The 57,671-nt window shown below is 46.8% G+C and carries 45 protein-coding genes (2 of these 45 running past the window's edge); 9 read left to right on the plus strand and 36 right to left on the minus strand.

The window, feature by feature from the left end:
• Positions 1-354: the 5' end (the start) of an AraC family transcriptional regulator gene (locus tag C558_RS0113665; RefSeq protein WP_018756844.1), read on the minus strand. The gene continues 2,016 nt to the left of window position 1, outside the view; 354 of the gene's 2,370 nt are visible here — the first part of the coding sequence; its start codon is at positions 352-354; its stop codon lies off the left edge, out of view.
• 226 nt (positions 355-580) lie between these two features.
• Between C558_RS0113665 and C558_RS0113670 the strand changes: the two genes are divergently transcribed.
• The 5 genes from C558_RS0113670 to C558_RS0113690 all read left to right on the plus strand — a co-directional run bounded on the left by C558_RS0113670 (position 581) and on the right by C558_RS0113690 (position 7,652).
• Positions 581-1,546 carry an ABC transporter permease gene (locus tag C558_RS0113670; RefSeq protein WP_018756845.1) on the plus strand — a complete coding sequence of 322 codons (966 nt, stop codon included), beginning with the start codon at positions 581-583 and terminating at the stop codon, positions 1,544-1,546.
• A 41-nt stretch (positions 1,547-1,587) separates the two neighbouring features.
• Positions 1,588-2,475, plus strand: coding sequence for a carbohydrate ABC transporter permease (locus tag C558_RS0113675; protein WP_018756846.1), 888 nt, complete (start codon positions 1,588-1,590; stop codon positions 2,473-2,475).
• A 52-nt stretch (positions 2,476-2,527) separates the two neighbouring features.
• Complete coding sequence (locus tag C558_RS0113680) at positions 2,528-4,111, plus strand: ABC transporter substrate-binding protein (RefSeq protein WP_018756847.1); 1,584 nt, start codon at positions 2,528-2,530, stop codon at positions 4,109-4,111.
• A gap of 103 nt (positions 4,112-4,214) precedes the next feature.
• Positions 4,215-6,422 (plus strand): hypothetical protein, encoded by a 2,208-nt coding sequence (locus tag C558_RS32560; RefSeq protein WP_211220758.1) that lies wholly within the window; start codon positions 4,215-4,217, stop codon positions 6,420-6,422.
• 15 nt (positions 6,423-6,437) lie between these two features.
• Positions 6,438-7,652, plus strand: a complete 1,215-nt coding sequence (locus C558_RS0113690; RefSeq protein WP_018756849.1) for a Gfo/Idh/MocA family protein — start codon at positions 6,438-6,440, stop codon at positions 7,650-7,652.
• 114 nt (positions 7,653-7,766) lie between these two features.
• Here C558_RS0113690 and C558_RS31010 read toward each other — a convergent pair whose 3' ends face one another.
• From C558_RS31010 to C558_RS0113800, 18 genes are all read right to left on the minus strand, one after another.
• A complete protein-coding gene (locus tag C558_RS31010; RefSeq protein ID WP_018756850.1) occupies positions 7,767-8,081 on the minus strand; it encodes an L-rhamnose mutarotase in 315 nt (104 codons plus the stop codon).
• A gap of 12 nt (positions 8,082-8,093) precedes the next feature.
• The gene (locus C558_RS0113700; RefSeq protein WP_018756851.1) at positions 8,094-9,011 is read right to left on the minus strand and encodes a fumarylacetoacetate hydrolase family protein; all 918 of its coding nucleotides are present in this window, start codon (positions 9,009-9,011) and stop codon (positions 8,094-8,096) included.
• Positions 9,012-9,039: 28 nt separating this feature from the next.
• Entirely contained in the window at positions 9,040-9,813 is a 774-nt protein-coding gene (locus C558_RS0113705; RefSeq protein WP_018756852.1) for an SDR family NAD(P)-dependent oxidoreductase, read from the minus strand.
• A gap of 161 nt (positions 9,814-9,974) precedes the next feature.
• Positions 9,975-11,906 carry a DUF8034 domain-containing protein gene (locus tag C558_RS0113715; RefSeq protein ID WP_018756854.1) on the minus strand — a complete coding sequence of 644 codons (1,932 nt, stop codon included), beginning with the start codon at positions 11,904-11,906 and terminating at the stop codon, positions 9,975-9,977.
• 27 nt (positions 11,907-11,933) lie between these two features.
• On the minus strand, positions 11,934-12,830 hold the full coding sequence (locus C558_RS31015) for an aldo/keto reductase (protein WP_018756855.1): 897 nt from the start codon (positions 12,828-12,830) through the stop codon (positions 11,934-11,936).
• 44 nt (positions 12,831-12,874) lie between these two features.
• Entirely contained in the window at positions 12,875-14,641 is a 1,767-nt protein-coding gene (locus C558_RS0113725; RefSeq protein WP_018756856.1) for a glycoside hydrolase family 35 protein, read from the minus strand.
• A 632-nt stretch (positions 14,642-15,273) separates the two neighbouring features.
• A complete protein-coding gene (locus C558_RS0113735) occupies positions 15,274-16,833 on the minus strand; it encodes an ABC transporter substrate-binding protein (protein WP_018756858.1) in 1,560 nt (519 codons plus the stop codon).
• Positions 16,834-16,908: 75 nt separating this feature from the next.
• The gene (locus C558_RS0113740; RefSeq protein WP_018756859.1) at positions 16,909-17,796 is read right to left on the minus strand and encodes a carbohydrate ABC transporter permease; all 888 of its coding nucleotides are present in this window, start codon (positions 17,794-17,796) and stop codon (positions 16,909-16,911) included.
• 21 nt (positions 17,797-17,817) lie between these two features.
• Entirely contained in the window at positions 17,818-18,789 is a 972-nt protein-coding gene (locus tag C558_RS0113745; protein WP_018756860.1) for an ABC transporter permease subunit, read from the minus strand.
• A gap of 192 nt (positions 18,790-18,981) precedes the next feature.
• Positions 18,982-21,336, minus strand: a complete 2,355-nt coding sequence (locus tag C558_RS0113750; RefSeq protein ID WP_018756861.1) for an AraC family transcriptional regulator — start codon at positions 21,334-21,336, stop codon at positions 18,982-18,984.
• Between the two features lie 189 nt (positions 21,337-21,525).
• The gene (locus tag C558_RS0113755) at positions 21,526-22,821 is read right to left on the minus strand and encodes an NAD(P)/FAD-dependent oxidoreductase (RefSeq protein WP_245583792.1); all 1,296 of its coding nucleotides are present in this window, start codon (positions 22,819-22,821) and stop codon (positions 21,526-21,528) included.
• Positions 22,704-23,435, minus strand: coding sequence for a methyltransferase domain-containing protein (locus C558_RS0113760; protein WP_018756863.1), 732 nt, complete (start codon positions 23,433-23,435; stop codon positions 22,704-22,706). Before C558_RS0113760 ends, C558_RS0113755 begins: the two co-directional genes overlap by 118 nt.
• The gene (locus C558_RS0113765; RefSeq protein WP_018756864.1) at positions 23,425-24,579 is read right to left on the minus strand and encodes a type III polyketide synthase; all 1,155 of its coding nucleotides are present in this window, start codon (positions 24,577-24,579) and stop codon (positions 23,425-23,427) included. The genes C558_RS0113760 and C558_RS0113765 overlap by 11 nt, the downstream gene beginning before the upstream one ends.
• Before the next feature lie 223 nt (positions 24,580-24,802).
• Complete coding sequence (locus tag C558_RS0113770; protein WP_018756865.1) at positions 24,803-25,840, minus strand: aldo/keto reductase; 1,038 nt, start codon at positions 25,838-25,840, stop codon at positions 24,803-24,805.
• Between the two features lie 35 nt (positions 25,841-25,875).
• Positions 25,876-26,634, minus strand: a complete 759-nt coding sequence (locus C558_RS0113775; protein ID WP_018756866.1) for an SDR family NAD(P)-dependent oxidoreductase — start codon at positions 26,632-26,634, stop codon at positions 25,876-25,878.
• A 90-nt stretch (positions 26,635-26,724) separates the two neighbouring features.
• Complete coding sequence (locus C558_RS0113780; RefSeq protein ID WP_018756867.1) at positions 26,725-28,356, minus strand: ATP-binding cassette domain-containing protein; 1,632 nt, start codon at positions 28,354-28,356, stop codon at positions 26,725-26,727.
• 521 nt (positions 28,357-28,877) lie between these two features.
• Positions 28,878-29,864 carry a Gfo/Idh/MocA family protein gene (locus tag C558_RS0113795; RefSeq protein WP_018756869.1) on the minus strand — a complete coding sequence of 329 codons (987 nt, stop codon included), beginning with the start codon at positions 29,862-29,864 and terminating at the stop codon, positions 28,878-28,880.
• A 13-nt stretch (positions 29,865-29,877) separates the two neighbouring features.
• Positions 29,878-30,870, minus strand: coding sequence for a Gfo/Idh/MocA family protein (locus C558_RS0113800; protein WP_018756870.1), 993 nt, complete (start codon positions 30,868-30,870; stop codon positions 29,878-29,880).
• Between the two features lie 356 nt (positions 30,871-31,226).
• Between C558_RS0113800 and C558_RS0113805 the strand changes: the two genes are divergently transcribed.
• Both C558_RS0113805 and C558_RS34690 read left to right on the plus strand, forming a co-directional pair.
• Positions 31,227-32,099: a helix-turn-helix domain-containing protein gene (locus C558_RS0113805; protein WP_018756871.1), complete on the plus strand. Its 873-nt coding sequence runs from the start codon at positions 31,227-31,229 to the stop codon at positions 32,097-32,099.
• Positions 32,100-32,257: 158 nt separating this feature from the next.
• Positions 32,258-32,500 carry a YkvA family protein gene (locus C558_RS34690; RefSeq protein WP_245583801.1) on the plus strand — a complete coding sequence of 81 codons (243 nt, stop codon included), beginning with the start codon at positions 32,258-32,260 and terminating at the stop codon, positions 32,498-32,500.
• A 740-nt stretch (positions 32,501-33,240) separates the two neighbouring features.
• On the opposite strand, the gene C558_RS0113815 is transcribed toward C558_RS34690, so the two are convergent.
• The 10 genes from C558_RS0113815 to gabT all read right to left on the minus strand — a co-directional run bounded on the left by C558_RS0113815 (position 33,241) and on the right by gabT (position 45,952).
• Positions 33,241-34,815, minus strand: coding sequence for a flavin monoamine oxidase family protein (locus tag C558_RS0113815; protein ID WP_245583793.1), 1,575 nt, complete (start codon positions 34,813-34,815; stop codon positions 33,241-33,243).
• 56 nt (positions 34,816-34,871) lie between these two features.
• Positions 34,872-36,302: a gamma-aminobutyraldehyde dehydrogenase gene (locus C558_RS0113820; RefSeq protein WP_018756874.1), complete on the minus strand. Its 1,431-nt coding sequence runs from the start codon at positions 36,300-36,302 to the stop codon at positions 34,872-34,874.
• Positions 36,303-36,327: 25 nt separating this feature from the next.
• Positions 36,328-37,386, minus strand: coding sequence for an ABC transporter substrate-binding protein (locus C558_RS0113825; protein ID WP_018756875.1), 1,059 nt, complete (start codon positions 37,384-37,386; stop codon positions 36,328-36,330).
• Positions 37,387-37,417: 31 nt separating this feature from the next.
• Positions 37,418-38,200 carry an ABC transporter permease gene (locus C558_RS0113830; RefSeq protein ID WP_018756876.1) on the minus strand — a complete coding sequence of 261 codons (783 nt, stop codon included), beginning with the start codon at positions 38,198-38,200 and terminating at the stop codon, positions 37,418-37,420.
• 3 nt (positions 38,201-38,203) lie between these two features.
• On the minus strand, positions 38,204-39,103 hold the full coding sequence (locus C558_RS0113835) for an ABC transporter permease (protein ID WP_018756877.1): 900 nt from the start codon (positions 39,101-39,103) through the stop codon (positions 38,204-38,206).
• A 30-nt stretch (positions 39,104-39,133) separates the two neighbouring features.
• Positions 39,134-40,234 (minus strand): ABC transporter ATP-binding protein, encoded by a 1,101-nt coding sequence (locus tag C558_RS0113840; protein WP_018756878.1) that lies wholly within the window; start codon positions 40,232-40,234, stop codon positions 39,134-39,136.
• Between the two features lie 20 nt (positions 40,235-40,254).
• The gene (locus C558_RS0113845) at positions 40,255-41,868 is read right to left on the minus strand and encodes an amidohydrolase (RefSeq protein WP_018756879.1); all 1,614 of its coding nucleotides are present in this window, start codon (positions 41,866-41,868) and stop codon (positions 40,255-40,257) included.
• Between the two features lie 40 nt (positions 41,869-41,908).
• Positions 41,909-43,048, minus strand: coding sequence for a saccharopine dehydrogenase family protein (locus C558_RS0113850; RefSeq protein ID WP_018756880.1), 1,140 nt, complete (start codon positions 43,046-43,048; stop codon positions 41,909-41,911).
• A 114-nt stretch (positions 43,049-43,162) separates the two neighbouring features.
• On the minus strand, positions 43,163-44,587 hold the full coding sequence (locus tag C558_RS0113855; RefSeq protein ID WP_026263911.1) for an aldehyde dehydrogenase family protein: 1,425 nt from the start codon (positions 44,585-44,587) through the stop codon (positions 43,163-43,165).
• Between the two features lie 9 nt (positions 44,588-44,596).
• A complete protein-coding gene (gabT, locus tag C558_RS0113860; RefSeq protein ID WP_018756882.1) occupies positions 44,597-45,952 on the minus strand; it encodes a 4-aminobutyrate--2-oxoglutarate transaminase in 1,356 nt (451 codons plus the stop codon).
• Between the two features lie 144 nt (positions 45,953-46,096).
• On the opposite strand from gabT, the gene C558_RS0113865 reads away from it, so the two are divergent.
• Positions 46,097-47,686, plus strand: a complete 1,590-nt coding sequence (locus C558_RS0113865; protein WP_018756883.1) for a PucR family transcriptional regulator — start codon at positions 46,097-46,099, stop codon at positions 47,684-47,686.
• Positions 47,687-47,740: 54 nt separating this feature from the next.
• Here C558_RS0113865 and C558_RS0113870 read toward each other — a convergent pair whose 3' ends face one another.
• The 7 genes from C558_RS0113870 to C558_RS0113900 form a co-directional block, all read right to left on the minus strand.
• Positions 47,741-48,838 (minus strand): GerAB/ArcD/ProY family transporter, encoded by a 1,098-nt coding sequence (locus C558_RS0113870; RefSeq protein WP_018756884.1) that lies wholly within the window; start codon positions 48,836-48,838, stop codon positions 47,741-47,743.
• 12 nt (positions 48,839-48,850) lie between these two features.
• Positions 48,851-49,084, minus strand: a complete 234-nt coding sequence (locus C558_RS0113875) for a hypothetical protein (RefSeq protein WP_018756885.1) — start codon at positions 49,082-49,084, stop codon at positions 48,851-48,853.
• A gap of 7 nt (positions 49,085-49,091) precedes the next feature.
• Complete coding sequence (locus C558_RS0113880; protein WP_018756886.1) at positions 49,092-50,285, minus strand: Ger(x)C family spore germination protein; 1,194 nt, start codon at positions 50,283-50,285, stop codon at positions 49,092-49,094.
• Positions 50,286-50,311: 26 nt separating this feature from the next.
• Entirely contained in the window at positions 50,312-51,895 is a 1,584-nt protein-coding gene (locus tag C558_RS0113885) for a spore germination protein (protein ID WP_018756887.1), read from the minus strand.
• 226 nt (positions 51,896-52,121) lie between these two features.
• Entirely contained in the window at positions 52,122-53,711 is a 1,590-nt protein-coding gene (locus tag C558_RS0113890; RefSeq protein WP_018756888.1) for an ABC transporter substrate-binding protein, read from the minus strand.
• Between the two features lie 226 nt (positions 53,712-53,937).
• A complete protein-coding gene (locus tag C558_RS0113895) occupies positions 53,938-54,837 on the minus strand; it encodes a carbohydrate ABC transporter permease (RefSeq protein WP_018756889.1) in 900 nt (299 codons plus the stop codon).
• A 28-nt stretch (positions 54,838-54,865) separates the two neighbouring features.
• Positions 54,866-55,855 (minus strand): ABC transporter permease, encoded by a 990-nt coding sequence (locus C558_RS0113900; RefSeq protein ID WP_018756890.1) that lies wholly within the window; start codon positions 55,853-55,855, stop codon positions 54,866-54,868.
• A 236-nt stretch (positions 55,856-56,091) separates the two neighbouring features.
• On the opposite strand from C558_RS0113900, the gene C558_RS0113905 reads away from it, so the two are divergent.
• Positions 56,092-57,671, plus strand: the 5' portion of a protein-coding gene (locus tag C558_RS0113905; RefSeq protein ID WP_018756891.1) for a helix-turn-helix domain-containing protein. 709 nt of this gene lie beyond the right edge of the window; 1,580 of the gene's 2,289 nt are visible here — the first part of the coding sequence; its start codon is at positions 56,092-56,094; its stop codon lies beyond the right edge, outside the window.

The raw sequence follows: 57,671 nt of genomic DNA on the forward strand, positions 1-57,671 counted from the left end.
CACACTATCGATATCTTTCAGTGTGAGAAAATGTTTGTCAATGACCTTACTTGTTAAAAGAGCCACGCGCTCATCATTTTCATTCATGTTTAAAAATTCAATGATATGATTGTCGCTATAAAGAGTATTACCTAATTTTTTTGCGGTCTCATCCAGATAGGTAATACTGTAATTCGACTGTGCAATCAGTTTGTCGTTATAACGGCTAATCAATGCATTCGTAGTACGCAAATAAGTAAACGTCAAAAAAGTCGTCAGTAAAACAGTAATGATGATCGTGATTATCAAAAAAGAAAAAAAAGCTTTGCGTAGAAAGCTAGTACTGCGGTTTTTGGTCTTATATGCGAGCTTCATTGCGTCCTCCTAATCATGCTGCTTCCTAGTATGAGTCCTATTTATATTATAGTGTTAAACAAATTTCACCTCAACGATTTATAACACTTTGAAGAAATCGTTAGTTTTTAGAGATTGCTAGTGTGAAAAAACAAAAAGAACAGCATATTTGTTTGTTGAGCAAAATAATCCTCCTAACTACACTGAAAGCAGACATACAAATGATGCTCAGAAAGGAGTGAACAACATGAAGACGATTACAACGCCATCTAACAAGGGCAAGTCCTACAGAACGTTACGTAGCGCACGCCGTCAGGCACCCTTCTATCTCATGATGGCACCTGGTTTAATTTTTATTACGATTTTATTTTACATCCCGATGGCCGGCGTGATCATTGCCTTCAAAGATTACAATGCACGGGATGGTATCTTCGGAAGTCCATGGATGGACCCGCTGTTCAAAAACTTTGAGTTTTTCTTTAAATCCGACGCAGCAAGGACCGTTACCTTTAACACGCTTTTTTACAATCTACTAGAAGCTGTTACCGTTACGCTTTGTGCATTGGCAATCGCTATTCTATTAAATGAAGTAAAAAACAAAGTGACCTCAGCTACCTATAAAGGTTCCATTTTGCTGCCAACCTTTCTCTCATGGATTGTCATCCAGTACATTCTCTTCAGCCTGCTCAGTGTTGACCGTGGTATTATCAACAGCACGATCACCGGAAACGGCGGAGAAGCCATTTACTGGTACAGTGAACCGTCTTACTGGCGCTTCATCTTGCCAATTGCCTATCTGTGGAAGAATGTCGGTTACTTCTCGGTGCTATATGTGGCAGCGATTGCCGGAATTAACCCCGATTACTATGAAGCTGCCCAACTGGACGGTGCTTCGAAGTGGCAACGCATTAAACATATTACATTACCACTTCTGAAACCGACCATCATTGTCCTTTCACTGCTTTGGGTAGGTAAATTATTCAATGGCGGTTTAGGCGACTGGAACGGATTCTACACGCTTCCGAATGATGCGGGTGCGCTTTATCCGGCAACAGACGTTATCGACACACTTGTATTCCGTTCGCTGAAAAAAGTCAATGACTACGGTATGGCGTCTGCAGTTGGTTTATATCAAGCGGTAGTTGGCTTCTTCCTTGTGTTGATCTCTAACTACATCATTAAAAAGAAAGATCCCGACAACGCACTATTCTAAACGATCAGACAGGATAGCGTTTCTACTTGGGAGGGAGAACCATGCTACTTAAAAAGCTACATTTTTCAAAAATAACAATTCATCTTATTTTCATTGCACTGAGCCTTGCCTGCATCCTTCCATTGCTTTTGGTTGTATCCATATCGTTTACGGACGAGCAATCATTGATGCTTGACGGATATCGCTTCTGGCCCAAAGAGTTCAGCACGGCAGCTTACCAGTATGTATTCAGCGGAGCAGGCTCTATTCTAAATGCATATGCCGTTACGATTTTTGTGACGGTTGTCGGCACGCTTCTGCATCTGCTGATTACTTCCATGCTGTCGTATTCACTGACACGTCCCGAAGTGACTCACCGCAGAGCGCTCACTTTATTTGTGTATCTTCCGGTTCTGTTCAACGGCGGTCTTGTTCCGCAGTACATTTTGCTGACGCGCATCCTGCATCTGAAGGACACCATCTGGGTACTGATTATCGTCTACCTGGTATCGACTATTAACGTGCTGATTATGAAAAACTTCTTCCGAACGATTCCAGACTCATTAATTGAGTCAGCGCGAATCGATGGGTCGGGTGAAATCCGTACTTTTTTCCGGATTGCACTACCGCTCTCCAAGCCGTCGCTCGCAACCATCGGTTTGTTCGTCGCCATTGCATACTGGAATGATTGGATGACCGCATCGCTTTATATCGAGTCACCGAAGCTGCGGCCCCTGCAATATCTGCTCCAATCGTTAATGAACAATATTGGATATTTGCAGTCGAACGCACAGGCTTCCCAATCGATGGAAGCAGCGATTGGCATGCTGCCTAGTGAAGGCGCGCGCATGGCAACCTGCGTACTCGCCATCGGTCCTATTATTTTGCTGTACCCTTTACTGCAGAAGTACTTTGAAAAAGGATTGACAATAGGCGCTGTAAAAGAGTAATTTTACCGGTAAACCAACCGGAAAAATAAATAAAAATCTAGGGGGAACGACAATGAAAAAATTTTCTGCGATTCTGTTGTCCGTAACGCTGCTGTTAACCATGCTGCTGAGCGGATGCGGAGAGAAAGATGCAGGCACAACCAGCAAATCTGCTGAGAAACCTGCTGCGGGTAATGAAGAGATGGTTGAGCTCAATTTCTACATGATGAACAGCCCCGTCAATGACTTTGACCGCATCATGAAGAAAGCGAACGAAATCATTGGCAAAGAAATCAATGCTAAGCTGAATCTAATTCTTGTAGACAGCAGTACTTATGCCGAGAAAATGAACCTGATGATCAATTCCGGCGACGATTGGGATCTCAGCTTCACTGCTAACTGGGGTGGCATCAACTTCTTCGAAAACGCCGCCAAAGGAGCTTATGCCGACCTAACGGACCTCCTTCCTAAATATGCACCTCAAACGTATTCCCGTATCCCTCAAGGACTGTGGGAAGGCGTTAAAGTAAATGGTAAGATCTATGGACTTGTGAACTATCAACAATGGGGCACTGCCAAACGAGAGGGATTTAAATTCCGTTCTGATCTTGTAGAGGAAACCGGGTTCGACTGGAAAGCCTTGAAAGACAAGCCTACCATTGAGGCACTTGATAAGATCGGGCCTTTCCTTGGCGATGCTCTAGCAAAACACAAAGGAATGATCGGGTTTGAAACCAGCTCCATTGAAAGCTTGTTTGCCAGCAATCCACTGTTATGGAACATGGAAGCCGTAGGTGATACGAGCATCCCTGGCTGGATTAACCTTGACAATCCAGACAAAGTCATCAACCAGTTTGAGACGGAAGATTTTGCGAAGTACACTGAAATGATGCGCGACTGGTTCGTCAAAGGTTATGTTCGCAAGGATGGCGCAACCGTAAAAGATACTTCTCCTGACCGTAAAGCAGCCAAATTTGTCGCTGAGAAAACAGGCAGCTGGCCTGACAGCATTGAATACCCTGGTAATCCTGATGCCAGCAATATGTCTATGACGAAAAGCGCAGGCAATGCTCCTGCAGTAACCGTCTCCACCACTCGCACGATGATTCCTGCGGGCGCCGCTTCTACTGCAGCGATTGCAATCAATTCGGATTCCAAACACATTGAAAAAGCTTTGCAGTTAGTTGAACTGCTCAACACCAACGATGATCTGTACAAATTGATTACGCTTGGCGAAGAAGGCGTTGACTACAAATATGATGAAAATGGCAAGTTCACAATGATTGAAGGCAAATACAATTTCAACTTTAACGAATGGCAGCTTGGCCAATCCTACAGCCCTAACTTCACCCGTACGAACTATGACAAGAACAAAGATGGTGAAGTTCAAAAAGAGACTCAAACCAAAATCTATGAAGCTGACAAAACAGCAGAAATTTCACCGGTAACGGGCTTCGTATTCGACCCGACTCCAGTAAAGACGCAGGTTGCAAACTGTGCTGCAGTTACCTCTGAGATGATTCCGGCACTCAGCTCCGGTTCTGTCGATCCTGCTAAAACATTGCCTGAATTCCTGAAGCGCCTGAAAACTGCCGGCGTGGACGACATTATCAAAGAAAAACAGGCTCAATTTGACGCCTGGAAAGCAAAAAAATAATCTCACGATCCTTTGTGAAATCCGGTGTATTTCTTTATATCGTACACCGGATTTCTATTTCAATTAAGCCCAAAGAGAGGAACTCAACATGCGCTATTCTCTTATGTGTAAATCTTTTACTGGCAGTGAAGTGCAAGACTCTGAAATCGTTGACGTGAATTTGCAAAATAACGAGGTTGCTTTTTCACAGTTCCCATGCAGTGCGTCGATGACAACGCAACGACTTCCACATGGACAACGATTCAATATTACCCTGTCTTTTCATGAAGATACAACCGATCCGATGAATTTTTCATTTTCGATGGCAACAGAGCAATGGGACAAGAGCAACTATGTGTTGATGCCCGGTGCGGTTTATAATGGCAATCGTTTTGTAAGCTTACCTCTTCCCTACCCGCCTTATTATGAGCCTCCCCACAACAGCCGATTTACAGATGCCGAAGTCATTACCAGCATTCCTCATTTGGATATGGAGAACAGAAAATCACAAATTTCTTTACTTTCTGGTGATATGGCATCGCCTTTATGCGGGTTCTATGATTTTAACGGCCAATCCGGTTCTGTTCTATTGGGAGAGCACCAATGCGGCAGTTATTATACAGGCTTTACTGTTGATGAAAATCAAATCGATAGCAAAGCTTCTTTTGTGCTTTCTGTTCCAGGTGTACGCGAGACTACTCAATATTTTTTTGGGGACCAGAACGACGGACATGGCTTTCGTCCAGACGTCTCAGCTCCTTCACAAGATACCGGCGCTATGTTCAAACAGGGTCAATCACTAACGCTGACGGTCTGTGTCCTTCATTGGCAGCAAATATCTTTGCCGGACTTTTTCAAGCTGGTAAACAGCACCAAGACAACATTGGAAGCCCCGAATCAATTCTATAATGTTCCGTTCTATAAGGCATATACAAGCATCAAAGAAAAGTACCAAAAGGAAAACTTTACGGAAGAAGGATATTACACGGTAGGAACCAACTGGAACATCCATCAGCAGTGTTGGCAAGCGGGTTGGATTGGCGGAGGTATCAACAGCTATCCGTTGTTGATGGAAGATTCATCTGAAGCACGGCAGCGCGCGCTTTCTACGCTCCGCTTTATTTTCTCGCGCTTGCAGCACCCTAGCGGCTGGGTATTCGGCATGTATGGAAATGGAAAGTTTTATGGTGACGGTGGCGACAGTAACCCTGATACCATTCTGTTAGTTCGAAAAAATGCCGATTTGCTTTATTTCGTGCTGAAGCAGCTATTTTGGCTTTCGGATAACCACCATTCCACAATAGAGTTTGAGCAACCCGTAAAAGCGCTTTGCGATGCCTTTGTTCGGCTGTTCCAACAATACGGTCAGCTCGGACAGTTTATTGATATGGCTACAGAAGAAATCGTAGTAGGTAACTCGGCCGGAGCATGTATGGCTGTAGGCGCGCTGGCACTGGCGAGCGAATATTTTCAATGTACAGAATACCTCCACGTTGCAGAGCAGCTTGGGGAGTACTATTACCACAACTATGTCAAAAAAGGGATGCTGAACGGTTGTCCTGGGGAGATCTGTCAAGCGCCGGATAGCGAAGCGGCATTCGCCATGCTGGAAAGCTATGTGCAGCTGCATGAGACGACCCGCAAGAGCATCTGGCTTTCTTATGCAGAAGAAACTTGTGAAATTGCCATGACGTGGGTTATGAGCTACGACTTTGTGTTCCCTGCACATAGTACAGCAGCCAAGCGCGGTGTTCACAGCAGCGGCACGGTGTTCGCCAACGCACAGAACAAACACTCTGCGCCTGGTATTTGTACACTTTCAGGCAACAGTCTTCTCAAGCTGTATCGCTTTACAGGTAAAGCAAAATATCTACATGATCTACATGCTATCGCACACAGTTTACCGCAGTATGTATCTCTGGCAGAAGATCCGGAGCTTACGCTCGAGAAGCAATATTTGCCCGCAGGCTATATGAACGAGCGTGTGCAGACAAGTGACTGGGAAGGTAAGGAAACGGTTGGGGAATTCCTCTATGGTTCCAACTGGCCGGAAGTTTCCATGCTGCTTACATTTGTAGAAGTACCGGGCGTATATGTGGATTTCGCCAGCCGCACATTGCAGGTATTTGACCATGTGGAATGCTTGGTTACACAGTGGAATGAGGATTCTGTATCCATGGAAATGTATAATCCTACCGCATACAGTACGATCGTTACGGTACTTACGGACGAAAGTACAGACGCTCAGCGCGTAACGCATCATTACTTTGGAAGCATGAAAACTGTCCCTTTGTCAGCCGGAGAGCGTGTGCAAATTGAGATTAAAAAATAACGGGAGGTTTTCCTTATGTTGAATATTGGTGTTATTGGATACGGCGTGCGGATCGACATGCTGATGGATGATTTGTTTGCACTGCCTTATGAAATCAACATCAAAGCAGTAGCAGATACCAACCACGAACGCGTGCGGGCTTTGATGAAAAAAGACGGCTCGAAAGAAATGATGCATAACATGGAAATCGATAAAATCGACGGGCTTTTGCGCAGCTGCGAGATGAATCCAGATACCATTAACTTTTATACGGATGCAGACGAAATGCTGGACAAAGAGAAGCTGGACGGCGTGATCGTGGGTACGAACTGCAACACGCATACTTATTTCGCTCAAAAAGTGCTGAATCGCAATCTGCCGCTGTTTTTGGAGAAACCGGTAGCTACGACGATGGAAGATCTAAGAACACTAGCGGAGTGCGAAGCAAAAGCAACGGCTCCCACGGTTGTTTCTTTCCCGCTGCGCGTCACACCTCTGGTGCAGGAGGTAAAGCGTATTCTGGATGCCGGCACGATTGGCAAGGTGGAGCATGTACAGGCGTTTAACGATGTTCCCTATGGGTATGTATATTTCCACGACTGGTACCGCGATGAGTCCAAATCGAAGGGGCTTTTCCTGCAAAAAGCTACGCATGATATCGACGTCATCAACTATCTGCTCGGTGAAGAACCCATGAACGTCTGTGCCATGAAGTCCAAACAGATTTATAAAGGCGACATGCCAGCCGGCCTGCGCTGCAGCGAATGCGACAAATGGGAAACCTGCATGGACAGCACTTACAACATCATTAATCTACGCAATGACACGCCGCGCAGCGATTATTGCGGTTTTGCGGTAGACACCGGCAACGAAGACTCCGGCAGTATGATTGTGAACTACGCGAGCGGCATGCACGTCATGTATTCGCAGAACTTCTTTGCCCGCAAAGGTGCCGGGCGGCGCGGTGCAAGGCTGTACGGCTACAAAGGCACCGTGGAATTCAATTTCGCCACGAATGAAATCAAAGTATTTGACCATATGAGTGACAAAGTAACCACCGTGCGTCTTGATGATCAAGGTTCGCGTCATGGCGGCGGAGATATAGTACTCATGCGTAATTTTGTACACCTGATGCAAGGCAAAACGACCGAATCTGTAGCCCCGCTGAAAGACGGCATCCGCAGTGCTCTTGTATGTCTGCAGGCCAACGCATTTTCCGAAAGTGATCAATTTTATCCTGTCACTTTATGAATCAAATGATTTTTATGCTTTAAGAATATAAAAAGCAGGAGCTCTTAAATTCAGAGTCCCTGCTTTTTATGGCTTGCTTAAGATTTTAATCGCTTCGTCTCCAGATCTTCTTCCTCAGTGCACATCATGCAATTGATAAATCTCGCTGGCATCCCGCCATATCTTCGAAAAGCACTCCCCTGTCAACCGATGCCACTCTTCTTCCAGCGGGTGGTCGATGACCCGATCCGGAAGCGCCAAGGATGGATCCGACTCGACAATCATAAACAGGGTCAGTCCCTCGCGAAATATCCGCAACGATACAATGCCCGCTTCCCGCATATGCTGTTCGTTTCCGGCAGGAATATCGCGGTGAAGCTGTTCGTACCGCTGAACTTGATCCGGGTGAAGGTGGGCTACTTTAACTTCTGTTACCCTGTTTGCTGCCATATCCCCACTCCTCTACAATCGTTCACTCACCATGCGGTTTGTCAGAGCGCCCAGCTTCTCGATCTCGATCGTCACGACATCTCCCGGCTTCAAATAGACCTGCTTCTCCTTCGGATATCCAAGCACGACGCCAGCGGGCGTTCCGGTAAGAATGATATCGCCCGGCAGCAGCGTCATATGCTGAGAAATATAACTGACGATTTCATCGCAATGGAAAATCATATCCGACGTATTCGAATGCTGCCTAACCTCGCCGTTCACGATACATCGAATGTCCAAATTGTTCGGATCACCGACTTCGTCCGCCGTAACCAGATAAGGCCCTAAGGGGCTAAAGCCGTCACAAGATTTGCCAAGCAGCCATTGATGTGTTCGCATTTGCAAATCGCGCGCGGACAAATCATTGACGTTGCAATAACCGAACACGTGATCCAGCGCATGTTCCTTGTCTACGTATTTGGCTTTTTTGCCGATGACAATCACAAGCTCAGCTTCATAGTCAACCTGCGACGATACCTTCTCTGGCAGCGGAACTTCGCATCCATGTCCCGATAGCGTATTAGCAAATTTGTTGAACAAGATCGGGTATGCCGGGATCGGCGCGTTCGTCTCTTCCGCATGTTTGCGGTAGTTGAGTCCTACGCATATAATTTTGCTCGGATGCGTCACGCAGGGGGCGTATTGGATCGTTGATTCATCGAGCAAATAAGCTTTGCTCTCCGTTCCACCCGCCAACACTTGGTCTGCAAAGCGCTGCAATGCAGCAACAGCGCCTCTTCCGCCTTCGATGACGTCATGAATCGTCACCGGCAGTACTCCTTGTGGCATGGATGATATGCTTTCCAGCGCTGCTGCGACATCCAGAATGCCTTGATCCGTTTTAATCGCCAGCTTTAATTGCCCGTTATTTTCATAGTTCAACAGTTTCATTCGTCCCAACACTCCTGTCTATCTATTGTTATGCGTTCTTACCGAATACGACGCCGCCGTCAATGTACAGCGGGGAACCCATCATGAACTTGGACTCGTCCGAAGCGAGGAAAAGGGCCGCGTTAGCGACATCCTCTGGCTTGCCAAGCTCTCCACTGAGCTGGCGCTGTTTCAAGGATTCGATCGCAGCTGACGGGTCATCATACGACGTCTTCAAATAGTTCTCCATGAATGGTGTATAAATCGTCCCCGGCAGCAACGCATTCACCCGGATGTTAAAGGCCGCATAATCGACCTGCATCGATTTGGTTAAGGCGAGCACCGCACCTTTCGTCGCTCCATAAGAAGCTCTGCGCGCAAGACCCATTTCAGCAACGCACGACGACATGTTGATAATCGAGCCCGTTCTGCGCTCCATCATGTAGGGCAACACATATTTCGAAGGCAGGAATACGCCTTTGACATTAATGCTCATGATCCGGTCCCACGTATCCGGCTCGATTTCGTGCAATGCGCCGACGCCGCTGATACCCGCATTGTTAAACAACACGTCAATACGTCCGAATTCAGCGATGGCTGCTTCCACCATCGCTAGGACCGCTTCCGGCTGGGTAACATCAGCTTGAATAAAGAGCGCCTCGCCGCCTTTTTCAATAATTTCGCTCACCGTTTCCTGGCCTTTGACCTCATCCACGTCGTTGACAATAACGGCTGCTCCTTCTTGTGCGAACAGCAATGCTGTACTTCTTCCGATGCCTGAGCCTGCACCTGTGATCAGTGTTACTTTATCTTGTAATCGCATATCCTCACTCCTGTGTCTCTTTCATTTGCAACCTATACGTCCGAACCGCATTCCCGCCAAAAATAGCTTCGATTTGAGCCCCAGTCATTTCAGACGGTAAGGCAGCGCCGACCATTCCGAGCATATCCGTGAAGCTGCCTGCTGGTGTGCATCAATGATCATCACTCGGTCCGCCCCTGAATCGTGGTCGGCTTCTCTACACTCGGCCAAGGCATATCATACGATGGAGAATGAACAAACCGCTCCATAGACAGTCTCAAAGTGATGCCTGTTCCCGCTGGCAGCGATACGTGCAACCATTTCCCCTCAACCGCTAACGTCCCGGTCACTTCGCCCGAAGCATTGATGATTTCTCCACCTAAGAATCGATGTTCGCCAAATACGCCAGCCTGTATGATGACCTCTTGATCATCGAACAGACTCGTGTTCACCAAATGAACCGTTGCGGAATCCGGAGTCAGCTTCTCCACCAAGGCAGATACGCCCGACGGCAGTCCGGGGCGCTTCGCCACAGCGTCAAAATAACGAACGCGGCCATGCTGCAGACCTCCATGCGAGATATGCATCGGTCCGCCCAGCGTCAGCTGTACAAGTCCTTCGAAATATAACGGGCACATTTCCTGCCAAATGTGAATGGCCGAATAGATCCCTTCGCTATAATGCTCCGACCATTGATACGGATCACCTTCCGGAGAGCGCATCTTCGCGAGCTGATTGCCAATCATTTCGTAATTGGCGCTTAATATCCGCTGTGGATAATCCGGGTTGAGCCCGCGGATATATTGGTACCACGGCTGCGTATTACCAATGTAATGCTTCGTCTCCCGCCCGGTCCTTGGGTCTCTGCCGGAGTACTTTGGCACGATGACCTCATTCCAGTCATGATCTTTCGGGATGCGCTCAACGCGTTCCACATCTTCCTCCGCCATCGACATCGACCACAGATAGATCGGATATTTCGGCAGCGCCTCCCGATAATCGGTCCAGCCGCTATCGAAATGCTTGAATGGGACCAACCATTTGCCTTCCTTCTCTTGGCCCAGCTCCCAGTTGCGATCGAGCTGCTCCCGTGCCAGCTGCAGCCCATTCATATCGCCCGAAAGCAATACCTTATTCATGCAGGCATTCGTCAGCGGCTCGATGATCGTCATGAAGCCGTGAGGCCACCGCCAGCCGTAGTAGCCTCCCCACCATTTGCCGTCGTTGTACTCCCCGATTTGACCTGTGAGTCCGACATTGTCAGGAATGATGCCGCCGTTAGCACGAGTCCGCTCTTGCCAGGCGTTCACATACTCGACGACCCAACTCCGCAGCTTCTCCTCTCCGCTATGAAGAAACGCATGCGTGATCAATCCCGTCGCATTCAAATTCAACGGCACATCGCCGCGATTCATCCGCTCGTTCATCATGGCTAGGAGCTGCTGATAGACCTCATCGTTCGACCAAGGGCACTTGCCGCTTGCAAAATCGACCCCAGGAATATCTTCGTAAGGGGCTAAATAATCGTCCAGAATGCCTCGGTGCGTGCTCCAATCTTCCTCAGATACCTCAAACCTAGGACCGCGGCTGCCTGTCAATGGCGATCGGATAAGCTTGCGCTCCTGATCATAGTTCGGCGCTTGCGGGTCGTCGCCCGTATACATCGCTGCAAATTTGCTGGCACGCTGCCGATCCTTAAGCGTCGAGGGCCCTGCCAGACCAAGAAAATATAAATACAAATAGCCTTCCCCATGATGCATCCAATCGTAATACGCATCGAACTCGCGGTGAATTTGCCCGTATTCCGTCCACTGCCAAGTAATGCCTTCCCATATTTTTCGAGACACTTCATGCAGTTCGCTGCATCCCCCGAGAACATACAAGAGCGCCAAATTCATAAACCCTTCATAAGGATCATCTGATCCATCCATCCCTGGCCAATGCTCGAACCAAATGAGCGTCCCGTCTGGATGCGTGTACCGCTCGACGAACTCTTTGGCTGCCTTGTTCAGCGTTTCAAAAAGCAGCTGCTCCTGCAGCGCCCACGCCTCTGGAACGACCCGCTCTGTAGCTTCAATCCTCGTGATGCTTCCATTCGTTAGCGTTGAAGTCATGTGACTCTCCCTCCCACTTCGTTGTAACTAAAATAACGTTTGCCCTTGGAACAGTTGATACACTTGACGCAGCTCATCCGGCTCTAACCCTCGTCCATCGCAAAAAGCTAGATTCATCCGAAGCGCATCCATCGTTTCCGTCCCCGTCAAAGACACATGGATATCCGGTTGACTTAAGCTGAAGCGCATGCCCGGCTCGATCAATCCTTTCGACTCCGTTTTGCGAAGAAAACTTAATTTCTCCAGACGCTCTTTGGCTCTGTCCAGTATCTCCTGCTCCAGAAACGGAGCCGGCGAATCCGCAAGAATCCCCATGCCGAGCACACTGCCATTGATGACGCCAAGACCCATCTCCTTCGCGAGCGGCAAGATTTCATCTTTGGCCGTATGATCAGCCAGCATATAGCGCGCATAGAATTGAATCGCATCAAAGCGTTCGGTCTTCATATATCTCATCATCAATGGTAAAACCCGCGTACTCACGCCGATATAACGGATCTTCCCATCCTGCCGCAGCTTCTCTAATGCAGGGAGCGTCTCGTTGATGACAAGATCATAAGGCTGCGTCTCCACGTCGTGAATCTGCAGAAGATCGATCCAATCCGTTTGCAGTCGCTGCAAGCTGTCCTCCACCGACTGGATGGTGCTCTTATAATCGTAGGTCAAGTCTGATCTGATCGCTTTGGTCGTCAGCACAACCTTATCTCTGCGGCCGACAAGTGCTTGACCAATTCGGCGCTCCGATTCGCCGAACCCATACTTCGGAGCCGTGTCGATGAAGTTGATGCCGGCATCGAGTGCCTCGTGAATCATTCGCTGCACCTCATCTTCATCCGTCTTGCCGAAATCGCCTGCAAGCGGCGCCCCGCCTAAGCCAAGCTTGGATACTTTCAGTCCTGTCTTGCCGAAAATCGTATATTCCATCGTCTTTACTCCTTCTTCGATCCAAATTTATTCCTTCAACCGAATTAACCCAACTCGGCATGATCCTGAAGCGTTGCAACCTTGTTCTCCGTCCCATGCAGTTCGAAAAGTACCAGCTCATTTTCCCCTTCGCGAAGCAGCGGAGCAGGAATGTACAACGTTTGCTGGGGACCGATTTCCCAGTAACGTCCAAGATTAAACCCATTGATGAATGCGACGCCTTTCTTCCAGCCTTCCATCTTCAGAAACGTATCGCATGCTTCGTCAATTTGAAAAGTTCCTCTATAAAACGTCGGTGTACAAAGATCCTGCTTTTGCGCATCCGTATATTTCAGAGCAGCTAAGTCATCGAGCGGAAGCGTATGGATCGTCCAATGGTAGAGGAACTGCATCCCCAGACGAACGCCTTCTGTAATTCCTTTCGGATCTTTCATCCCGTAGCCGTAATTAATCCGTCCTTGATTTTCGACCAAAATGCTTAAGGTCGCGCCTTCGGGTGGAATGTCCAGCACAATATCGCGCTCCGTTGCGTCTGGTCTCACATCGTGCGTATTACGTTCGATAACGCCTTGATACACGCCGTCCAGGAATACGAGTGCACGATCTCGCACCTGTTGAATCGCAAGTTTCGCTTGGGATACAGGCCCTGGGATCGAAGTCGTGTACAGGATAAACCCATAATTTTGATCGAGCCGCTCCATCGGTTCTGGACATACGCTGTGAATCGGCGTTGATAACGTAGCGAGCGAGTCGAATAAGCGCGCATGCTCCGTTAATCGGACTTCGCCGTAATGCTTCTTCGGTGGCGAGGACGGTAATACGATATCTTCAACTTCTGTATATTTCGAGAGTACGCTCTGAACCGCCCAATATTTATCCGTTAAGTCACCAGATTCACTTAGCAATACGTCATAATCGTAGCTGGTTACCGTCGGCTCATATTTGCCCAAATCGTTCGCACCGTTATAAAATCCGAAATTCGTTCCCCCATGGAACATATAAAAATTCACCGATGCGCCCATGGCCAGCATGCTGTCCAGCACCTCAGCAACATCTTTGCTGTCCCGAACGTGGTGTGGTTTGCCCCAATGGTCAAACCATCCGTTCCAAAATTCCATACAGACGATCGGCTTGTCCGGTTGATACTCCGTCAGCTTACCGAACGCCTCATCCGGCCGCGATCCGAAGTTGACGGTGGCCAAAACCTCCGGAAGGAGCGTGCCGCCTTGCAAATTGCTGTCCGTGTATCCGTCAGAAGTGAACAGTAGAACATCAATTCCGCGCTCCACCATCGCCTGCTTCAAATACTTCAAATAGTTCTTATCGTTGCCATAGCTTCCGTATTCATTTTCGATTTGCATCGCCATAATCGGTCCGCCATTCGTGTTAAGCAGCGGAACCAACTTAGGCAATAGCACGTCATAATAAGCGTCGATTTTGTTCAAAAAAGGTTGATAAGAACAGCGAAGCCGCATGTTGTCTTCCTTCAGCAGCCACGCCGGCAGCCCGCCGAATTCCCACTCTGCGCAAATATACGGGCTCGGTCTTACGATGACATGAAGGTCGAGCTCTCCCGCAATCTGAATAAATCGTTCGAGATCTGCAATTCCCTCAAAGTTAAATTGACCTTCTTTAGGCTCATGCAAATTCCACGGTACATACGTTTCAACCGTATTGAACCCGCAAGCCTTTAATTTGAGAAGCCGGTCCCGCCAATATGCTGGGACGATTCGATAATAATGCAAAGCCCCTGATAAGATTCGAATGGGATTCCCGTTAAATAAAAATTGTCGTCCATCCATTGTAAGCATGTGTTCATGCCTCCTTTTTTTTATGAGAGAACTTGGTCTACACCCGCAACACGACTCCCACCCAGTCATCTCGCTCCAAATACATGCGAGGCGCATTCGGGCTGGAAGTCTCCGAATTCCTCCAGTTCCCTCTCACGAAGCTGTGTGATTGATGACGATGCACCACATTTTCGGTATGTTGAATAGCTATCAGCCTGCCGATTTCGCCGGCTGTCAGCAGAAGTACCTCCTGAAATATGAATTTCATATTGCGTATATTACTTCGCCCCTATCATAAGTCGAATTTCATTCGTCTGAAACAACAAAATATGAAAAAACAACAGATCTTTAGGAAAATGCACTCTTCAAAAAGTTAATATATCTCTAAAAAATGTAGCTTTTCGAGCATAGAACAAAAAAAACAACCACCAGGTCATACCCCGGTCAAGTAGACATATGAAAATAGCTAAGCTCCCAACGCGTCCGACAATTGCCAAGCGACAATAAAATATCCCCTCCAAGTGTCACTCAAACTCCCATCACAACCTGAAGGTTTTTTTGAGTGTCTACTTAAAGGGGATAATACCATTTTCATCGGTTAAACCTAGGGGTTTTTCCAATGTCTATTCTAAGGGCTGCACTTCAAACGATTATTATTTGGTTTGTTTCCAAGCATCGATTTGCTTCTGCTCTTCAGCGATAATTTTGTCGCTACCGGCTTTTTTCAGCTTGTCGATAAATTCCGGCAACAATTTATCAGGGTCAACAGAGCCTGTCTCCAAGAGTGCAATATACTGCGCGGTCACGGTGCCTACTTGAGCGATCTCACTCTTCACCGGTGCTGGATCGAAGCTGAAGCCGAGCAATGGCGACGGCGTGGAGCTTTCGTTCATCTTCTTCGTTGCTTCCGCAGTGCCAGGGACGGAGCCTTTTTGTGGATACGCGTTCAATGCATTTCCTACTTCCCATTCAAATCCAGGGGCATAGCCACCATCATTCATGATCTCAATCGTATTGTTATCATCGATTTTCTTATAGTGTTTGCCTTCGATACCGTAAGCTAATAGGTTGTAGAGCTCCTTGTCCTTAAACAGCAAGTCTAGCAACATAACAGCACGTTCCGGATTTTTCGATGTCGCACTAATCCCAGTCATGGTCGCAATAATCGAACTCGTCAACAGGGTAGGCTGAGTAAGTCTAACGTTATAAACCGGGTTCTGAGCAGCGTCAAGTGGTGCTTCCCCTTCCATTACCGGCCCGAAGTTCCCTGCATTCATGCTGGCTGTTTTGCCGGCTTTCCGATCTGCTTGTACATCCTTGAGCGTCGCCGCGTCTTTGCGGATATACCCTTTTTTATACCAATCCGTCATCATTGTAACGAACGATTTATATTCTTCAGACTCAAATTGGTTAACTACCTGTAAGGAAGTATCCGTTAACTTAATAACCCCCGGAATGTTGCGTCCTGCAACCTCATCAAGTCCATAATAAACAAGATTTTTGCCGAACTCCCCGTTGTATTCATTCTCATAAGGGACCATACCCGGATTATTTTTCTTCACTTGCTCTAGGAAAGGCGCAAGATCTTCAAGCTTTTTGATGCTCTCAGGTTTGACCCCAAATTTATCAGCCAAGTCTTTGCGCATAATAATGCCATTGGTCATCGTCCAAGCTTGGTAATTCGGAATCGCATAGATTTTCCCATTCACTTTCGTCGCGTCCCAGCCCATTTTAGGGAGCGTTTCCAAAATGGTTGGCGCATATTTCTCTAGAAGGTCATCGAGTGGGATAAATGCGCCTTTATTGACGTTCTGGTAGTAGTTGTTCGCCCAGTTCGCGGTGAACGCCAGATCGTAGTTCTCATCAGCAGCGTTCACAACCTGCATTTTCTGATCGTACGCACCCCAATCGACGATCTTCAGATGCAGCGTCACATTCAGCTTTTCTTTCAGAATCTTGTTCATTTCTGCTTCTACTGAAGCAACATCCGATTGTGGTGAAGTGTCAAGATACCATGTCAAATCTACTGGCTCTAGCTTGGCTGGATCTGTTGCAGCTGGTTCTGTTTGAGCTGATTCCTGAGTCGTCGCATTCTGTTGAGTAGCATCGGCCGATTTTTCGTCTTTTGCCCCGCACCCAATTAAGCTTCCTGAGAACATAAGACATACGGCGAGTACGGATACTACGGATTTCACTCTCTTTGTCTGTTCCATGAAACAACCTCCCTCATGATTCTAGTGATTTATTTATTGTATATCGGCATGAAGCCGTTACAACCAACAGAATAATTACTCTTTCACGGCGCCTACGGTCAAACCTTTCACGAAATACTTCTGGAAGAATGGGAATACGACGAGAATCGGACCCGCGGCCATTACGGCAATCGCCATCCGCGCCGTTTCATTCGGAAACTGGCTAATATCGATATTCACCGTACCTGGCCTAATACTGCTCGACAAATATTGAATATTATTCATAATCCGGTAGAGCATGTATTGCAGAGGAATGAGCTTCTCATTATCGATATACAACATCGCGAGCCACCAGTCGTTCCAATAGACGAATGCGATGAATAACCCTACAGTGGCCATGGCTGGTTTGGCAATCGGTAAGACGATTTGCCAGAAGATTCTCCACTCTTTCGCGCCGTCGATCTTGGCCGACTCGATCAGTGCGAGCGGAATTTCGGATAAGAACCCTTTCATCAATAGGACGTGCCACGGCATAATAACATACGGTAAGATCAGCGCAAAGATGGAATCGCCGATGAACAAATATTTTTTAATTAAGATGTACCATGGCACAAGACCGCCGTTGAATAGAAGGGTAAAAAATATGAAGAACGATAATTTATTGGCGCCGCGGAAATCTTTGCGGGACAGCACGTAAGCGAGCATGGCCGTAATCAGTAGGCTCAAGACCGTTCCGAGCACGGTCACCGTCACCGATACGGTATAACCGGTGATCAGTTGATCCGGGCTTTTTAATAGATATTTGTATGCAAACGTCGTAAACGTTTTGGGAATCAAGCGATAACCGTCCACTGCAAGATCCGACTCGGTTGAAAATGAAATGGAAATGACATAGACAAGCGGGATCAGGCAGAAAACAGAAAAGATGATAAACCACAAATGAATCAGCCATCTGGACAACGATTGTTTCCTAAAAAAATTCATAGTTTCCTCCCCCCATTCTCTCTAGAAAATCGCATTATCTTTGTTGAATCTGCGAACGATATAGTTCACGGTCACGACTAATACAAAACCGACTAAAGATTGATAGAGTCCGATAGCTGTGGCCATACTGGTATCACCTGACACACGTAACGCTCGGAATACATAAGTATCAATAACATCCGTCGTGGCATACAACGCGCCGGAGTCCGCCGTCAGGAAGTAGAACATCCCGAAATCGGAGTAGAATATTTTCCCAACCTGTAATAAGGTAATCAAGGTAATTAACGGCGATAGCAGTGGAATCGAGATGCTGCGCACCTGCTGCCATTTGCTCGCACCATCAATCGATGCAGCCTCATAGAGGCTTTTGTCGATACTCATAAGTCCCGTATAAAAGATGAGCGTGGAATATCCAACATTTTTCCATAAGTAAGCGAGACTTAAGATGACAGGCCAATACTTCGCTTCCATATACCAGTTGACCTCGTGAAATCCGAACTGTGTGAGCAGCTGATTAATAACACCCATCTGGGGGTTCAGCAATGCGTACGTGACATAACTGACAACAACCCAGGATAAGAAATAAGGGAAAAACAGTGTCGTCTGAAATAACTTGACGGCCCTTCGACTGAGTTCAAAGAGCATGAGCGCAAACGCGATGGCAACCACATTCGTTAATAGAATGAATATGAAATTGAGAAAGATGGTGTTCCGCGTCACTTGCCATGCGGCATCGGAGGTGAAGAAGAATTTAAAGTTATCCAGTCCGACCCAATCGCTGCCCCAAATCCCTTTCCTAAAGTTAAAATCTTTGAAGGCAAGCACCAAGCCTAACATCGGCGCATAATTAAATATGAGGACGAATAGTAATCCCGGAGCTGCCAGAGCCAGTAATCCCTTATGACGCAGAAATTCGCGCCAGAATGTATTTTTTTTCTTCACATTCATATTTGCAAGAGGCTGACTATTGTGAATTTTTGTTTGATAAGACATCGCTTGACCTCCTTTTCCTAACTACTTCCCTGTTGGACTCATCTTCCATGCAACACATCATAACTTCCGCAACTGGGACAATCCTAGTGTAAATCGGGACTTTTATAGCATTTTCCACTGTAAAAACAGGCACTTTACTGTACTTGTCGCTAAAGTACAGTAAAGTGCCTGTTATAAATTAGTTCTATTTACTTAATTTTGACGCGTTTCTTTAATGTTTTTATTCAAAACATATTCCTTCGGCGTTACGCCGTATTTCTTTTTAAACAGTTTATAGAAGTAGCTCTCATTCTCTACGCCAATTTTCTGTAAAATGTCTTTGATGCTGCGATTCGAATTATGAAGCCATTCCACGGCTTTCTCGAGCCGCACCTCATTCATATAATCGGCAACCGTTCGATCATACTGTTGATTGAAAATTTTACTCACTTGCTTAGGCGATAAATTCAGCTTATCGGCAATATATTGCAGACACAATTCCGGATTCGTATAATCTGCTTGAATAAATTCCATCACCGTGCTCGCAATGATGGCATGTTTGTCGTTCTCTATACGCTCCACTTTGGTCAAGCCATTCCTGCAAATTTGCATGATATGATCGTGCTGCTCCTGAAGCGTTCCCATCGTGAACAGCTGGTTGGAAAACAAATTAAAATTGAACTGCAGCGGCTCTAGCCTGTTCCTGTTCATCTCCTCGGTTGTCTCTTGCAGCGTATTCACTAATTTCATCACCGATAAAACGACGTTATTGTAGCTCAGCTTATGGATTTCATCAAATATTTTACTTAACGCTTCTTCAGCGGAGACCGTATTCCCGCTTTTTAGCGAATCGACCCATTTTCTTTCTAACGCAGCAGAATAACCAACCTGTCCATTCTCCGTATTCACCGCAATAAGCCGATTGGTTAGAATGCAGCCCTTGCCGAATATCAGACGGTACACCGAATTGTTCAACGCCACATGATATTTTTCGGTCAAGCCATGGAGATTGCCGCATGCGTCGCTAATAAAAATAGAAACGGATACTTTAAAATATTGACTGATATACGATTGCGCTTTGTTCCAGAGCTTCGTTGTTTCCGAAACCATTGTATCCTCGTCTCGATCGCCTAGGTTCATAATAAAGGCAATATGATCGTTTTTCATTTCGACAGCTTCGACCTTACAACATTCCGAGAATATTTCCAGGGTAATATTGATAATCCCGAACATGCAGAGATCACGATCCAGATGACTGAACAATTGCTCGAATTGAGCGTAGTCATCAATCTTTAAGATGCATACGAGTCCCGGTGCAGCCTGTGTCAGGTATACCCCCGATTCCACGGTTGCCTTAACAAACTCATCTGGGGTTACGGAGCGGCTGTCTACTAACAGCTTTCTTAGAAAATAAGCCTTCAAGATTTCTCGGTCGGATTGCTTCTCAAGCTTATATTGGTTCAACTGTTCGATCGAAAACTGATAGGCCTTGTTCAAGTACGATATTTCATCATCCTGTGCATGAGCATGGTCTAATTCGGTTCCATTGGATACAACATGAACCAAATTGCCAATCGGTTTATAAATTTTTCTGGAAATCAAAATCGAAGTCATAATGGCTAGCAAGATAATCCCGCAAATGATGGAAATCAATGTATATTTCAACGTGTTTATTTTCTGAAAAACTTCATCATATATTTGCGCTTTCACGAGTGTCCAATTCATTTTGTCTACAAACGTATATGTGATTAGATACTTCTCCCCATGGATGTTTTCCGTAAAATAACCCGTTTTTTCTGAAGGAGCTTGTTCTTTCATGTGCCGTAGGTAAACCGCTTTCAACGAATCTTCCAAAGAGCCTTTCTCTAGATCGTTGCCGACAATTTCCGCATGATCATCCATAATGACAATTTTATCGCGGCGCTTCTCATCGACCATATTGATGTCCTTAATGTTATTGAGCAGCCATTCGGTGCTGGCATTGACGATTAAGGCCCCATCCGGTTGATTGGAAGCATCCTTAAAATCATACATCAGATAGGTGACGACATTCTCAATCCGTTTCTTGTCATTCCCAATGGGATATTCGATTTTTCTTGGCAAAGGTTTTAATTTCGGTATGTTCTTCTTAGATTGCATCAAGGCTTCGAAATTCAAGTCTTGAAATAACAAGTTATCCTGCGTCGTGTAATACGTTTTGGTCGAGCCGTTATACAAATAGATAGAGTGAATGAAAGGGTTCGTGCCAATGATCGACGTTTTGATTTTGTTCACTTCACGCAGCATATCGGCAAATTCGACATGCTGGCTAAAAATCAAAGGCATTATTTCTGGTTTATAGTACATGGATAAGATTGAGTTAACAATCATATCATCCATCAAGTTAATATTATATTTCACCTGGTACAATATTTTTTTATTCGATTGGTACTCGTTATCCAGAACAGCTTGTTCAACCTTCACTAATGCAATAAGCGCGAACAAAATAAGCGGCAGCAGCATGGCCAATATGACCCACTGATAAATCTTGCGGAAATAACTACGTTGTATTTTGTGATTCGAACGCATATGACCACCCTTTAAGTTTATCAATTCTGACTAAACGCACGAGCAACAAAATACATTTTACCTTATATTCTCATTTTTTGGATAGATAGCGTTTCATTTTTTATTTGTTAAAGGAAGTCTCGGAACGCAAACAGACGCCGAATTATCGGCGCCGAAAGTTCGCGTTTATTCATCTTAAGAAGGATCCGCCTAGCGCTTCGAGTAAAATTCCAGTGTCTCTAACGGCTTCAGCCTTGTAGCTTGCACGAGTCCATTGGCCAGCACGGGCGCAATTCTTGCTGCGATCGGCAGCAACTGCTGGGTTACAGGCTTGCCCATGATCCATTGCAGCACGCTCCCCCATCGTAAAGGTCCGGAAAACTCCCTCAGGATCGCATGCGTAAAGCGCTGTTCCCAATCCTGCAGGGATAAGTTCCCGCGCAAATAGCTGTCCGCCAGCGGCGCGCACAATGCGGCGGAGCGCAGCGCCATAGACATCCCGTCTCCGCAAAGCGGTGCGATCATGGCGGAAGCGTCTCCTAAGCGAGGGAACCCGTCCCATGGCGTCGGCTTACGCTGCAGATAGACGGGGGCGATTGCAGCTTGCGTGCCGGGGGATGGCACAGCGGTCGCAAGCCGTGCAGCCAGCCTCCGGTTGCGCTGGATTGCCGTTTCCAGAATGGACAGTACCGATTTGCCCGCCTTCGCGAATTCGCTGCGGCTCAGCAGCGCCGCAGCATTCACGCGGCCATCCTCGATCGGGCACAGTCCGAGATAACCTCCTCGAAAGAAATACATCTCAATCACTGGCTCCATCGTTAAACCGTCATAGTGGGTTTTAACACCGATGTAGGCTTGCTGGCCCGAATCAGCAGCATTCAGACGATGTCCTGTATGTGCAACTCGCGAATTCGCTCCCCAGGCCGCAATGACAGCCCGGGCGTGGAACAGGCTCATGTTCGCTCCCTGTTTCGTTCGAACCGTGTATCCTTTACCATGCTGCTCTATCCCTGTAACCGTGGTTGACAGGTGCAGCTGTGCACCGGCCTGCAGCGCGGCTGAATGCAGCGCCTCATCCATCGTATATCGGCTTAGTCCCCATGCAGCGCCAGGGATCGGGAGCTCGATTTCACCGCCATGCTCGAAGATGAGTCGAGCCCGTTCAATCCGCTGCGGATGAAGTGCCGCAACCGTCTCGGTTAATCCGAGTGCGTGCAGCGTGCTCTGCGCTTCCGGCGACAGAAATTCTCCGCACACCTTATGACGCGGAAAGGTCTGCCGGTCGATTAAGGCCGTCTCCCACTGCCTATCTGCGAGTGCTTTGGCGATGCAGCTTCCCGCCATGCCTCCCCCGAGCACGACGACATCCGCATAATGCTCCATTTCGTTCAGCTCCGTCCGCTTGAATTTGACACCGGCTTCCTGATCACGACGGTATAGCGGAACAACGGCCGCCAAGAATACATCATCTGGTTGATCCCCGCCGACTGCTTGAGTCGCTTCCAATCCTGCGATCGAAAGCCTTTGGCCACGGACAGGGGACCGTCATTACGAATATACCGATTGGAAGACATAATCCGCGTCGCAAGCCATACCGCCGTCCAAGCGATCCAATGCCGATGGATATCATTGACGACAACGCCCAGCCGCGCCCCTCGCAGCATACTCATGATGACACTGGGAAGCTCCTTTTCCGCAAAATGATGCAGCAGCTGCGTTCCCGTCACGATATCAGCGCCACCTTCAGGAAGCTTGAACAGATCTCCCCGCATGACCTGAACGCGCGGCTCATTCCGAAAGAAGAGACGCGCTTCGGTACATGCTTCTTCGGTCATATCGACTAACGTGATCGCAAGATCAACACCTTGCATCGTAGCCCATTGCAGCACGCGCCGATTCACGTCGCCAGAACCGGCGCCAACGTCCGTAATCGTTAGACGCTTCGGCTTGCCTGCCGCCTGCCATAGCCGCTTAACCCCATACAGCGTCGGCCCCGATGCGACGAACAGTCGATTCAACAGGCGAAGCTCTCGCAGCGCTTCACGCAGCTCCTCTCCACCACTGGAGAAGTCGTCCATGAGCTCAGCCGCCGAAGCACGACCTCGCAGTTTATAAAACATATTGCGCATCCTCTGTGCGGCGCTTGGATGTTACCTTGGAAGCCACATACGTGATCTTGATCATCTCCGCCGTCAATCCAGGGCCGAATGCTAACGCCAAGCCGGCTGCACGCGCTGTACCTCGTTCCCGCAGCTGCTCCCTCATTTTCTTCATGACGAACAAGATCGTAGCGGAGGACACATTCCCGATGTCTCGCAAGACGCCTAGACTTGGCGCGACTTGCTCATCCGACAGACCATATCTTGCTTGCAGAACTTCGATGATTCCTTTCCCACCCGGGTGAATCGCCCATAATTCCAGATGAGCCTCCCCGATGAGACGTGACACTTCGGCCGGAACATATTCACCGATCAGTCTCGGAATATTCGGTGACAGATACAGGTCAAATCCGACGTTCCCAACCTCCCAGATCATTTCATTAGCGCCCCCGGGCAGCAGTACGGTATGATAATCACCGAGCAGATAGACCTGCTGATGCTGCGGGCCGACCGCACCGATCACACATGCCGAGGCACCGTCGCCAAAAAAAGAAGCGCCGAACAAGGCATCCCGATCCCCGGATGGCTGAATATGAAGCGTGCACAATTCCACGCATACAATTAATACGTTCGCCTTCGGATCGCCGGATACCAGCTGCTTCGATAAGCAAATCGCCTTCATCCCGGCAGCACATCCGATGAAGGTCAGCGGGATTCGCATGACGGAAGGAGCTAGCCCCAGCTCTCGAACCAAAGCAGCATCGATTCCTGGAAGGAATTGCCCGGTACAACTGACCGTGATGAGATGCGTAATCCGATCGGCATTCATCTTCGCATCCGCCAAGGCGTCTCTTGCCGCGGATATAGCCAGCGGAACGGATGCTCTCTTATAGACGGCCATTCGTTCTGCCGTGGTTGGAACCTCCGAACGATCTTCTTTCGGTAAATAACGACATGCCGAAGCCTCGTTCAGCAGGTCCGGCTCGCACGTATAGCGAGTCTCGACCCCGCATTGTTTGAATATTCTTCTGGCCCATCGGGCCGAATCCGGGTTGCTGCTCAGCGCATCGACGATCCGGCGCGTCGTATCTGCCTGGTCCATGCGATAGGGCGGCAACGCCGTGCCGATCCCTGTCATAGCAATCATTGGCTTTACAGCTACCATACCATCATAACCTCCTCAATGTAGCGTTAACGGCTTATAAGACCTTTGATGCTCCCAGCTTATTCCGAAGCCGTTCTCATCATCTTACCCATCTCGGAACATGACAAAACCCAGTCCAATGCGGACTGGGTTCATATGGCGGAAGAGAACTATGGCTGCACAAACCACAACTCCCCGCCGCGTTATGCAAAAAGATTCTAGATAAATGCGGATATGCTAGCTACTACCCATTTCTCTTCGGTGACTGAAGTTTATTTTTATATTCACCCAATAATAAATGCTTCACGGTATCCGTCTTAAGAAATCCATGAGGAAATCCGAGTTCGATTCTACTTACCTTATTCAAAACATCCATTTGTTCTTGCGTTAGCTGGAACAGTAGGCAACCTAAATTGTCTCTGATTTGGGCTGCCTTCCTAGCACCAAGAATTGGTATTGGCCCTTCTTTCCTTTGTCGAATCCAATTGAGCGCAACTTGTACGGGGGTCTTGCCTAATTCCTTTGCAATCTCCTCAACTGTTGCGACAATAGTTCGATTACGATCCGTGAGCCTATCCGCATTAAGGTCAGCACGTTTTGAATCTTCTGTAGTACCGTTCTTATTCTTTCCTGATAAAACGCCGCCCCCTAACGGAGACCAAGCCGTTACACCGATTTCAAAAGCTTCGGCCATTGGTAACAAGTCACGTTCAGCCTCTCGCTGAATTAAGCTGTATTCCATTTGCAGTCCAATGAAAGGAGACCATCCCTGTAAAGCAGCCATCGTATTCGCCTGCGATACGATCCATGCGGGTGTATTGGATATGCCGACATAAAGGATTTTTCCGGCCCGAACCTGGTCATCTAGCGCACGCATAATCTCTTCAACTGGCGTCAAGAAATCCCATGTATGCAACCAGTATAGATCGATATACTCTGTTTTTAATCTTTTCAAGCTGGCATCCAAAGATTGCACCAGACTTTTGCGATGATTTCCCCCGCCATTAGGGTTCTTGGGGTTCATTGACAGCGAATACTTGGTCGCAACGACGAACTTCTCCCGTTCCGAAGAAATGAATTCCCCGACATATTCCTCACTTTGCCCACCCGTGTATAGGTTGGTTGTATCAATAAAGTTTCCTCCCGCCTCAACATATGCATTGAATATTTTGTGGCTTTCTTCTTTATTAGCGCCCCATCCGCCAAGGTCTCCAAAAGTCATGGTTCCCAAAGCCAATTCGGATACTCTCAATCCGCTTCTGCCAAGCAATTTATATTGCATTTATTTCCCTCCCATTTGCCCTACTAATATGCCCCTTATACAGTCAAACTGCCGTCTACAGTTACAACAGAACCAGCCATGAAGCTTGCTTTGTCAGAAGCCAAGAACAATACGGCTTCTGCAACCTCATTCGGTTGACCGTGACGTCCCATTCGCACGCGCGAAAGTTCTTCTGGTACATAACCGCCATGCTCAAACGACTCCGCCACACTTTTGAAGATTGCTGTCTCGATGCCACCTGGGCAAACGACATTGATGCGGATTCCCTTGTTTGCGTATTCCATCGCCGCCCCTTTCGTTAAACCGATGACAGCTGCTTTACTAGCCGAATAAACGGCGATGCTGTGCTCTGGACGAATACCTGCGGACGAAGCTGTATTAATGATGGACCCTTTCCCTTGCTTTTCCATTACCGGAAGGACATATTTCATTCCGAGAAAAATACTCTTCACATTAATTGACATGATCCGCTCGTATTCTTGCATTTCGACCGTAGTAAACGGAGCGAACTTTTGAATGACCCCTGCATTGTTAAACAAGACATCAATTCGTCCATATGTCTCCACTGCTTGGTTAACGAAATTCTCCACGTCCTCTTGCTTGGAAACGTCCGCTTTTACGAAAATGCCCTCTCCGCCATTATTCTGAATGAGCTTCAGCGTTTCTTCTCCCAAACTCTGATTGAAATCTACCAGAACCACCTTGTACCCGTTTTCGGCTAACTTCAAGCTGGTTGCTCTCCCAATTCCGCTGGCTGCTCCTGTTACTACCGCTACTTGATTTGCATTATACATATTAATTTCTCCCTTTAAGTTATATTTTTTACTTTGAATAAAAATAGTAGGCGGGTCCACTGTCACTATTCCCCAAGGTTCGCATCTTTTTTAGCTTGTCCTGTTTCTTGATTCCATATAGCCTTCATAGTTGCCCTCATATAAAACAGCGCCCTCGGAGCTAAGTTCCACAATTCTGTCCGCCAGCTTGTTGAGAAAATAGCGGTCATGGGATATAAAAAGAAGCGTTCCTTCATAATTCAGCAGGGTTGATTCCAAGACTTCCTTACTGGATAAATCCAAATGGTTTGTCGGCTCATCCAGAACGAGCACATTTGCTTCTTTTAACATGAGCTTGGAAAGGGCAACGCGCGCTTTTTCACCACCACTAAGTGAAGATATTTTCTTGAATACATCCTCGCCTGAGAATAGAAAGTTTCCCAGAACCGTTCGAATCCTAGCCTCTTCGATATGCGGACAGTGACTCCATACCTCGTCCAAAATGGTATTAAGGGGATGTAAAGAGGATTGCTCTTGGTCGTAGTATCCAATCGTCACCTCCTTTCCCCACGTTATCTCCCCACGATCCGGCAGTAACTCGCCGATTAAGGTCTTTAGCAGGGTCGACTTCCCAATACCGTTCGGACCGATCAAAGCAACTTTTTCGCCACGTTGAAGCCCAAAACTAATGTTCTGCAATAACGGCTTGCGTGCACTCTCTACACCTAAAGAAATGCGAATATCGCGAATATGCAGCACCTCTTTGTGAGAGGTTTTCCCGACGCCAAATGTTAGTTTTGCGCGCTTTAGGTTTGCGAGGGGCGTATCGATACGATCGATTCGTTCAAGCTGCTTACGTTTGTTTTTCGCACTTTTCGCAGAGGTGGCACGAACAATATGTCGCTCAACGTATTCTTCCATTTTGGCGATCTGTTCTTGTTGCATCGCGTACCTCTTTGCTAGAACTTCTTTATTTAACTCCTTCTCAATCACGTACCTTGAGTAATTGCCTATATAGCGCCGGACTTGTGTTCTTTCCAACTCATAAATGACTGTGACAAGTGAGTCCAGAAAATACCGGTCATGCGAAACAACGAGGATCGCGCCGGGATAGGAACGCAAATAACCTTCCAACCAAGCCAATGTCTCAAAATCCAAGTGATTCGTCGGCTCATCTAGTATGAGCAGATCCGGTTCGCTGAGCAGTGTTTTCGCAAGTGCCAGTCTTGTTTTCTGCCCACCGCTTAGTGTATGAATGGGGGTATCCTGAGGAAAATCTCCGAAACCCATGCCATGAAGAATTCCTCGGATTTTGTACTCGATCTCATAGCCACCGTGCTGCAAAAACCACTCGGATTTAGTCGCATAACGATTCATCGTTTCTGCGTAGTTTCCGGCATCTTCCATAAAGGCAGGGTCGCTCATTTGTCTTTCTAGCTCTCTCATCTCTTTTTCGACCTGGACCAAATCGGTGAAAACACTCAACAGCTCGCTCCCAATCGAATTCTCAGGGTGAAATCTACTGTTTTGGCGCAAATAGCCTACTTTCGCTCCTTTTGCGAGATAGATCTCCCCTTCGTCATAAGAGAGATCACCTGCAATAATTTGCAGAAGAGTAGATTTGCCTGCACCGTTCACGCCGACAAGGCCAATCCGTTCACCAGGTTCAATTTTCATAGATACTCCAGAGAGTGTTGGAGTGCCCCCATAGATTTTGCTGATTCCGTTTATTTGAAGTAACATTTACCATCTCTCTTTTCTTATATAATAAAACCCCATCCTTTCGTGAGTATTTCGCCTACCTGGGATCCATAAGAACGTTTTCATTCCGTTTTTCCTCCTTTAGAGAACGCAAAAAAGACGCCGACAAAAACCGGCGTCTTTTTTTGCGTTATATGATCGAAAATTTGCAATGGAATTATATTATGCAAATTTTACTCAAAGAAGGCATATGATACCGGCACCTGTTTTCGATATGAAATTGGCATGCTTATAAAAGGGCAGACTTGTCCCTTTGCATGCAAATCTCCGCGCAGAATGGGTACTTTTACCATTACTGAATCAGTATCGAAATTAGTGTGCATCACGTTTGCCTCCTTTCATGGAATGAGATAAATAATTTAACGCTCTTAATAATAAGTGAATATAACTAAAAAATCAATATAATGAATTCACTACACCAAGGATTCCCCAAAGCCAAGCATCCGACGAATCATCATATTTTTACTTTTCAATTCTTCCGGCAGATGAAACCCAATGGTGCTTTACAATTGTACCGGTTGACCTTGCTTAAGCGACTGATATCCTGCGAGTGCAACGTTTGCTGAGTGCAGACCATCTTCGCCAGAGATCGGAACAGGCTCCCCGCTAAGAATCGCATCTACGAAGTCTTGGATCATGTAGGCGTCCATATTATCGCCCCAGAATTCCCAAGTCCCTTTACCGTTTACCTTACTGTAGAGCTCGTTCTTCTGCGCGAACCCATCCACGGAAATGACGCCCTTCGTGCCGACAATCTCCATCGTCACATCGCCCCAAGTTGGGAACGTGCCATTTCTCGACCAACTCGTATCTAACACCCCGAATACGCCGCTCGCAAATTTCACATGAATCATGCCGGCATCCTCTACCTCGATGTTCTCTTGGAACAGCGGCGCTGCGTACGCATATACTTCCTTCACGGCGCTGCCAATGATCCAATTCATGAGATCCATCACATGTACGGTATGATCCAACAGGGCCCCCCCGCCCGAAAGTTCTGGTTCGACGAACCAGCCGCCAGGGAAGCTGCCTCGATTCGTGCCCTTAATCGCGATAATATCCCCGATTTCTCCTCGCTCAACGGCTTTCTTCGCTTGAATTACAGCAGCCAAATAGCGGCATGGGAAGGCTGTCATCAACTGTACATTGTTATCCCGACAAGCCGCAATCATGTCCTCCATGCTTTCCTTCGTAATCCCGAGCGGCTTTTCGCAGAGGACATGCTTGCCGCGTCTCGCGGCTTCGATCGTGATCTCGGCATGATACACATTCTCCGAACAAATGACGACCGCATCGATATCCGTATCCAGCAGCTGCCGGTAATCTTCGTAATAAGACAATTGATGCGCGCGCACAAGGTTTTCTACCCGGCTTGGCACCGAATCCGCAATTCCTGTTACCTCGACCTCAGGCAGCGCATGCAGCGAATTGAAATATGAGAATGCATGACCATGCGCAAAACTAATCATTCCGATTCTAAGCTTCTTCATGTTTCATTCCTCCTTATCGTTGTACCAATGGAAGATAGATTGCTCGGCCTGTCCTTGCGCTCTCGATCGCGGCCAATGCCAATTCCAAGGCTTTGTAGGCATCTCTAGCGGTGACAATCGACTCCGAACCTGTGCGAATACAATCGATGAAGTGCAGCAGCTCTAGCTCATACGGGCTTTGGAATCCAGGGCTTTCCGGAACCGTCACGAATGCGCTTGTCTCGGAAGCGGATGGCGCTTTATGGATTTGCAGCGAACTGCTCTTCAAACTATTGGCCATCACGATCCCTTCGCTGCCGGCGATTTCGGACTTGGTCTGGAACTGCCCCGGGAAGCCCCAATTCGCTTCCACATTAGCAACGGCTCCGCTCTCGAACTGTAGCGTAACCAAGGCATAATCGAGCAGCTCTTCCCTGCGATTGAGCCCGTACACGGTTTTAACTTCACCCAGCGACCAGCGCAGGAAGTCCAAATCGTGGATCATCAAATCGACCATGACGCCACCGCTCTGTTCAACCTCGTTATACCATGCCTTTGTCGCCCCAGGATGTCCCCCGATTCGACTCGCATGTGCGACGCATGCACGGCCTAATTTCCCCTCATCCAAGGACTGTTTCATGTTGACGTAATCCGGGAAGAACCGAACGACATGCCCGACGAACAGGCGAACGCCGTTCTCTTCACAGCATCGGATCATCTGTTCCGCATCCTCAAGGTTCAAGGCGATCGGCTTCTCGCTGATGACATGCTTGCCCGCCTTGGCTGCGTGCATCGTATATTCCTTATGCAAATAGCTAGGCAGCGCAATACTGATCACATCAAATTCAGCCTTCTCCAGCATTTCCTCAAATGAGCTGTAAGCTACAGCCCCTGTCATACGAGCTGCATCGTCAGCCAGATCCTGTTGTATATCACAAACGCCCGTTAATTCCACATCTTGCATGCCTGCATAAATGCTCGCATGGATACGGCCCAATCCACCGCAACCTAATACCGCTACTTTCATCGCTGCATCCCCTTCACTTGGATATGTACTTCCCTATAGAAAAATGATACATTCAGGGAAGACCCACGTATATGCGGTTAATTAACCGATTTGTATCCATATTTATTCTAGAGGTCGTTCAAAAAGCCATCTTTTGATCACGAAGAATTTCAAGTAGCGTATTCGACATCGAATCTTGCGTTCACCCGTGAAGAGCTAACGCTTACGAAGTATCCTTCCTTTGGAAGGATTTCAGGTACTCATTTAGGTTTTGCCTAAACTCCGTTCCTCCTTCTTCAGGTTCTCACAACCTTCTCGGTGCTGAAAAGTCGACTTTTTGAACACATACTTCTAAGAAAAATAGCGAGGTTGGCACAGTGCAAATTATTCAAGAACCGATCCATTATCAGAACCCGCAATTATGTATGAAAGTATGGGAATTTACGCATACAGGTGATGAGCATGAAGGTCCTGTGCAATGGCATTATCACAAAGAGGTGGAGTTTGTCCTTGTCGTGGAAGGCGTCCATGAGATGCATACGCCGACCCACTCGTATCGGCTGAACCAAGGCGATGTCGTGGTCATCGGTTCCTCACAGCTTCATCGCGGACTTACGCCTGTTGGACAAGATGTTGCGTATATCGTCCTTCACATTGATCTAGAGCCGTACTTTGATCCGGCGATGATGCATTATACGAGACACTTCATGGAAGTGCTGAATCCGCTCGAAGAATTGAATTACATCTTTCGCAAGTTCCCGCATGTACAGCGTGAAGTCGGGGCAATCCTGCATCACATCCATGAGGAAGTCATGCAGAAGAAGAAAGGCTACGAGATTGCGGTCAGCATGCATATTAAGCCCCTGCTTCTGACGCTGCTGCGCAACGATGACCAGGGGCTCTTGCTTGCGCATGAATATGTCGATGCAGACGTGCTGCGTCCGGTGATTGCCTATATTGAAGAACATTTGGCCGAGAAAATCGATATGAGCATAGTCAGTCAAATGGCTGGGATGAGCTATACGTATTTCTCGAAATATTTTAAGAGCAAGGTCGGGATTTCTTTCACCGATTTCGTCAATCGGAAGCGAATTGCCAAGGCGGAGCGAATGCTGGCCATCGGCAACAAGAACGTTACCGACATCGCAGAAGCCGTAGGCATTGAGAACATGGCGCATTTCTATGAATTGTTCAAACGATTCTGCGGCTGTACGCCTAGAGAATATAAACGAAAGATGAGAGGAGTGTAGCTGATCCTATGAAAAAAGACGATGATTCTATCCATTCAGAGTTATCCCTGCAAGAACTTCCCTATAGCCAAGAGAATGAGGAAATCGTGAAGAAAAACTTCTGGACCAAAACGAAGAAATTCGCTGGTAAAATCCCATTCACCAAAGATGCCGTTGCGATGTACTACTGTGCGGTTGACGCCAAAACCCCGTTATGGGCCAAAGGAATCGCCTTCGGCGCGCTGGCATATTTCATTTCACCGGTGGACGCAATTCCAGATGCCCTGATTGGACTTGGATTTACCGATGATGCCGCCGTGATTGTAGCAGGAATCAAGGCCATTTCCGGCCAGATTACGGACGAGCACCGGGAACAAGCGGATAATTTCTTACATGGAGATGACAAAAAGGCGCAGCCGTAAGCTGCGCCTTTCTTTGCTGAACTTCTTAAATAATTCCGTCTGCTCTTGAATGCCTTTCTCCGCTGCAAACCATTAATGGTTAATGGAATCGTGATTTCCTGCCTGCCGATTTGTTCCAAATATGCAAAGTAGGAAGTTAAATCATACAACTCCTTCAGATCGATTCGTTCAGGGAGGGAATATCCCCCATAGGTCGGTAATTGAAGGACAAGGCAGTTCGCCCCCTCGTCGTACAAATAAACAGCAGCTGCTGTGGCGCCTGTCCCTTTGCCAGCCCTCTCGACGATGCTCTCCACAAACCAGGTCTGAAATTGTTCTTCATCCACGCAGGATAATAATTGACACGTCTCTTTCCCTTGCAATACGTCAAATGAAGTCATCGACTGTTGGAAAATCCGCGGTGTACAAGCATCCACTGCGATCGGAAAACAAGTTTCAAAACGAGCGGCAGTTCCCTTTTGGGCCTTCATCTTAAGCTGCAATCCATCCATGGTCATAATAGCCATGTAATCACATGCTAATTTGGAATGAAACGAATCGATTAAATAGTGCAGCGTCTCACCTAGCGTATCGAACTGAATCATCTGCCGCGCAGTCTTTCGAAGATGGATGTCCAGTCTGCTCATCAGCATTTTATGTTTTCGCTTCGTGTTCATGTTAGCCCGCCCCTTTCTAATAAAAAAATCGCCGTCTACTTATCGAAACAAGTAAATGGCGATTCCTTTGTTGCTGCATGAGGCTCAGGCGCGCGCCGATGCAATGTTTAATCTGCTTAATACTTCCTTTGCGGCGCGATTTCCTGTCTCAACTCCACCATTTAAAAACTGTTGGAATTCAAGTGAGGTATACTCGCCAGCAAAGAAACAATGACCCTCAGGTTCACCAAAAATACCTCTGTACTTCGTGTACTGCCCTACTTTGTAACAGGAGTAGGATCCTTTCGTCCACCGATACCCTGGCCAATAATCCAGCGTCGCTTTTCCATTCCATTTCTTGCTTATGCCAGGTAGATCGGGTTCAATAGATTTGAGGAATTTTTGCGCATACGAATTGGCATTGCCCGAACCAAAACTATTGCCCATATCACCTCCTGTGAAATCAACCAAAATACCGGATTTCCCCGCTTGCCCTCTCGTCGTATCCCAGGTATCCTGATAGGCGTTCGATACGAACGCACCGCTGCTGCCGAGCGATTCCCAGTGGCGATCTTCAAACTGCAGCGCTAGCTTAGAGCACGTAGCAACACCCAACTCGGCAATTGCTTTTTGCTTCAAGCTTCTGAAGCCTGAACGGCTTAAATCAACATCTCGCAATGTCGAGACAGGTAATGCGAGAATGACATAATCCGCCTCTACACAGCTTAATTTTCCGGAAAAATAAAGCGAATACGTTCCATTGCTATTTTTTCTCAAGCTCTCGAGCGGCGATGACAGCGAAATCTGTCCATTCAGCTTATCCGCCAAGAGTTTAGGAACCTGATCATTGCCGCCACGAATATGATATCGCTCTTCACCTCCGGTTCCAAACGGAGAGAATTCCTCTCGATCCGACGTGCTCATCGCGTAGATCATAGACAGAGAGCTTAGCGTAGAACTTTCAAGACCAGCGCTGGCCGTGTAAGCTAAATCTACCGTTCTTGATAACATTGAATTCATGCCACCCGGGACATACGTTTGCAACCAATTGACAATGGACATCTGATCTAATTGCTTACCGCGTGCCGTATAGCTATTGTATAACGTCACATCGCCCGCAGCCCTTCGGTCCCTTTGAAGAGGCTCCCAGACGCCCAAAAACATTTTGGACAATTCCTCCATGGAAACAAGAGCCCCATCCATAACAATGCGGAAATCGCCATTTTCATAGGCATATAAATCGTCCACTTGTAGATTGAGTTCCTGAATTAGATTTAAAATATCCGTATGGTCCGTATTGATTAATTCTCCGCCGTGCTCATAGATTTGGCCCTCATTGAAGGCATTCCTTCCCGTATAGCAGCGACCCCCTACGCGTGAAGATGCTTCATATACTTGCGCGTTGATTCCCGCTTGTTGTAAACGATAGGCAGCAGTTAATCCAGCAAGTCCGGCACCGACGATCGCAACACGTGGAGCTGTCGCTGCATTCACGATTTTCGTACCCAGGTTGAACGCGACTGGAGGAACCGCCAATGCGGCTGATGCGAGCATCGCTTTCTGTAGAAATTCTCTGCGAGAAATTTTCTGTTGCACGCGTTCCTCTATGACTTGTTCTACAGGGACATCTCGTTTGGATGCCTCCCCGGCAATGCTAGCTGCTGTTTGTAATTGGCGCATCAAAGGAGTTTTTGACATTGTTTTCACGCTCCGTTTGAATAAGTTTTTTTCAACATCTATTCAAATTTCATCATGACATGTTTTAAACGCGTATACTCTTCTAGCGCATAGACGGATAAATCCGATCCATACCCTGACATCTTATGTCCGCCGTGCGGCATTTCACTCACAAGGCTCAGATGCGCATTCGTCCAAACCTCGCCGAACTCAAGTTCTCTGCTTGCACGCATAGCACGATCCAAATTTTTGGTCCAGACGGAGGATGCCAATCCGTACTTGCAATCATTCGCCATTTGGATGGCTTCATCATCGGTTTTGAACGGGGTAACGGTAATGACGGGACCAAACACTTCTTCCTGAATGATCTCGTCGGATTGCTGTGCTCCAGCGATCACCGTAGGCTGGTAGAAAAACCCGGCCCGATCTAATCGCTTGCCTCCCGTCAAGATCGTACAGCCCGAATTAACAGCCCGCTGTACCATTTCATCGATTTTATGAAGATGCGCCTCGGAAATAACGGGGCCTACCAGTGTATCCGGCAGCATTGGGTCGCCGACGGCTGTACCTTCAACAAAGGATATTAATTTGTGAATAAATTCTTCGTAGATGGATTCTTGAATGTAGATTCTTGTCGCTGCCGTACAGTCTTGGCCACTGTTATAAAACCCGCCTGCCATAGCCCAAAAAGCAGCATCCTCCAACTTGGCATCGTCGAATACGATGAACGGCGCCTTCCCGCCCAGCTCCAGATGCAATTTTTTCATCGAGTCAGCCGCTTCCCTGGCAATTGATTTACCTGCCCGCACACTTCCCGTAAGCGCCGCCATTTTAACCTCGGGATGACGTACCAACTCTGCTCCAGCCACTGTACCTTGACCCGTAACGATATTCAGTACGCCTGGTGGCAAAATCCCAACACTCAATTCCGCAAGCTTCAAAGCCGTTAATGGTGTAAGCTCGGATGGCTTAAGGACAACCGTATTGCCGGCTGCGATCGCGGGACCGATTTTCCAAACGGCCATTGCTAGCGGAAAATTCCATGGGGCGATTGAACCGATAACACCGAGCGGCTCTCGGCGCAGCATACTGTTATGCTGTGCCATATACTCGCCTGCAACAGGCCCTTGCAGCATACGTGCAGCACTTGCGAAAAATCTTATATTATCAACGATGAACTCGATCAGATGTGTCGAGAATTGAATTGGCAGTCCAACATTTTGCGTTTCCAAGACAGCCAATTCTTCTGCATGCGCCTCGATTCGGTCAGCAAGCTTTAATAGAGCCGTACTTCTCTCGCCCGGTGTCGTATGTCTCCACGTCTTGAATGCGACACCTGCCGCCTGAACGGCTGCATCGATATCTTCTGGCGTGCAAGCAGGAGCTTGTGCAATCACTTCTCCGGTTGCAGGGCTCAGGATGGAATCATATTGATCACTGCGACTGTCTACAAAAATCCCATTAATAAAAATTTGCTTTTTTAGCATCATATACGGCTCTCCTCTTCATCCTTTGCTATTCTAACAACCATTGTTCAAAGCGCACTTGCACTTTATCGAAATTTGCAATCCAGTAAGAATCATCCGCCGCAATTTGTTGTTTTTGCAGTTCAGGTGTGACCCCAAGACGTTTTTTATCTGCATCGGACAATTTATCAATCGCCTTTTGATTCGCAGGCGCATAATCGGCGTTTTTACCATAATCCACTTGGACATCCAGCGAAGTTGCAAATGCGATAAATTTCATCGCAAGGTCTTTATTTTTCGTTCCTTTCGGAATCACCCACCCCAAGTAGGAGCGGAATGCATTCTCATAGGTGAATTCTATCGGCGTTCCCTTCCTCTTCTGATCCGTTAGCGCGCCGTCATAGCCCGTAGCGATAGCTGCTGTTCCATTCGTTAACAGCTCCGGTACTTGCGCTCCACTCGTCCACCAGGTCTTGAAATCGCTCTTGATTTCATCTAACTTCTTGAACGCACGATCTACATCAAGCGGATACAATTTGTCTAGGGTTACACCATCAGCAAGGAGCGCCATTTCAATCGTTGGAGCCGGAAATTTATAAGCGGAGCGTCCGCCTGGAAATTTCTTTAAGTCCCAAAAATCCGCCCATGTCTTCGGCGCATGTGCAGCGTCAATTTTTTCGGAATTCCAGCTCAAGACGGTAGCAAAAGAATCAGAAGCAATGAAATTAGCAGTCGCCGTCTGATCGTTATAACCTTCTTTACTGATCAAGTTGTAGTCTAAAGGTTCGAACAAACCTTGTTGACCTGCTAATTTCCCGTAGAAGGAATCCACGTTCACAACATCCCACGTGACATTCCCGCTATCGACCATCGCCTGCAGTTTTCCATAATCCGGAGGGGTTTCAATGACTATTTTCACATTATATTTCTTCTCAAAAGCGTCATAGACTGCGGCTTGCCGATAACCTACCGAGTTTGCATCCCAGTCGACAATCGTTAACTTCTGCGGGTTTTCTTGACTGGATCCGCCTTCCTCATTTTTGCCGCATGCGATGAGTGAAGCAGTTAAGGCAAAGACAGCAACCATAACCGACAATTTTTTCAACATTGTAACTCCCCCTGATTTCTATGAATTATCATTACTCCTGTCTAACATTCCGTTTCGCAGCATTCGAACCGATCCAGCCCTGGATTAAGAACAAAGCCACGGTCATGATAATCAAAACAGTCGATACAACAGCGATACTCGGATCGATACTCGTACGCAAGCTTTCCCAATACTTGATTGGCAGTGTTTTGGTGTTGGCTCCAGACATGAACAGGGAAATGATAGGTTCATCAAAAACAAGCGAAAATGCGAACAACGCCCCTGAGAATAGTCCTGTTTTCATTAAAGGAACGGTAATCTTGAAAAAAGCACCGATTGGCGTGGAACCCAGTCCCATGGCAGCCAATTCTAAATTGCGATCTACCCCCTTCAAGCTGGCGATGACTAACGTGAACACAATCGGAATCGCGATAACCGAGTTGGATAGAACCATTCCTGTATACGTATCCGCGAGCTTAAATGGCGAGAAGAAATGATAGAGTCCTATCGCGACGACAACCGTGGGAACGACCATCGGCGACAGCATTAACGGAAGGAAAATGTTTTTACCCCAAAAATTCAATCGAGTAAAGGCGACCGCTGCCATCGTACCTACAACAAGGGACACAATCGCTGTTATAGCCCCAATGAACAAGCTGCGTGAAAACACTTGAATCCATACGGGATCCTGTAAGACCTTTTCGTACCAAACGAGTGAATAGCCGGGCGGAGGAATTTGAAAATACGCCACAGATGTAAACGATAACGGGATAATGAGAATAATGGGGAGCAGAAACACGAATAGAATGAAAATAACCAAAAGCCTTAATCCCATATGTTATATCACCCCTTTCAAAGAAGGGTGCTTCCTGAAAATTAGAAATGGGACAGCAATCAAAAGTATCGTTGCACCTAAGAGAATGATAGACAACGCCGCTGCCAGGTGCCAATTCAACGTGACGTTGATAAAGTTCGCAATTAGATTTGAAATCATTTTATCTTTCGGGCCGCCTAAGAGCACGCCGGTAATAAAAAAACCGAGACTGAATACGAAACAGATGAGCACTCCTGCGATCACGCCAGGCATGGATAGCGGAAACACAACATCACGGAAGGCTTTCCAAGGCCTTGCCCCCATACCTTCAGCCGCTTGGAGCAAGCGACTATCAATTCCTTTCATGACGGAATAGATACACAGCACCATGTATGGAAATAAATAATGAACCATACCAACGATGTTGCCGGTCGAAGTATAGAGCAATTGAAGCGGTTGATCGATCAAACCGAGCCCCATCAGCACTTTATTGATAACCCCTTCATTCTGCAGCATGACCATCCACGTAAACGTACGTATAAGCACGCTGATCCAGAAAGGGATCATGATCAGAGACATCGTTATATTTCTCCATTTGTCCGACTGCATCTTATAGAGCAGATAGGCAACCGGATATCCGAGCAATAAAGCCGCTAAAGTCGCAATAAAGGATATTTTGAACGTATTGATGATGACCTTTAAATAAACCGGTGTATTAAATACTTGTACGAGATACTCGAATGTATAATTTACTCCGTCGTGCACGCCTAATTTCATGATTTTGATGATCGGGATAAAGGTCAACAGCAGCATATATAAGGCTGGTATGATAAACAGCAGCCAATGCATGCCAGGGATCGTCGATAACCTTCGATTCTTTCTTTTCAAGGGTACAGCCGTTATTTGCATTTGCGCGTTATTCATATGCAGAGCTCACCTTACTCCCCTCATTTTCTAAGAAACCGCATCGTTCTTTGCTTCATCGTCAGGTATCAGAGATGCATCAGCGGTATTCCAACCAACTTCGAGTTGATCACCCACAGCCATTTCTTTGGTGGCTGCATAAGGAAGCTTGATGCTTATTCGTTCATTCGTGTCTGTCATTGCCTCAACCCGGAAAGAATCTCCGATATACGTTTTTCCCATCACTTTCACATGGTATTTATGCGTATATGCAGATCCTTCATGAACGACATGAATATTCTCAGGACGGATGGCAATCAATACCGCCGAATTCTCCTTGAGGGTTTGCTCGGCTTTCATCCGAACAACTTGCCCGTTCAACAGCTTGACGATCGACAGGCCTGATTCCGAGTGGATAATTTCACCATGAAACCAGTTGATTTCGCCGATAAATGAAGACACGAATTTACTCTGCGGACAATTGTATAACCTTTCAGGTGTATCCATTTGTTCAACTCTCCCATGATTCATGACGCAAATGCGATCCGACATCGTTAGCGCCTCTTCTTGATCATGCGTGACATTGACCGTGGTGATCCCCAATTTTTCTTGAATATGCTTGATTTCAAACTGCATCTGCTGACGTAAATTTTTATCAAGCGCACCTAACGGCTCATCCAGCAATAATAGAGGCGGATTGAAAACAATCGCCCGGGCGAGCGCGACCCGCTGCTGCTGACCGCCGCTCAGTTGACTTGGAAATCTTGAATCAAAGCCTTCAAGCCGCACCATTTGCAGCGCTTTGTATACCTGTTCTTTGATTTCCTGTTTCGGAACTTTTCGCAGCTGGAGCGGATAAGCAATATTATCAAAGATCGTCATATGCGGAAATAATGCATAGTTTTGGAATACCATCCCGATATTGCGGTCATAGGCTTTCTTTTTGGTGATTTCCTGACCGTCCAGCAATATCGCTCCGTTATTTAACGATTCAAAGCCTGCGATTAATTTGAGCAGCGTCGTTTTGCCAGATCCGCTCGGCCCCAGGATGGTAACGAACTCGCCTTTGTTGATGGATAAATGCACGTTATCCACGGCCTTAAAGTTTTTGTAGTTTTTTTGTGCGCTTATGATCTCCAAATGGGCTGTCATAGGAAGTTCTCTCCAATCCTTTATGTCAACTTTTCGAAAATGATTTTACCATCCACGATGGTGAGTTCTACCTTTGCATCCTTGATTCGTTCTGCTGGCACTTGGAACAAATCGCAATCAACGACGATGAGATCGGCTAACATTCCTTCTTCCAACGTCCCGAGTTCATCTTCTCTAAAAATGCCGTATGCCGCTGTGGTTGTATACGCTTTCAATGCCTCGGTGAGCGTGATCGCTTCTCCCCCATTAAACAGCTCACCTTCGCCTGTAATCCTGGTTGTTGCACGGTAAATTTCCAGGAACGGATTCAGCGATACGACGGGGTAATCGGTATTCAATACCACTTTCGCTCCGGCATCGAGCAGCGATCTGATCGCGAACGTATGCTGCTCCCGCTCGCCAATACAGGAGAAGTAGTGCTTCTTGTTGATCAGCTCCATATGCTCCGGCTGCATGGATGCAATCACACCCAGCTCCTTAAAGCGCGGAATATCTTCGGGGTGTACAACCTCGATATGCTCGATCGTATGTCTGGCATCTCGACTTCCGTTGCTCTGCTGCGCTTCTTCGAATAAATCCAGCGCATAACGCACAGCACCGTCTCCGACCGCGTGGAACCGAATACGAAAGCCTTCTTGGTCCGCTGCGAGCACATACTCCCTCATTTTCTCGGGAACCTGTGGGCCGCAATATTCGGGAATGTCCGTGTATGGCTCAACAAGATTTGCTGTATGTGTGGTGACGACGCCGTCCAGAAATTCTTTCAAGCCGGAAAAACGAAGCATGCCCGATTGATACTTGTCACGGTAATGTCTAGCTCTCTCCAAATCTGCTTCAAGACCAATTAAAAAGTGGATTCTCGAAGTCAATTTCCCTTGCTGCTCAAACTCTTCATAAAGTTCAATCTCATTGATTTCCAAATCCGTTACTTTAAAAATGTCCGTCAGCGAGGTAATACCTAGCTCAGCCGCTTGATTGAGAAATCTTCTAAACACGGGTCTTTTTCTATTCTCGGTTAGATTCATCGCATGTTTAGCAGCCAGACTGGCTGCCGCTTCATAGAGAATTCCTGTAGGCTCATCGAACTCGTCTTTCATAATCTCTCCATGCGGAGGATTCGGCGTGTTCTTGTCAATGCCCAGGATCTCTAGTGCCTTCGAATTCACCCACACCGTATGACCGGAGGCATGGAATAAGAAGACCGGGCGGTCCGGAATGACGGCATCCAGTGAAGCGCGATGCGGCAGCTTAGGGTCATCCCACTTCGTGTGGTACCACATATAACCTTGAACCCAAAAATCATCAGGTCTTGTTTTGGCAAATTCCGACACTAAGGCGACGACTTCATGTTCAGAACGTGCACCGAGCAGATTAACATGGTCTTCCATCAGACATCCAGGAACGACATGAAGATGCAGATCATTAAAGCCTGGCATAACAAGTTTATCTTGGTAACGGTACACTTGGGTATGGGGTCCAATGCGTTCTTTCAATTCGTCTTCATTACCTACCGCCACAATCTTATTGCCTTGAATCGCGATTGATGCAGGCTTTGGCGAATGATCAACACCTGTAAATACGGCATTGCTTGTGATCAAGATGTCTGCATGTTCAACATGTTTCAGAGATGACATATCTTACCTCCTCGTATAGCTACTGTTAGAGAATGATGATCTATTGTTTTTTTGTTTCACTAATTGTGATATAAAGTTCTACGTTTTTATTTTTCAGATAGGATATATACGTTTCAGGATCGACGCACAGCTCCGGCGGCTTGACGCCTTTCTCCGTAATTTCACCCTTCAAGAGCATTTGGGCCACGATGGAGGCCGGAATCGCCGTTGCGTATTGCGTAGGACTGACGCCCCATTCCTCCTGATATCTGGTCAGCAACTCTAATCTTACGGTTGTCTGGTTTCCGTTTTTCTTACCCTTAATTTCAACAAGCAGCGAATCTGTTCCCCACACCGGCTTCTCTTTCCTCGCAAGCACTTTGGTCAGCAGCGCTACAATCTGGCGGCGTGGCACAGTCCCGTCTTCCAATTCATTCGTGTCAACAAGTCCGAGCTCTTCCAGCATTTTGATTTTCTCAATCGTCGCCGGATCCCATGTATCTTTGTATGTAATTTCTCTTACTTCCGGAAAGCTGGTCGGCAATGTGGCGAGCTCAGAATGAATAATGGAATACGTTTTTTGAATGCCTAATGCATCATGAAAATGTGTGAACTCTTCATCCGCTAAAGGCGGAATTTCGACCAGTACGCCATCTTTTACGGCCATAGCATTTTTAACTGCTTCATCAATGATCGTATCCGCGGCAAACGCAAAGGTTGTTCCTGACGAACTCGAACCGTAACGGATATGAATTTCTTCCGCTGTATCCAGTAGGTTAACGCCATAACGACAAAATACATTCGAAGTGCCTGGATCTGAGCCCATCCCTGTGATCGATAGGATGTTCGCTTCCTTCATTTGTGCATCCAATTTTAATTGTTCATTCGTATATTTGAAAAGTCCGCCCAAATCGAGCACGCTCACGCCAACCGATGAAGCCGCTTTCATTGCATCCAAATTAAAAACATAATTCGTAGCATTCACACACACTTTTCCTTGACGCAATACGTCTTTCGCCGCTTCCAAATCTCTAATGTTAAGTGTTGCGGTCGTAATCTCTTTACCAACCCACGCAGCCAATTCGTCCAGTCTCGCTTGATCCAAATCACAAGCGATGACATCGACGCCGGTTGCGACCAAATCTTTGACGATAACTTTACCAATTGTGCCTGTCGCTCCTAGTACAACAACTTTACTCAATTGAAGCCCCCCTTTTACATGCATACGATTAGTGAATATTCTAAACGCAGTTCAATTTTTCCTGTTTGATATGAAAAATTTAATAGATTACGAGTTCAAAGTGTGTGTTTCCTATTATAGTTTGATCGTGATTAGCTTCATCTCTGTCATCTCTTCTACAGCATATTGGACGCCTTCACGTCCGAATCCGCTTTCTTTCACGCCGCCATAAGGCATGTTATCGACTCGAAACGTCGGAAAATCATTAATCATAACGCCTCCGACTTCAAGCTTCTCCGCTGCATGCATCGCTGAATGGATGTCATGGGTATAAATACCGGCCTGAAGCCCAAAGCGGGAATGGTTCACCTCGTTAATCGCTTGTTCCAGTGTGGAAAACGAAGAAACGATGACAATTGGGCCGAATACCTCCTCGCAGGATACGGGCTCATCCGCAGCCACATTCGTCAAAATTGTCGGCGGAAAGATCCGTGAATTTAACGCTGTCCCACCAGTAACGACATGAGCACCTCTCATCACGGCGCTGTCAACCCATTCTTGCATACGCGTTACTTCTTTTTCATGAATCATTGCGGACATATCTGTACTCTCGTTCAATGGGTCGCCGATAACCAACTTCTCTACCTTCGCCTTATATTGATTGAGAAAACACTCATACGTACTCTCGTGCACCAAAATTCGTTGGATGGAAATGCAGACCTGCCCGCTAAAAGAAAAGGCTCCGAGCACACAGCGATCAATCAGTTCATCGGTAATTTCGACGGTATGGTCAATGATCAAAGCCGAATTGGAGCCAAGCTCCAACGTTACACGCTTTAGACCAGCTTTGTTCTTCATCGCAATACCAACGGCCGGACTGCCTGTGAATGTAACAGCTTTAATTCTTGGATCGCGCACCAGCTTTTCCCCGACAACTGCTCCCGGCCCCGGTATAATATTCAAGGCGCCGTCAGGAAGGCCCGCTTCTTGGAATACTTCAGCCAGTACCAGCGAAGAAAGTGGCGTTTGACCTGCCGGTTTCAATACGATTGTATTACCGGCAGCAATCGCAGGGCCGACTTTATGCGCGACTAAGTTAAACGGGAAATTAAACGGGGTAATCGCAGCTACGACACCAAGCGGCTTGCGAAGTGTGAAAGCTATCCTCCCTTCTCCACCTGGTGCTGCATCCAGCGGGACGGTTTCACCATGAATACGACTGGCTTCCATCGCTGCGAACCGGTAAGTCTGTATCGTACGGGCAATTTCTCCCCTTGCTGTTTTTATCGGTTTGGCCGCTTCTAAGGCAAGTAGACGAGCAAGCTCTTCTTTTCGCGTTTCCAATATATCAGCCGCTTTGCTCAGAATTGTCGTACGTTGATACGCTGATAGACTGGCCATCTTATCGGCAGCGGCCACTGCGGCTTGAATGGCCTCCTCCGTATCCGCATCATTCGCATGGCCTACATCAGCTATTCTTTCTCCAGAGAAAGGGGCATAAAGCGCATTGTATTTAGCCGCTTCTTTCCATTGACCATTAATGAATAAATTACGTTTCACGAGCATCCCCTACTTTCTCAACAGCGCATACTGCCGAAGCATGACTTCTCTAATCAATTCAAGTCCTTCTGCAAGTTCCTCATCTGTCATGACAAGCGGCGTCAGGAAGCGGATCACATTTCCATGCACTCCTGCGCTTAACAAGATAACCCCAGCCTCGTAGCAGCCCTTTTGTACCTCAGCAACATACGCTTTAGCTGGCTCATTGTTATCCGGATGAATGAATTCAACGGCGCACATCGCGCCTAGTCCGCGTACATCGGCAATCAGTGGTATGGATTGTTGCAAATCCATAATACAAGCGCGAATCGTATCTCCGATCGAACGCGATCTTTCAACAAGATCCTCACGTTCGATTTTCTCGATCACGGCCAAAGCCGCCGCACAACCAAGCGGACTGCCGCCATAGGTGCCGCCGATTTCCCCTGGTGACGGTGCATCCATTATTTCTGCTCGGCCCGTTACCGCGCTGATCGGCAATCCTGCGGCAATGGATTTGGACATCGTTATCAAATCAGGCTCAATGTCAAAGTGCGTACTGGCAAACATGTGACCCGTTCGTCCGAAGCCGGTTTGGATTTCATCCGCGATAAACAAAATATTGTTGCGTTGACAGATGTCGTACACACCTTTCACAAATTCCTTCGGCGGTACGATAAATCCGCCTTCACCTTGCACCGGCTCCATAATCACGGCAGCCAATTCTTCCGGCGAAACCTCCGTATAGAGGAAATCTTCGAACTGTTTAACACAGTACAACGCGTACTCTTTTTCCGACATCCCTTCGGGACGGGCTGTTGGATTTGGGTATGGGGCTTTGTAGGTCGCAGGGGCAAACGGCCCCATTTGGAATTTATAAGGCTTCACCTTGCTTGTAAGCGACATCCCCATCAGCGTTCGTCCATGAAATGCCCTTGTAAACGAGACGATACCCGGCTTCCCGGTATATTTCCGTGCAATTTTCACGGCGTTCTCTACCGCTTCAGCTCCGCTGTTCAAGAAGATGGTTTTTTTCTGAAAGCTGCCTGGCGTTATTTGTGCTAGCTTCTCGGCGAGGGCAAGATAGGGTTCATACATAGCCACATGAAAGCATGTGTGAAGATATTGCTCAGCCTGCTTCTGTACAGCGTCTACAACCTCCGGCGGGCAATGGCCTACATTCATTGTTCCGATCGCCCCGGCAAAATCCAAGAATACATTGCCATCCACGTCATATATCAATGACCCTTCGGCCTTTTGTACAAAAATAGGAGTATTGTTGCCAACGCCTCTTGGCACGAGAGCTTGCCTCTTATCTAGTAATTCCTGCGTCCGGCTCCCCGGAAACGGTGAAACAACAGAACTAATTTTCCTCGTTAATTCCATCTTTCTATACCCCTTTTCTCCTTATATAAAGCGCTTTCTTCACATTTTAATCCTATAACTGGAAGAATACTATTGCGCATAGGGATAAGTTTTAATATATTTATTATCAATTAGGGATAAATAATAAAGGATTGGAGTGAGCGAATGATCAAGCTAGTCCAGGCATTAAAGCTGCCTTCGCTCCAACAGGCCACAGTCGTAGCCGGAGCGGAAGGTCTTGACCGCATGATTCGATGGGTACCTATCGTTGATTTGCCCAATCCGTTACCTTGGGTGAACGCAGGGGATTTTCTACTGACAACAGGTTACGGATGGCCTCAAGACGAAGAGAAGCTGTGTGACCTTATTATCCAATTATCTAAGAGAGGCCTCAGCGGGTTAGGACTTGCCGTACCCCAATATATTGATAAAATACCCCGAGCTGCATGCGCAGTGGCCAACGAGCTGCATTTCCCGCTCCTAGAAATCCCATGGGAAATTCAATTCAATACCATTACGGAAGAAATCCTCAGTTCGATTCTGACCTATCAATATAAGCTTCAGGAACAATCTGGATTCATTCATCAGGAACTTATGCGCATTGCTTTTGAAGCGAAGGATCTTCAGGAAATTGCTCATACTTTAGGCCAACTGATTGAAAGAACGATCATCATTCAGCATCCGGAAGGCCATCTTATGGCCGTACATACGTTACAAGAAGATGGTAATACAGCAGAGAACACCGAACAACTACTTCATGAGATTTCCACATTTTCCAAAGAACAAGCACAGCATTTGTCTCTCCGTTCCGGTTCACAACCCATAAGAATTCAAGACACACCCAACTCGAATCTATATTCTCGTTACGTGTGCCCTATCTCGATCAAAAAGGAACTAGTCGGTCTCTTGTGGATCGTCGAAGGGCAACAGCCACTTCGAGAAGAAGACTTACGCGCTGCACAATCCGCATCCATCGTCATGGCGCTGCATATTTCTCAACAGCGGGCACTTGCATCTCTCGAGGCCCAGCTAGGATATTCGTTCCTTGATTCATTATTTGAAGGTGAATTCAATACAACCCCCCAGATCTTACGACGAGCAGAACTGTTAGGCTTCGAACCGGAAGGCGTATACTCCGTTGGCACACTGGTTATGGATGCCCCTGTCCCTCTGTCTCATGAAGGCATCGTTAAGCGTGAGCGGTTAGCTGACAAGCTCAAACAGAAAATGCAAGAGCTAAAAATACCGGCAGTCCTCTCTCTGACGCAGAACCAAATCATTTTTTTACTTCCAACTCGTGTTCAATCCGAGCAGATCTGGAAGTCGATGAAAGACTCGAATCTATCTTTTGCCGTGAGTCTGCCTCATCGAGGGTTTAGGAACGTACGTCAGGGGTATAGGGAAGTGAGTTCAATCCTTCCACATATCCAATTCGGGCAACATCACCGTTATCAAGACTTGCTGGTTCCAAGGGTATTAATGGGGGATCAAGATGCACGTTCATCCTTTCTTAGCAAACTGTTTGATCCGATTCACAGAAGCAAAAACGGCGACGTGCTGATCCGTACTCTATTAACTTTCGCCCGATTAGGATTTCAGCTCAAAAAAACGGCTGACGAATTAAAAATCCATCCTAAAACGTTGCGTTATCGATTAGATCGGGCCATATCATTAGGAGATCTTGATCTTAATGAAGCGGAAACACAGTTCAATCTTCAATTAGCCGTTCGACTCAACACGTTGGAGAATCAATAGCCAAAAAAAAGAAGCTGGAACGGTACGCTCGCAGCTCCTGAATCCTATTAACGTTCATTGTTTGAATACCATCTTTCGAAGTCCGTAAACGCTAAGCAACAATAAAGGGAATAGCACATTGAAAGTGCCATCGAAAAATGGCCAGTACCATGTAATCACATTATGATAGAAAGTGGTGTTTGGCGCTAAAACGATAGTAAACACCATGAGCAGCATTGCAGAAGGCAAGGCCAACACCTTATACTCCTTGAGATTCAATAGTTGACTCAATCCTAGAATGAAGCTATAAAAGAAAATCGTAATCTTAAAAAAGATCGTGACGAACCACATGAGAGCCAGAATCGCTTCAATCCTTTCCAGAAACTTACCAATATTAATTTTTTTGGCCAACGCATAACTTGGATACGTATTATTCGCCGTTCCATCTACCCCCAACACGAGAATCGTTAGCAGAATTAAAAGAATCAAAAATATACTGCCCAGAAAAGTTCCGGACATAAAGCTTTTCAATATATGCTTGGGCTGGTTGACATAAGGTATAATCATAAGGAATGCAACGAGTTGCACGGAAGAATACGTCGATGATGCCATGGCACCCTTAAGGATCGGTTTCATTCCCTCCGCAAGAACGGGTTGAATGTTCTCTGGATGTATTTGGGGCAATAGAAACAGGATGAACAGGATAACGAACAGGATGAATCCCGGGAAAAACATCTCCCCTGCTCGAGCGATCACTTCGAGTCCACGCCTTATACCCATCACGACAACAAACAAAAACATGATGTAGATCGCTTGATTCGGCGTCTCCGGCATGCTCTGTGTGGCCATAAAATCACCGATTTCTCTAATATTTGCTGCCGCACAAGTTAGAAAATAGACCAAGAACAACAGCGACAACAGTGTTCCCAAGGTTGTGCCCAGTATTTTCTTATTGTATTCCACCAAGGTCATCCCAGGGTTGAGTCTCGCTACGGCCGTAAATAAAAAAATGACGAGCAGCCCGAATCCTTCACCCACGATGGCTGCGATCCATGCATCTTCTTTGGCCTGTGAGGCCATGACCGACGGCAACACCAAGATCGCATCGCCGACCGTAAATAGTGTGACCAAGATGGCAAATTGTCGTAAGGATATCTTTCCGTTCTCCAGCATGTTTTCCTCCTTCTACTTCAAGAGACCATAAATGAGGGTGCTGATCGGCTTGTATATTGCAATCATTAAGTAGAGCGGACTTGGGATATTCCAGTGAAGCTCCAATGCAATACTTAGTCCGGTTCCCGCTGCTAGCAGAGTGAAGAATACCCATAACTCTTTATGCATTTTTCTTTGTAATAGCCGGGGGACTTCGATGAGAATAATAACTATCGCTATGGCAAGAATTCCTGCGACCGCCCACATGATCGTTCTACTCCTTTATTCTTTCCAAGAATGAGTTGCCTACCGTACCTATCTGTCGAATCGAAGTATCAGCCTTCACATTCACATCTAAGTTCGTGAAATACTGATCCCAGTCCTGTTTCATTTTTTTCCATGCTTTGGGATTAGAGCGTCGAATCACTTCTCCGAACCCAAAAATATCAACTTTATATTTTTGCTGCACGGTATGTACAGCCTCATGAATCAGTTTCTTCATCGTTTCTTCCCCTAAACTCTCCAATTGGGAAATGGTTTTTGTCTTCGTTAAATCAATCTGGCATCCGACTTCATCAACATTGACTTCACTACGGAGGTTAATATCAATACGGGGTTTCCCTTGAATGATCCTGCCTTTTACTTTGGTTTTGGTACGAATGATCTCTAATGTTGCTTTGCCTCCACTTGGACAGGGAATCACAGCTGCGGTACTTTTTACCTTATCACGAATATAGTTATACCCTTTACTTTCCTTCTCATTTAGCCATCCGATCAGCTTGTCTTTTCTAAAGACAGCTAAAGTCGTATATTGCAAGCGTACTGGGGTATCGACCTTCTGCACACTATTGTTGGCGCTGCCCTCTTCCGGGTTCCCATGAACGGTGATTCCGGCCAATACGGGGTTCTTGCCTTCACTCGTTAAATCAGCTATCAATTCATCTAATGTGACAGACAGCGTCGGTGCCCATGCTTTCTGCGATGTTTCGAGAGCAGTAAAAAGCATATTCGCTGGGATGTCATCCAGTGCCGTCAAGACCTTTAGTATGTCTTCGGCCTTTGACTCCTTAGACACGGCAATGTAAAAATCAGATCGTGCTTCATTGTCTCTCGCCAGGAAATCCAATGATTTAGCGATTCCTTCTCTGGCCAAAGCTTCACCAAGAACAAGAATACGAAGGTGAGAAATATATATTTTTCTGGGACTTTCCGTTGTCATCTTGCGGATTGCTTCAAACACGCTATCTCCAACACCACTATACAGGATAACTGGGGACGCGCCTCGGCTTTTTTTCGCCGCAATTTCAGCCGGAACAACAACCTGCACGGAAACCTTAAATTGTTCACCCTGTTTATCAATGCCCATTCCCACTGCAATCGCTAGATCATTCAGTTCCCTCCGGTTCCAACAACCCGTTACAATGAATTGGATGCAGAAAAGCACGATCATAAGCCGCTTTCGTACCATTGTATACTCCTTTCATCAGCCGCTTGCTAAATTCGGGGTTTAGGGGCAGGGGATGGTTGATTACGAGTTACGTCCTTCTGGCTAATAAGGCGCGGGCGGGTTTTCATTCTCCGACGGGGCAGTCTAAAAATCGTATCCTTCTGATCTTCCAGAATGAATGGTGCCAGAGAACTTGTATAAGGTACGCCGAAAGAGCGTAAGCTGCACAAGTGTAGCACCAGCGCAATAAATCCAATAATCATCCCGAATAAACCGAAAGAAGCTGCCAGAATCAGAATAGGAAACCGAATTAATCGGACAGAAATCGACATATTGGGCGCAGGAAAAATGAAACTGGAAATCGCTGTGATAGATATGACAATAACCATGGCTGCCGATGCGATGCCTGCCTCTACGGCTGCCGTTCCAATGACGAGTGTACCTAGAATGGATACCGCTTGACCAACAGCTCGTGGCATTCTTATGCTAGCTTCCCGTAATATTTCAAGTGCTGTCTCCATCATCAGCGCCTCAATAATCGCTGGAAAGGGAACACCTTCGCGTTGAGCCGCCAAATTAATTAATAAAGCAGTCGGTAACATCTCTTGGTGAAACGTGGTAATCGCAATATACAAGGACGTCCCGACAAGCGAAATAAAGAAGCTGAAGAAACGAAGCGCTCGCAGCAAGCTGCTGACATCCGCACGTTGATAATAATCTTCAGCCGCCTGGAAGAATTGAATGAATGTGGTAGGAGCCGTAAGAACGAATGGTGTTCCATCCACCAGAATTGCTACCCGTCCCTCCAGCAAATCAGCTGCAACGACATCCGGCCGTTCCGTATTATATATCGTAGGGAACGGTGTAAACGTCTCATCTTGTATTAATTCCTCGATATAACCGCTTTCCAGTATGCCATCAATATCAATCCGATCCAGTCTCTTACGTACTTCTTCCACGGTGTTGTCATTCGCAATCCCATGAATATACATGATCGATACATCGGTTTTGGTAACTCGTCCTATCGTTCTCGTCTCCAGCCAAAGATTACGATCTTTTATCTTACGTCGAATCAAGGCCGTATTTGTCCGAATCGATTCCGTAAAGCTCTCGCGCGGACCACGAACGATCGTCTCTGTCGCTGGCTCTGTAACACTTCGTTGATTCCATAGCCTTACCCCGATGGAAAACCCTTTGCAATGCCCTTCAAATAACAGGATGGCGTCTCCGGATAATAAGGAAGTGTATAACATTTCATAGTTGAGGACTTCTGTCACTCCACCAAAGGTGAGGGCGCGTTCTTTTAGGACATTTAATACATCTTGGCCGAAGGAGATCATTTGATCCAATTCGGTGTTTTTCATATCCATTAACAATGATTCCATGACGTAATCGGCAAGCGCTTGCGTTCCGGTTAACCCGTCCGTGTAGAAAATAGCTGCTTTGAGATTGCCAATTTTCCCAATCCGTATTTCTCTGAGGATGATGTCATTACTATTTCCTAGCGCTTGTTTCACCTTATCAATATTTTGTTGCAGATTGGCTGAAATAGGTTCCTCGGCATCCGATTTCGATACCGTGTTATGGGAGTCTTCTTGTGTATCTCCGTTAGTCTTATTGTTATGTTCCATTAACAATCCCTCGATTTTCAATGCTATGGATCAATTGTTACCTATTCCATGCCTTCATAAACCTGAAGGAAGACCACTTCACCGCATCGAAGCAACCCAATGAGAAAAAACCGTCCGGACCTAATTCGGTCCGGACGGTTTACGGTTATTGTAAAGAAAGCCCCCTCAACATGTTCTACGATCACCTGTTTGAGGGGGCATTCAAAACTAGCACTATGATTGCAAATTACTTGCCGTTAGCAGCTCTCCATTCGTCGATCTGCTTCTGCTTCTCGGCGATGATGTCATCAGCTCCGGCTTTCTTCAGCTTATCTAGGAATTCCGCATAGTATTTGTCCGGATCCACCGAACCGGAATCAAGCGTATATAGATATTCCTTCAATGTCGCATCGACATTGGCGATTTGGGTCTTCACCGTCTCCGAATTAAATACGAAGCCCATGACAGGGGATACCGTAGCCGTTTTGTCAGCCTCATAAATCATCTTAAGCATCTTCTCCTGCGTTTCTACATTGGCATTCTGATCCCACAGCATTCTGCCGTAGGACTGCCCGATCTCCCATTCGCTCCAATTGAAATTGTACATATCCTTGATCATTTCAATTTGTTTGTCACCAATCTTCTTGTAATCTTTGCCTTCTTCACCAAATGCAATCAGATGGAATAACGCATCATCGGTATTCAACAATTCGATCAATTCAACGGCCTTCTCCGGATGCTTCGAGTTCGCACCGACGACAACGACTGCAGTTGAAGGGCTATTCGCTGGGATAAACGGCTCGGTAAACCGTTTCGAAACACTGTATACTTTATCCTCTGCCGGCGCATGGGACATAAAAGATTGAACCCCCAGCTCAGGCATGTCGACTAGGTCGGGATACGGGTTCGCATACAGCGCTGCAATACGCTTCGCTTTTCGGTCCGGGAGATAATCCTTCATCGTTGCAGCATCTTTCTTGATGTAACCATTCACATACCAATTTCTGAACGTTTTTAAGTAATCCTTGTACTCCTGGGTTTCATACTGGTTGAACACCTTGATGTCCTTGTCGTTAACCCGGATCCATCCTGGAATCTTATTGTCTCCCACCGAATCCATGCCATAGAGAATCGGCATATCCGCGAAGTTGTCGGCCTGATTGCTGTATTCCCAAGGAATGATACCCGGTTCGCCCTTTTTCACGGCATCCAAGAACGGCGTCAGGTCATTCCATGTCTTAGCCGATTTCCAATCGAAATGATACTTGTCGACGAAGTCCTTGCGCAGCTGCACCCCTTTCGCTCCCGCCATGCCCCAGACCTGATAGTTAATCGATCCGTAAATTTTGCCGTTGACCTTCACGCCCTGCCAGATGCTCTCCGGTACTCTTGACTTCGATACAGGAGCATACTTGTCGAGCAGATCAGTGATGTCGAGGTAAGCGCCTTTGGATGCATTCTGGAAATAGTTGAGCTCACCAAAGCTTCCGGAAAATGCAAGGTCAAATGATTCGCCCGATGAAATCATGAGGTTCATTTTTTGTGGATATGCGCTCCAATCCGTAACAACCAGCTTCAAGGTGGCGTTAATCTTTTCCTTGATGATCTTGTTGGCCGCTTCCAGGATGCGATCCATGTCTTTTACCGGGGAATTGGCAATATAGAACGTTAATTCGACCGGCTCCTCCGTCTTCTTCTCTGACTCCTTCGTCGTTTGGTTCTCTGCGACTTTAGGGTTCTTCTCCGGTTCACTGCTGGTTCCGCATCCGACGATTGTAAGGGATAGTACGAGTAAGCCGGCAATGACGGAAGGAATACGTTTTTTAAATGGTTGCATATGAGTCCTCCTATTTATTCTTTTTTAATCAATCAAAAACAATCTCTTTTTCTACTGCCTTAGATCGACGTCACTCCCCCCGGTTTATTTAGCGTTTCAGTCTCGGGATGCGTTTTCATCGTAGTAGACCAAGAACCTGGCGTATACAAGAAAAAATGTATTTTCCTCTAATAAATCGCGAATTCCGGTTCTTTAAAAAGGATACTTTTCTTGAAAAATAGGATTTCTAGGCTTTAACGGCGCCAAGCGTAAGCCCTTTGACGAAATAACGCTGCAGAACGGGATACATCAAGATGATTGGCCCGATGGACAGCATGGTGGCCGCCATTCTGGCACTTTCGCCCGGCAGCATGCCGATCGACTTCTCAATGGCTTTGGATGCCTGTTCATTGCTCATCAAGTACTGGATATTCGTCATTAAGGACTGAAGCAGGTATTGGAGTGTATACAATTTATTGTTCTCGATGAACAATGCACTGGTAAACCAATCATTCCAGTAGGCGATGGATATGAATAATCCGATCGTCGCAAGCACGGGTGTAGACAAAGGCAGTACAATCCTGAAAAAAGTCATGAACTCCCCCGAGCCGTCGATCCGGGCCGATTCAATGATGGAATCAGGCAACGCCTTAAAGAAGTTGCGCATGATGAGCACATGTACGGGGGATACGAGCAGCACGATAATCAATATAAGCAGCGAATCCTTCAGATGAAGGTATTTGGTCACGAGAATATAGTAAGGTGCCAGTCCTCCGTTAAACAGAATCGTGAAGAATACGAGAAACGCAACCTGATTTCTGTACCTCACTTCATTTCTGGAAATGGCATAAGACATCATGGAGGTCACAAGCAAATGAAGAATGGACCCGACTGCCGTTACGAGAATCGTTATCTTATATGCGTTCAAGATGGATGTCGTACCGGAGAATGCATACTGATAACCAATAAGACTGAATTCCTTCGGAATCAAATGATAGCCTTCGGTGAGCAGCGATTTCTCATTCGTTAATGAGATGGACAGCACCAACAACACAGGAATAAGGCACATCGCACTGTAAACGATGAACATTAAATTGATCAAGAGCTTAGAAAATACGCCTTCACGTTTCAACTTCAACGTTCTCACCTTCGCACACTTCCCTCATATAGCCAGATTAGAATAATGAACTGTCGGAATCATATTTTTTGACCAGATAGTTGGATATCAGTACCAGAATCAATCCTACAACCGCTTGATACAAGCCTACGGCGGAAGACATCCCGATATCGTTCACGGTGCGCAGCGACCGGAACACATACGTATCAATGACGTCGGTGGTCGAGAATAAGATACCCGATTCCCGAGGAAGATTGTAGAACGCACCCCAATCCCCAAGCCCGCCGTTGAAAATTTTCCCGAGCGACAGAAGCACCATAATGAAGACGACCGGCATTAAGAGCGGTATGGTAATGTACTTAGCCTTCTGCCACTTGCTAGCACCGTCGATTTCCGCAGCTTCATAATAATCCGACGAGATGCCTGTAATCGCCGCTACATAGATAACCGAAGTATATCCGACTTGCTTGAGCAAATAAGCTAGCGGCATAATAAACCGCCAATAGACCGGTTCACTGTACCAGTTGATCGGATCGAGTCCGAAGGAGGTACGAATGCCGTTGACGAGACCCTGATCTGGGTTGAGCAGCGCGTATACAAGATACTCCCCCACGACCCAAGACAGAAAAAACGGCAGAAGCATCACGCTTTTATAAATGCCTGTCCGTATTTTGCTGCCCGTTTCTTGCAAGAGGATGGCGAACAAGACGGAGATGGCGGTCATTAGTACCAGAATAATGAGGTTATAGAAGATCGTATTGAAGGTGACCCGCCAAGCCGCATCGGATTTGAAGAAAAACTCGAAATTTTTAAAACCGATCCATTCGCTCCCCCATACCCCTTTCACGGGATTATAATCCTTGAATGCGATGACCGCTCCGAACATTGGCAAGTAATTAAATATGAAGATATAGAGTAGTCCCGGCAGAAGCATAAGATAGAACGGCCAACGCTTGACCATTTCTTGCAAAAAAATGCCCCTGTTTAGGAGTCCGGTCCTTTTGACTCCTTTCTGTGCAGCTGGGATAGCCGACATGTTGTTATTCATATACCCACTCCTTCTTTCCTAATCGTCTTGTTATTTCGAATTCCATTTCACAATAATCGTTGATAGATGCCATTCATACAGAAAAAAGCATATTTTCCTTCGATAACTCGCTATGATCGTTCTTTAAAATTTAAACTTTTCAATAATATTTGGATTTCCTACATGAATTATGGATACATCCGCAGGAATACCGATTCGAATGTAGAAAGAAAGTCATAGACAAAAGGAGGTCTGGTATGTCTATTCCATTCAAGTTGCAATCTAATCGATTATATACGAAATTGCTATTGGCATTTACCATCACCGTCACGATTCTGATCCTCGGTCTATCCGTCCTCTTGTACCGCAATTACAGTACAGCTTCTCTAGCTAACGAGAACAGGCTGAGAACATCGATGCTCAATCAGATTAGCTACAGCATGAATTACATGGATAATTTGGCGCATAAATTCATGTCATCCGTCATTGTCGGACCTAACGTTTCCAACCTCCTTTATCAAAAGAACGAAGACAAGATGGTGCTAGACAACGCTCTGCGAAATTTGGATATGCTCGTCGTCACGAATGATTACGTGCATTCGGTATACACCATCTCTCTCCCATTAGACCGGATCGCCTCGACAGAGGATGGAGGATTCTATTCCACAGATCGTTTTTACGATCAGGATGTGATCAACCTGCTTCAGAAGTGGGATAGCCATAATTCGCCCACCATGCCGATAGCCCGCATAATTCCAAGTGCAAATTCCCCTTCAGAATTCATCAACGTATATTCATACATCCTGCCTTTCCAGACGTATTCTGACAAACATCCGAGCGAAGCGGTCGTTGTTAATATTAAGTCGAATGCCCTCCGTGAGCTTATCGCTTCATTAGATAACAAAACCGAAGCTGCAGAGAACGATATCATCGTGGTCGATCCGAATGGAACTGTCGTAAATCATGCTTCAGAAGGAATGTTTCTGCGAAACATTCGGGATGAGTCGTATGTTCAAACCGTCATTGCTTCAGATCATGCTTCGGGCACCTTTAAGACAAATATCGACGGCCAATCCTATACTATTGCCTTCGTGTCTTCACAAGCGTTGAATTGGAAATTCATTAGCCGGATCTCAGACAAAACATTCATGTCTCCCGTGGATGCAGTTAAGTCCTCAACCCTATTCATCAGCATCATCGTGCTGCTCCTGGGATTTCTCTTTTCCCTCATCATGTCCAAGTCGATCTATTCTCCGTTCGGAAAGCTGCTTGAAACCGTTCGTCTGAAGAGCGATGAATGGGAGCAGAAACAGCGGAATCAACGTCTATCCTTACGAAACCATTGGTTGAAGGATCGGTTGCTGGGGAATAAGGATGTGAGCCATACAGAACTGCCATCTATAAAGGCGGAGCTCGGCATCAAGACGAATCTGGCCGGACCCCTTCGGATCATTGTATTTCGTCTGGATCATTATCGAATGTTTCTGGACAAGTATAATGAGAGAGAGCGCAGTCTGCTGAAATACGCCATCGCGAACATCATGGAAACGACGCTGTCCGGTCATTTGACCGGCGATGTGGTTGAAATGGATGCCGACAAGCTCGTATTGCTCCTGGAATCCTCAGGTCAAGAAGAAGAGTCGGCAGATATTCTAACCCTAGTGCAGAACATCCAAAATTTGGTACAGGAATATTTGAATTTCTCGATTTCTGCCGCCGTCAGCGCGCCCATCGAGTCCCGCGCCCTGCTTAGCGAGGCATATTCTGATACGTTCGCTATATCGTTGTACCGGATGATTGCCGGACATGGCAGCATTCTTACGCCAGCCATTCGATC

The organism is Paenibacillus terrigena DSM 21567 (genome assembly GCF_000374845.1).
Lineage (GTDB): Bacteria > Bacillota > Bacilli > Paenibacillales > Paenibacillaceae > Paenibacillus_K > Paenibacillus_K terrigena.

What these genes read in the sequence shown, in the direction of transcription:
- C558_RS0113670 (WP_018756845.1), top strand. Translation starts at nt 581, where the DNA reads ATGAAGACGATTACAACGCCATCTAACAAGGGCAAGTCCTACAGAACG.
- C558_RS0113675 (WP_018756846.1), top strand. Translation starts at nt 1,588, where the DNA reads ATGCTACTTAAAAAGCTACATTTTTCAAAAATAACAATTCATCTTATT.
- C558_RS0113680 (WP_018756847.1), top strand. Translation starts at nt 2,528, where the DNA reads ATGAAAAAATTTTCTGCGATTCTGTTGTCCGTAACGCTGCTGTTAACC.
- C558_RS32560 (WP_211220758.1), top strand. Translation starts at nt 4,215, where the DNA reads ATGTGTAAATCTTTTACTGGCAGTGAAGTGCAAGACTCTGAAATCGTT.
- C558_RS0113690 (WP_018756849.1), top strand. Translation starts at nt 6,438, where the DNA reads ATGTTGAATATTGGTGTTATTGGATACGGCGTGCGGATCGACATGCTG.
- C558_RS31010 (WP_018756850.1), bottom strand. Translation starts at nt 8,081, where the DNA reads ATGGCAGCAAACAGGGTAACAGAAGTTAAAGTAGCCCACCTTCACCCG.
- C558_RS0113700 (WP_018756851.1), bottom strand. Translation starts at nt 9,011, where the DNA reads ATGAAACTGTTGAACTATGAAAATAACGGGCAATTAAAGCTGGCGATT.
- C558_RS0113705 (WP_018756852.1), bottom strand. Translation starts at nt 9,813, where the DNA reads ATGCGATTACAAGATAAAGTAACACTGATCACAGGTGCAGGCTCAGGC.
- C558_RS0113715 (WP_018756854.1), bottom strand. Translation starts at nt 11,906, where the DNA reads ATGACTTCAACGCTAACGAATGGAAGCATCACGAGGATTGAAGCTACA.
- C558_RS31015 (WP_018756855.1), bottom strand. Translation starts at nt 12,830, where the DNA reads ATGGAATATACGATTTTCGGCAAGACAGGACTGAAAGTATCCAAGCTT.
- C558_RS0113725 (WP_018756856.1), bottom strand. Translation starts at nt 14,641, where the DNA reads ATGCTTACAATGGATGGACGACAATTTTTATTTAACGGGAATCCCATT.
- C558_RS0113735 (WP_018756858.1), bottom strand. Translation starts at nt 16,833, where the DNA reads ATGGAACAGACAAAGAGAGTGAAATCCGTAGTATCCGTACTCGCCGTA.
- C558_RS0113740 (WP_018756859.1), bottom strand. Translation starts at nt 17,796, where the DNA reads ATGAATTTTTTTAGGAAACAATCGTTGTCCAGATGGCTGATTCATTTG.
- C558_RS0113745 (WP_018756860.1), bottom strand. Translation starts at nt 18,789, where the DNA reads ATGTCTTATCAAACAAAAATTCACAATAGTCAGCCTCTTGCAAATATG.
- C558_RS0113750 (WP_018756861.1), bottom strand. Translation starts at nt 21,336, where the DNA reads ATGCGTTCGAATCACAAAATACAACGTAGTTATTTCCGCAAGATTTAT.
- C558_RS0113760 (WP_018756863.1), bottom strand. Translation starts at nt 23,435, where the DNA reads ATGTTTTATAAACTGCGAGGTCGTGCTTCGGCGGCTGAGCTCATGGAC.
- C558_RS0113765 (WP_018756864.1), bottom strand. Translation starts at nt 24,579, where the DNA reads ATGGTAGCTGTAAAGCCAATGATTGCTATGACAGGGATCGGCACGGCG.
- C558_RS0113770 (WP_018756865.1), bottom strand. Translation starts at nt 25,840, where the DNA reads ATGCAATATAAATTGCTTGGCAGAAGCGGATTGAGAGTATCCGAATTG.
- C558_RS0113775 (WP_018756866.1), bottom strand. Translation starts at nt 26,634, where the DNA reads ATGTATAATGCAAATCAAGTAGCGGTAGTAACAGGAGCAGCCAGCGGA.
- C558_RS0113780 (WP_018756867.1), bottom strand. Translation starts at nt 28,356, where the DNA reads ATGTTACTTCAAATAAACGGAATCAGCAAAATCTATGGGGGCACTCCA.
- C558_RS0113795 (WP_018756869.1), bottom strand. Translation starts at nt 29,864, where the DNA reads ATGAAGAAGCTTAGAATCGGAATGATTAGTTTTGCGCATGGTCATGCA.
- C558_RS0113800 (WP_018756870.1), bottom strand. Translation starts at nt 30,870, where the DNA reads ATGAAAGTAGCGGTATTAGGTTGCGGTGGATTGGGCCGTATCCATGCG.
- C558_RS34690 (WP_245583801.1), top strand. Translation starts at nt 32,258, where the DNA reads ATGTACTACTGTGCGGTTGACGCCAAAACCCCGTTATGGGCCAAAGGA.
- C558_RS0113815 (WP_245583793.1), bottom strand. Translation starts at nt 34,815, where the DNA reads ATGCGCCAATTACAAACAGCAGCTAGCATTGCCGGGGAGGCATCCAAA.
- C558_RS0113820 (WP_018756874.1), bottom strand. Translation starts at nt 36,302, where the DNA reads ATGATGCTAAAAAAGCAAATTTTTATTAATGGGATTTTTGTAGACAGT.
- C558_RS0113825 (WP_018756875.1), bottom strand. Translation starts at nt 37,386, where the DNA reads ATGTTGAAAAAATTGTCGGTTATGGTTGCTGTCTTTGCCTTAACTGCT.
- C558_RS0113830 (WP_018756876.1), bottom strand. Translation starts at nt 38,200, where the DNA reads ATGGGATTAAGGCTTTTGGTTATTTTCATTCTATTCGTGTTTCTGCTC.
- C558_RS0113835 (WP_018756877.1), bottom strand. Translation starts at nt 39,103, where the DNA reads ATGAATAACGCGCAAATGCAAATAACGGCTGTACCCTTGAAAAGAAAG.
- C558_RS0113840 (WP_018756878.1), bottom strand. Translation starts at nt 40,234, where the DNA reads ATGACAGCCCATTTGGAGATCATAAGCGCACAAAAAAACTACAAAAAC.
- C558_RS0113845 (WP_018756879.1), bottom strand. Translation starts at nt 41,868, where the DNA reads ATGTCATCTCTGAAACATGTTGAACATGCAGACATCTTGATCACAAGC.
- gabT (WP_018756882.1), bottom strand. Translation starts at nt 45,952, where the DNA reads ATGGAATTAACGAGGAAAATTAGTTCTGTTGTTTCACCGTTTCCGGGG.
- C558_RS0113865 (WP_018756883.1), top strand. Translation starts at nt 46,097, where the DNA reads ATGATCAAGCTAGTCCAGGCATTAAAGCTGCCTTCGCTCCAACAGGCC.
- C558_RS0113870 (WP_018756884.1), bottom strand. Translation starts at nt 48,838, where the DNA reads ATGCTGGAGAACGGAAAGATATCCTTACGACAATTTGCCATCTTGGTC.
- C558_RS0113875 (WP_018756885.1), bottom strand. Translation starts at nt 49,084, where the DNA reads ATGTGGGCGGTCGCAGGAATTCTTGCCATAGCGATAGTTATTATTCTC.
- C558_RS0113880 (WP_018756886.1), bottom strand. Translation starts at nt 50,285, where the DNA reads ATGGTACGAAAGCGGCTTATGATCGTGCTTTTCTGCATCCAATTCATT.
- C558_RS0113885 (WP_018756887.1), bottom strand. Translation starts at nt 51,895, where the DNA reads ATGGAACATAACAATAAGACTAACGGAGATACACAAGAAGACTCCCAT.
- C558_RS0113890 (WP_018756888.1), bottom strand. Translation starts at nt 53,711, where the DNA reads ATGCAACCATTTAAAAAACGTATTCCTTCCGTCATTGCCGGCTTACTC.
- C558_RS0113900 (WP_018756890.1), bottom strand. Translation starts at nt 55,855, where the DNA reads ATGAATAACAACATGTCGGCTATCCCAGCTGCACAGAAAGGAGTCAAA.